Below are 57671 nucleotides of genomic sequence, written 5' to 3'. Positions count from 1 at the left end.
TACCTGCCGAAGACACTGTCCATCACCAACTCTCGCAAGGCCCCGACTCTCGCACTGATCGTGCCCGGCGTCATCGGCTTCCTGCTCTCCCTGACCGGTCAGGGCGGAATGTTGCTCAACATGGCCGTCTTCGGTGCGGCACTGAGTTACGTTCTGATGATGGTCAGCCACATCGTGCTTCGCCGCAACGAGCCGAACATGGAACGGCCGTACCGAACCCCCGGGGGTGTCGTGACCACCGGATTCGCGTTGATCATCGCGGCACTCGCCGTTGTCGCCACCTTCGTCGTCGATTCCACTGCGGCACTGTGGTGTCTGGCCGTGTTCGTGGCGTTCATGGCGTACTTCGGCATCTACAGCAGGCATCACCTCGTCGCGAATTCGCCGGACGAGGAGTTCGCCGCACTGGCCGAGGCCGAGGCCGAACTGGAATGACGATCTACACCCAACAGGTCTCGGGTACCACCTACACGTTCGACGGTCTGGTGGACCTGATGGCCAAGGCGACCCCGCTGCGGTCGGGTGACGAGTTGGCCGGTTGCGCAGCCGAATCGGATGCCGAACGGGCTGCTGCGCAGTGGGCATTGTCGGAGGTTTCACTCGATGTCTTCCTGCACGATCTGCTCGTTCCGTACGAGAGCGACGAGGTCACTCGGCTCATCATCGATTCGCACGACCGCATCGCATTCGGGGCCGTCTCGCACCTGACCGTAGGAGGTCTACGGGATTGGCTGCTGCAGGTGACCGCAGGGCCCGACGCGGCAGCGACACTGCGATCGGTCGCGGCAGGATTGACGCCCGAGATGGTCGCTGCCGTCAGCAAGATCATGCGAAATCAGGATCTGATCGCAGTGTCTCGGGCGGTGCAGGTGACGTCGGCGTTCCGGACGACGATAGGTCTACCCGGAACCCTCACCACGCGTTTGCAACCCAATCACCCGACGGACGATCCGCGCGGAATCGCGGCGGCCACGCTCGACGGATTGCTGCTCGGATCGGGCGATGCGGTCATCGGGATCAATCCCGCAACCGACTCGCCTCAGGCCACAGCCGACCTGCTGCATCTGCTCGACGAGATTCGACAGCGCTTCGAGATTCCCACGCAATCGTGCGTGCTCTCGCACGTGACGACGACGATGGAACTGATCGACAAGGGAGTTCCCGTCGATCTGGTCTTCCAGTCGATCGCAGGCACCGAAGGAGCCAATTCGAGCTTCGGCGTGAACATTCCGCTGCTTCGGCAGGCCAACGAGGCCGGCCGATCGTTGCACCGCGGAACCGTCGGGAACAACGTCATGTATCTCGAAACCGGTCAGGGCTCGGCGTTGTCGGCGGGCGCGCACATCGGCACCGGTGACCGACCGGTCGATCAGCAGACCCTCGAGACACGTGCGTACGCGGTGGCCCGCGATCTGGAGCCGCTGCTGATCAACACCGTTGTCGGATTCATCGGGCCGGAGTACTTGTACGACGGCAAGCAGATCATCAGGGCCGGACTCGAAGATCACTTCTGCGGCAAGCTGCTGGGACTGCCGATGGGCGTCGACGTCTGCTACACCAACCACGCCGAGGCCGATCAGGACGACATGGACACGTTGCTCACGCTGCTGGGTGCGGCCGGAGTTGCATTCGTCATCGCGGTGCCGGGAGCCGACGACGTCATGCTCGGATACCAATCTCTGAGCTTTCACGACGTGCTCTACGTCCGACAGGTCCTCGGCCTGCGGCCCGCACCGGAGTTCGAGTCATGGCTCTCGCGCTTGGGCATGGTGGACGCGGACGGTCGAGTTCTGGACGTCGATGCTGCGGGATCACCGTTGCGGGCCTTGATGAGTGCGCGATGACAGACACATCAGGAGCTGTGCCTGCGGAACGACCGGAAGTAGAGTTCTGGGGCGAGCTGCGAGCGATGACTCAGGCCCGAATCGGGCTGGGGCGTATCGGTGATTCCTTGCCGACCACCCGGGTGCTGGAGTTTCGCTCGGCGCACGCTGCCGCCAGGGATGCGGTGCACATGCCGCTCGATGTCGAGGAGTTCGTGAGCCGGGTGGAGCAGGTGGGGCTCGGTGCGCCGGCCGTGGTGACGTCGTTGGCGACCAGTCGTGCGGAGTATCTACGACGGCCCGATCTCGGTCGGCAACCCGAGGACCTGTCGGCGGTGGTGAACTCCGAGGACGAGATCGGAATCGTGTTGGGTGACGGGTTGTCCCCCCGCGCACTCGCCGATCACGGTGTGCCGATGCTCGAGGCGTTGAAAGCCGAACTGGCCGATCGGTATTCGATAGCGGCTCCGGTGGTCGCGACCGAGGCGCGGGTGGCGCTGGGCGATCACATCGCCGCGGCGATGGGAGTGCGGACGGTACTGGTGCTGATCGGGGAGCGCCCTGGGTTGTCGGTTGCGGACAGTCTCGGCATCTACCTGACGCATCTGCCGAAGCCGGGCTGCACCGATGCCGACCGCAACTGCATCTCCAATATCCATCCGCCCGAGGGACAGGGATACGCACAGTCGGCGCGAATAGTAGCGGGCCTCCTGGCCGGGGCAAGAAAGCTCGGACGGTCCGGAGTGGCGCTCAAGGACACCTCACGCGCCGATGTGCTCGAGGCGACCGAAGCCCTCACGCTGGAGTGACATCCCCCTATTCGGGGGTGGCTGCGCGTGACGGCGGTCACTACCGTGGGGGCATGGACAGTTATTCTTCCGGTGCGTCGGACACAGCAGTTCTGGACGACACGATCGGCGCGAATCTGGATCGCACTGCGGCGCGGTACTCGGATCGTGATGCATTGATCGATCTTGCCTCCGGGCGGCGGTGGACCTATTCGGAGTTCGTCGCCGACGTGGATCTGTTGGCGGCCGGGTTGCTGGTGGCCGGTGTCGCGGTGGGTGACCGAGTGGGGATGTGGGCACCCAACTGTCCCGAATGGGTTCTGGCGCAGTATGCGACAGCGAAGATCGGGGCGGTGCTGGTCAACATCAACCCTGCGTATCGGTCACACGAGTTGCAATTCGTACTGAAGCAGGCCGGGGTGTCGGTGTTGTTGTCGGCCGAGGACTTCAAGGGCTCGGACTATGCCGCGATGATCGAGAACGCGCGACCCGAGGTGCCGTCGCTGCGTGAGGTTCTGTTCATCGGCAGCATTCAATGGGAAGCGATGACCGATCGTGGGCACCGTGCCTTGGCGAAGACTCCGAACATGATCACCGACGTCTCCGAACAGCTCCGTGCCGATGACGCGATCAACATTCAATACACCTCGGGCACGACGGGTTTCCCGAAGGGCGCGACGCTGAGTCACCGGAACATCCTCAACAACGGCTTCTTCGTCGGCGAGCTCTGCCACTACACCGCCGAGGACCGAGTGTGTATTCCGGTGCCGTTCTATCACTGCTTCGGCATGGTGATGGGCAATCTCGCGTGTACCTCGCACGGCTCGGCGATGGTGATTCCCGGACTCTCCTTCGATCCGGTCGCGACACTGACCGCCGTGGAATCGGAGAGATGCACGTCGCTCTACGGCGTCCCGACGATGTTCATCGCCGAACTGGCGCTCGAGAACTTCGACGACTTCGATCTGAGCAGTCTGCGTACCGGAATCATGGCCGGATCACCGTGCCCCACCGAGGTGATGAAGCAGGTGATCGAGCGCATGGGGATGACGGAGGTGTCGATCTGCTACGGCATGACCGAGACGTCCCCGGTGTCACTGCAGACTCGAAGCGACGACTCCATCGAACAGCGAGTGTCCACCGTCGGTCGTGTGGGTCCGCATCTCGAAGTGAAGATCGTCGACCCGATGGAGGGCAGCACCTTGCCGCGCGGGGGGGCGGGCGAGTTGTGCACGCGCGGCTACTCGGTGATGCTGGGCTACTGGGAGCAGCCGGAGAAGACCGCCGAAGCCATCGACGTCCAGGGGTGGATGCACACCGGCGACATCGGGGTGATGGACGAAGACGGCTACGTAGCCATCACCGGACGGATCAAGGACATGGTGATTCGCGGCGGTGAGAACATCTATCCCCGCGAAGTCGAGGAGTTTCTGTACACCCACCCCGACATCCTCGACGCACAGGTGATCGGTGTTCCCGATCAGAAGTACGGCGAGGAGCTCATGGTGTGGATCAGGATGAGAGACGATGCCGCGCCGCTGGATTCGGACACGCTGCGCGCGTTCTGCGATGGCCGGCTCGCGCACTACAAGATTCCGCGCTACGTGCACGTCGTCGACGAGTTTCCGATGACGGTCACCGGCAAGGTACGCAAGGTGGAAATGCGGGAACGGTCGCTCGGACTGATCTGACGACGATCACTCGGCTGACATACTCGCATGCATGGACAGTGCGCTGTGGACGCCGACGGATTCCGATCTCGCCGAGGCTCGGGTGACCGAGTTCGCGCGGTTCGTCGAGCAACGTCACCCTCTGACGTTGCCTGACTATCAGGCGCTGTGGCGTTGGTCGACGACCGAGCTGGAACTGTTCTGGCGAGCAGTGTGGGATTTCTTCGAGATCCGCTCGGCCGCCGAGCCGACCATCGTGCTCGGTGAACGCGGAATGCCGGGCGCGCAGTGGTTTCCGGGAACCGAGCTGAACTACGTGGACCAGGTGATCAGGCATGCTCGCCCCGATCGCGCGGCCATCGTCCATGCTCGCGAGGACGGTTCCGTCCGGACCGTGACATGGGCGGAGATGATCGAGCAGGCGGGCGCGCTCGCGGGGACGCTCACAGACAAGGGGGTTCGGCGCGGCGATCGCGTCGTCGGCTATCTCCCGAATGTTCCGGAAGCAGTGATCGCTTTCTTGGCGACCGCGAGCCTGGGCGCTGTGTGGTCCGCATGTGGGCAGGACTATTCGGCCTCGGCCGCGCGTGATCGTCTGGGACAACTCGAACCCACGGCACTGATCACCGCCGCCGGGTACACCTACGGAGGGAAGTTCCGAGACAAGGCCGCCGATGTCGATGCTCTCGTCGAAGGCCTTCCGACTCTGCGGGCAGTGGTGACGATCGGCGAACCGTCGGGAACGGCGCAGAGTTGGTCCGACGCCACCGCCGACAGCCGAAACCTGGTACCGGTGGCCGTCCCGTTCGATCACCCACTGTGGGTCGTGTTCTCGTCGGGCACCACAGGTCTACCCAAGGGGATCGTGCACGGTCACGGCGGTGTGGTGCTCGAGCACCTCAAATCTGTTGCCCTGCACTCCGATCTGGGTCCCGAGGATGTGTTCTTCTGGTACACCAGCCCGAGCTGGATGATGTGGAACTTCCAAATAGCCGGCCTGCTGACCGGTGCCACCATCGTCTGTGCGGACGGTAATCCGTCGTTCCCCACGCCGGATGCGCTGTGGGACATAGCAGCCAGGCTGGGTGTGACGTACCTCGGTATCAGCCCCGGCTATGTGCTCTCGTGCATCAAGGCCGACACGCATCCCGGTACCGATCACGACCTGTCGGCTCTGCGAGCGGTCGGTATCACCGGGTCCGCGATGCCTGCATCTTCATCGATCTGGTTGTCGGAGAACATCGGTGCGCAGATACCGGTCTTCTCCATCTCGGGCGGTACCGACGTCGTGTCGGCGTTCGCCGGGGGAGTGCGAACCGCCCCGGTATGGGCCGGAGAGCTCTCCGTGCCGTTCCTCGGCGTTGCGCTCGACGCCTTCGACGAGGACGGCAACTCGGTGCGGGGGTCGGTCGGTGAATTGGTCGTCACCGAGCCGATGCCGTCGATGCCGCTGTACTTCTGGAACGACGCCGACGGAACTCGCTACCGCGACGCTTATTTCGACACCTACCCGAGAATCTGGCGTCACGGTGATTGGATCACCATCACCGATCACGGCAGTGTTCTCGTGCACGGTCGATCCGATTCGACCCTGAACCGCAATGGTATTCGAATGGGGAGCGCCGACATCTATCAGGCCGTGGAGTCACTGGACCAGATCACCGAGGCACTCGTTCTGGGCGTCGAGCTGGAAGACGGTGGTTACTGGATGCCCTTGTTCGTGGTCGTTCCGGACGGTCTCACCGACGAACTGCGCGGACACATCGAATCGATCATCAGAACGCAGGCGTCGCCGCGACACGTTCCCGACGACGTCATCGCGGTGCCGGCAATCCCGCACACGCGAACCGGGAAGAAGCTCGAGGTACCGCTCAAGCGACTCTTCCAAGGTGCCACGGCGACAAGCACTCTCGAATCCAGCGCCGTCGACGATCCGGCTGCGTTGGCGTGGTTCGTCGACCGGGCGGCCGAATATCAGCGAGTCCAGCGGGCGAGATAGGCCTTCTCTTCCGGCGCGATGCGGCGCAAGGTCTCGGCACCGACGTCGACCATCGCCATCCGGGTGGTCGCCACCACCGCCGGTGGCGAATCCGATGCCGCGCCTGCTGCCCGCACCTCGTACCCGATGGTGAAGTCGACGGCTCGCACCTTCTCGAACCACAGTGTGACGTCGAGGGGACCGTCCGAGTGCCGGAGCGGCTTCTTGTATGCGATGGCCACATTGGCGATCAACGCACTCTTGATCAAGCTCTCGTTCGCCTCGCCCTCACTGAGCAGCCATTCGATACGCGCCTCTTCGAGCAAGGTGACCATCCGGGCGTGATTGATGTGCGCAAATGCGTCCATGTCCGACCAGCGCACTGTGACGGTCGCGTGATACCCGACGGGTCCGGTCGGCTCTGTCTGCATCGCACCAGGCTCTGTTTTCATTGCTTGAGGATGGCATGCGCGACTACGGTGGCGACGCTCTAGAGTCCCAGGAGTGATAATCGCCAACGTCGCACTGGATGGTTCCGGCGTGCTCTTCGACATCGAACTCGTCGGCTCGGTCATCGCGTCGATCGTCCCTGCCGGCAGTCCACGCGGTACCGGCGTCGAGGTGCTCGACGGGGGAGGTGGGGTTGCCCTGCCCGGGTTCGTGGACAGTCACGTACACCTGACTCAATGGGCGGCGGCGCGTCGGCGTATCGATGTCGGGCCTGCCACGTCGGCGGCCGATGCCGTCGCGCTGGTGTACCCCTACGCGCGGACTGCAGGCGATTCGGTGTTGCGCGCCAACGGCTTCCGGGACGCGCAGTGGCCGGAGGAGCCGCACAAGGATCTGCTCGAGAGTGCACTGCCCGGTGCCCGCGTGGCCATGACGAGCATGGACCTGCACACGCTGTGGCTGAGCCCGGCGTTACTCGCAGATCTGGGAATCGATCACCCCACCGGGGTGCTGCGCGATGTCGACGGCCTCGAAGCGGTCATGGCACTCGAGGAACAGGAAGACCCGGCGGAACTCGATCGGGCCGTACTCGACGCCACCGCAGCGCTGGCGGTCCGCGGAGTCACCGGCGTCGTCGATTTCGAGTTCGCGGACAACAGGACGGTCTGGGATCGACGCCTGTCGGCCGGTTCTCCCGCAGTACGCGTCGACACGACAGTATGGCCGCAGTGGCTCGACGAAGCGATCGAACGCGGCGAGCGGACCGGCGACGTCTCGGCGCTCTCGGAACTGATCAGGCGCGGACCGCTCAAGGTGATGCTCGACGGTTCGCTCAACACCAGAACGGCGTGCTGCCACGACCGGTACCCGGGCATCGACGGGGAAGACGCCTACGGTCTGTTGCTCGAAACTCGGGAGAGTCTGTTCGAGCTCGTCTCGCGGGCGTCACGCAGTGGCATCGTGCCGGCGATCCATGCGATCGGCGACCGCGCCAACAGCATCGCACTCGACGCGTTCGAGCGGGCCGGTTGCGGTGGTCGAATCGAACATGCTCAGCAGATCCTGCCGGAGGACATCGGACGTTTCGCCGCACTGGGTGTCGCGGCATCGGTGCAGCCGCAGCACGCCATGTCCGATCGCGACATCGCGGAGGATCTGTGGTCCGGGCGTCGCTCGGTCGCCTACGGTTACGGAACGCTCCACCGCAGCGGGGCGAGACTGCTCTTCGGCTCCGATGCCCCTGTCAGTCCACCCGAACCGCTGGCCGGAGTCGCCGCAGCGGTGTTCCGAACCGACGACGACCGACCCCCGTGGCACGTCGAGGAAGCAGTGCCCCTCGACGCCGCGCTGCAGGCCGCGTGTGGCGGTCGCCGGGCCCTCCGAGTCGGGGACGCGGCGGACATCGTCGTGCTCGTCGAGCATCCCGAGCACCGCACGGTGCACGATCTCCCAGAAACTGAGATCAGGGCCACGATCTGTGCAGGCGCGCTCACCCACGCGGCTGCTGTGTAGGCGCATCCGGTCTGGCGCGCGGCTCGTACCAGGAAGGACACACAGCGCGCGCGGGGTGATCGATGTTGTCGGTGTGGCCGCGTAGCGTAACTGCGATGACGTCGATCACCGATCCGCGTGTGCGCGAGTTTCTGTCTTCGGGAACCCGCACCGGCAAGCTCGGGTACCTCGCCTCCGACGGGAGGCCCCTGGTGGCACCCATCTGGTTCCTCGTCGAGGGCGACCAGATCGTGTTCAACACGGGAGCAGACACGGCCAAGGGCAAGTCGATTCGCCGTGACCCCCGCGTGGTCCTGACCGTCGATCTCGAGCAGCCACCGTACGGTTTCGTCCAGGTGCAGGGCATCGCATCCGTCGACGAGGACCCGGCGGAGCTGGTTCGCACCGCAACCGAGATCGGGGCCCGGTACATGGGCCGCGAGCGCGCCGAGGAGTTCGGCACCAGGAACGGTGTTCCGGGCGAATTGATCGTTCGGGTGACGCCGAACAAGGTGATCGCCGCTTTCGACATGACGGCATGACGACCGACGATCTCTCCGCGGTCGGCACTGTAGATTGACCGGGTGCCGAATCGAGTCGGAGTGTGTCGGGTGAGCCCGAAACGGGTACCGACTTGTAACGGTCCTGTACATAGGTACGGATATGTACTGAAAGGTAACTTCGAGTTGTCGCCGGTGAGAAAATAGAGACCGAAGTAAGCAACTTGCTCGACGTGTTCGGTGCCCACCGATCGCTGCTGGTTCAGCAGCCGGTGGGGGCGCGTGTGATTGTGGGAAAGAGAGGCATCGATTGGACCCGCTAGGTGTGGAAGGTGCTGGACACGACGACGGAGTCGGCAGTCCTGAGCATTCGTCGTTCCCCCTGTCACCGGCCCAATTGGGAATGTGGTTCGCGCAGCACGTGGACCCGGCGGTACCCGCGAACATCGCCCAGTACATCGAACTGCACGGTGATCTCGATGTGGAGCTTCTCCGCCGGGCCTCGTCCCAGGCTGCGCTCGAGCTGCAGTCCGGATTCGTGCGTCTCCTCGAGGTCGATGCCGAGCCTCGGCAGACCGTCGACCCCACTCTCGACGACTCCCTGAACTGCTTGGACCTGCGCGGTGAAGCCGACCCGCGCGCCGCCGCTCTGAAGTGGATGCACGACGACTACAGCGCGCCCATCGACATCCTCCGAGACCGGTTGATCGCCGCCACCGTTCTGCGCCTGGACGACGATGTGTGGTTCTGGTACGAGCGCGTTCACCACGTGGTGCTCGACGGTTTCGGTGCCGTCACCTTCATGAACCGCGCAGCGGAGCTGTACACGGCAGAAGTGGACGGCGTCGAGCCGACCAAGAATCTGGCGTCGGATCTGACCAAGGTCTACGACATCGACGTGGCCTACCGAGACTCGACCCGCTTCGAGGCCGACCGCGAGTACTGGGCGTCGCGCATCGAGGGCATCGACGGGGTCACCACCCTGGCCGGTCACACGGCACCGCCCGCGGCGAAGAGTCAGATCGACAGCACAGCTCTGTCCGCCGAGACCATGGAACGGCTCGAGGCCCTGCGCGCCCGGACCGACACGACGATGGCCACCATCGTCATCGGTGCTTTCGCCGCCTACCTCGCTCAGATGACCGGCCGCGAGGACGTCGTGCTCTCGCTCCCGGTGACTGCGCGTACCACCGCGGTCCTTCGCCGCTCCGGCGGAATGGTCTCCAACGTCGTGCCTCTGCGGCTCGATGTCGCAGGCGACACCACCGTCGAAACCCTTCTCGGACGCGTCAACGCCGAGGTCTCCGGGGCCCTGCGGCACCAGCGATACCGGCACGAGGACATTCGCCGTGACGCGGGCGGTGCCAGCGGTCAGGCATCGTTCTTCGGCCCGTGGGTCAACATCATGCTGTTCTTCGGCGAGGTACGCCTGGGTTCGATGGTCGGCGGCATCAACATCCTCTCCACCGGCCTGATCGAGGATTTCGGGCTCAACCTGTACACGAGCGTGGCCGGTTCCTCGACCCACATCGACTTCGAGTCCAACCCCAACTTGTACGGGTCGGAGCAGTCCGGGCGAAACCACGAACGGTTCGTCGACTTCATCGGTCGGTTCGTGGCGTCGGCTCCGAACGATCGGGTGTGGGATCTCGCGCTGACGGACGGTGACGAGCGTGAGTTGGTCGTGGCGCAATGGAACGCCACCGATCACGAAACCGACCCGCTCACGCTGCTGTCGGCCTTCGAAGCGGCAGCTGCAGCGAATCCCGGCGCAACAGCGCTCGTGTACGAGGGAGAGGCGCTCACCTACGGCGATCTCGCGGCGCGAGTGAACGTGCTCGCTCGACACCTGATCGAGATGGGCGTAGGCCCTGAGACGCTCGTCGGACTCTCGATCCGTCGTTCGTTCGACCTCGTCGTCGGCATGTACGCCGTCGTGGCGGCCGGCGGTGCCTGGGTGCCGATCGATCCCGACCACCCCGCCGAGCGCACGGCGTACATCCTGGACTCCGCGCAGCCGCGCTGTGTGTTGATCTCCTCGTCCGACGACGTTGCCCTGCCCGATGGAACCGAGACGGTGGCAGTCGATCTCCTCGACTACGCCTCGCGGTCCACCACGCCGATCCGCGACGCCGAACGTACCGCGCCACTGCGTCTTTCGAACACCGCATACGTGATCTACACGTCCGGCTCGACCGGACGACCGAAGGGCGTGGCGGTCGAGCATCGGGCGATCCACAACCAGATGGAGTGGATGCTCGCGGAGTACCCGATGGACGCCTCCGACGTCTATCTGCAGAAGACGGCCACCACCTTCGACGTCTCGCTCTGGGGGTTCTTCCTTCCGTTGCGGGTCGGCGCGACGATGGTGCTCGCGACACCCGATGGGCATCGCGATTCGGTGTACGTGGCCAACAAGATTGCCGAACACCGAGTCACCGTCACCGATTTCGTGCCGTCCATGTTGACGGTCTTCGTCGCCAATGCGCCGGTGCACACGTGCAGTTCGCTGCGACACGTGTTCGTGATCGGTGAGGCGCTGCCGGTCGAGACCGCCGCGTCGTTCCGCGCGATATCCCCTGCGGGACTGCACAATCTCTACGGCCCCACCGAGGCTGCCGTCTCCGTGACGTACTACCCCAGCGGCCCGCAGGACAGTCGGACAGTTCCGATCGGTGTGCCCGAATGGAACACGAAGGCGTTCGTTCTCGACAGTCGCTTGCGCCCCACACCGATCGGCGAGTCGGGTGAGCTCTACCTCGCCGGAGTGCAGCTCGCGCGCGGGTACGTGGGCCGGCCGGATCTGAGTTCGGATCGCTTCGTGGCCAATCCGTTCGGCGTCGGCGGCGACCGGATGTACCGCACCGGCGACCTCGTGCGCTGGCGTAGTGACGGAGTTCTGGATTACATAGGACGCACCGATTTTCAGGTCAAGTTCCGCGGCCAGCGCATCGAGCTCGGCGAGATCGAGACGGTTCTGCTCTCCCACGAATCCATCTCGCAGGCAGTGACTCTGGTGGCGCAGACGGTCACCGGTGACCAGTTGGTGGCCTATGTCGTCGCGGCTCCGGGGCGATCCATCGAATCCGCAGCAGCAATCGAATTCGCAGGACACGCGTTGCCGTCGTACATGGTGCCGGCGGCGGTGGTCGTCCTCGATTCTCTCCCGCTGAACACCAGCGGAAAGCTCGATCGAAAAGCGTTGCCGGAACCCGTGTTCAGCAGCGCGAAGAAGTATCGGGCACCGAAGAGCCGTGCGGACTACGTGGTGGCGGGCATCTACGAGGATCTGCTCGGGGCCTCCAAGGTCGGTCTGGACGAAGACTTCTTCGAGCTCGGTGGCAACTCGCTGATCGCTACTCAGTTGGTGACCCGAGTGGGCAGTGCACTGGGAGTGCGGCTCGGCGTCCGGGAACTGTTCGAGGCGCCCACCGTCGGCGCGCTCGCGGCCAGGGCGGAATCGGCGGCTCGGCTCGGCGCGGACGTACCGGTGCTCGAGGCCAAGGAACGGCCCGAGCGCATCCCGCTTTCGCCTGCGCAGCAGCGCATGTGGTTCCTCAACCGTTTCGACCCCACCACTGCGGTGTACAACCTGCCGTTCTCCGTCCGTCTGACCGGCCCCCTCGACGTGGTCGCCCTGTCGGCTGCATTCGCCGACGTCGTCGATCGACACGAGACGTTGCGGACCGTGTACCCCGAGGTGGACGGCTCACCCGAGCAGGTCGTGCTCGAGGCAGCTCGCACCCCGGCAACGATCCTGCCGGTGCGCATCGACCGCCGCGACCTGGGCGGCCGCCTGCACGAACTGGTCGGAAAGGGCTTCGACGTCACGGTCGACACACCCTTCCGAATCGCGCTCTTCGAGATCTCACCGACCGAGCACGAACTCGCCATGGTGCTGCACCACATCGCCGCCGACGGGGCGTCGTTCGGTCCGCTCGCACGGGACGTGCTCGTGGCCTACGCGAGCCGGATCAACGGGCGCGCACCGGAATGGACGCCGCTCGAGGTCCAGTACGCGGACTATGCGTTGTGGCAGCGGGCTGTGCTCGGCCCCGAGACCGATCCGCTGTCGATGGCCTCCCGTGAAATTGCCTACTGGAGCGCGACTCTCGAGGATCTGCCCGATCAGCTGGCCTTGCCGTCGAGCAGGCCGCGCCCTGCGGTGTCCTCGAACGCCGGCAGCAAGCTGCGGGTCGACGTTCCGGCGGGGCTGCATGCCTCGTTGGCACACCTGGCGCGCGCGAACAACGCCTCGCTGTTCATGGTGATGCAGGCCGCGTACGCGCTGCTGCTCGCCCGACTGAGCGGCACCACCGACATCGCCATCGGAGCACCGGTTGCGGGCCGCGGCGAGCCCGCACTCGACGACCTGGTCGGCATGTTCGTCAACACCCTCGTGTTGCGCACCGACGTCGATCCCGCGTTGACGTTCGAGGAACTCCTCGAACGAGTCCGCGACACCGACCTGTCTGCGTACGCCCACGCGGATGTGCCGTTCGAGCGACTCGTCGAGGTGCTCAATCCGGTGCGCTCGACGTCGAGGCATCCGTTGTTCCAGGTTGCGATCTCGTTGGAATCTGCGATGTCGCGCGAGCTCGAAGTCGGTGGACTCCGCGCGGAAGCCGCCGAATTCGATGTTCCCATCGCCAAATTCGACGTCCAGCTGTGGCTGACCGAGCACCTCGACGACGGAGTGCCCGCGGGCATCGACGCGGTGTTCGAATACGCCACAGATCTCTTCGATGCAGAACTCGTCGACAGCTTCGCCCGCCGATTCCTCGACATTCTGGACGCTGTCACCATCGACCCGACGGTTCCTGTCGGTGATGTCGACATCGTCGATGCCGCGGAGTACGAATGCGTGGCATCGCAATGGAACGCGTCGGGAGTCGACGTCTCTCGTGAGGTAACGCTGGTCGACCTCCTGGACGCAGCGGCGTCCGAGAAGCCGAACGCCGTCGCGGTGCGCTTCGGCGGCACGTCGATGACGTACGCCGAGTTCGACGCCCGCACCAATCGTCTTGCCCGAGTCCTGATCTCCCATGGCGTCGGCCCCGAGAGCCTGGTCGCCGTCGCCCTGCCGAGGTCGGCAGAGCTCATCGTCGCCCTCGTGGCGGTCGTCAAGGCCGGCGGCGGTTATCTTCCGGTGGATCCGAGCTACCCGCTCGACCGCGTCGAGTACATGCTCGACGATGCTCGGCCCACCACCGTGCTGTACTCCGGTGCCGAAGGCGTCGAGTTGCCGGTGGATGTCGAATCACACACCGGCGCAACGTTGCTCGACATGGACACCGTCGATCTCGTGTCGATGGCGGACGGCGTCGTCACCGACGAAGAACGTACGCGTCCCCTGCGTCCCGACAACGTCGCCTACGTCATCTACACCTCGGGCTCGACCGGTCGACCCAAGGGCGTGATGGTGCCGCATCGCAACGTGGTTCGGCTGCTCGCCAACACCGATTCGGTCTACGGCTTCGGTGCCGACGACGTGTGGACCATGTTCCACTCCTACGCATTCGACTTCTCGGTGTGGGAGCTGTGGGGCCCGTTGCTCTACGGCGGCACATTGGTGGTCGTGGACTACTTCACCTCGCGTTCGCCCGAGGCATTCCACCGACTGCTCGTCGACGAGCGGGTGACAGTGCTGAACCAGACGCCATCGGCGTTCTATCAGCTCTCCGAGGCCGATCGCGTCGCGGTGACCGACGGAGGTGAGCTGTCGCTGCGGTACGTGATCTTCGGTGGTGAAGCACTCGAGCAGCGTCGGCTCACCGGGTGGTTCGAGCGGCACGGGGACACCGCACCGCGGCTGATCAACATGTACGGCATCACCGAGACCACCGTCCACGTGTCGTACCGTGAGCTCGGTTCTGCGTCCGTGGGGACCAGTGCATCGGTGGTCGGCAAGCCGATCGCCGGTCTGCGCGTGTTCGTGCTCGATACCCGACTGCATCCGGTTCCGGTGGGTGTTCCCGGCGAAATGTACGTCGGTGGTGGACAACTCGCCCGCGGTTACCTGGGTCGCCGAGCGCTGACATCGACCCGCTTCGTGGCGAACCCGTTCGCCTCGGGGTCCGACGATGGGGCGCTGCTGTACCGAACGGGTGACCTCGCGCAATGGAACGCCGGGGGAGAACTCGAGTACCTCGGACGCTCGGACGATCAGGTCAAGGTGCGCGGATTCCGCATCGAGCTGGGCGAGGTCGAAGCTGCGGTGACAGCGCAGCCGACGGTCACCCAGGCTGCCGTCGTCGTTCGTGAGGATTCGCCGGGCGCGGCGCGTCTGGTGGCGTACGTGGTCTCCGCTGCGGTCGAGGGTCGCCCGATCGTCGACATCGAAGACCTCAGGGCCGGTATCGCTGCAGCTCTTCCGGAATACATGGTGCCGTCCGCTTTCGTTGTGCTGGACGCCATTCCGTTGACGGTCAACGGCAAGCTCGATCGCCGGGCGCTGCCGGCACCGGTGTTCGAGGTCCGCGAGTTCCGCGCTCCGACCACGCCGATCGAGGAGATCGTCGCCGACGTCTTCGCAGACGTGCTCGGGGTCGAGCGGGTGGGGCTCGACGACGACTTCTTCGAGCTCGGCGGCAACTCGTTGATCGCCACCCAGGTGGTCTCACGATTGGGCGTGGCACTCGATGCCACTGTTCCGGTGCGCATGTTGTTCGAGGCCTCGACCGTCGCCCTGCTCGCGGTGCGGGTCGAGCAAGCCGCGGGCGAAGGTGGACGCACCGCGCTGGTCGCGGCGGTGCGGCCGGAGCGAATCCCGCTGTCGCTGGCGCAGCAGCGAATGTGGTTCCTCAACCGGTTCGACGCCGATTCCACCGCGTACAACATTCCGTTCGCGTTGAAGTTGACCGGCGAGCTGGATGTCGCGGCACTGCAGGTTGCGATCATGGACGTGATCGACCGGCACGAGTCGCTGCGCACGGTGTACCCCGATACCGCCCACGGCCCACAGCAGTCCATTCTCGACGCCGCTCAGACGGTGCCGAATCTGATGCCCATTCCGACGTCTGCGGCCGACATCCAGCGGCAGGTTTTCACGTTGGCTTCGACGACGTTCGACGTGACCGTCAATGTTCCGATTCAGGCCCGACTGTTCGAGATCGGCCCTCGCGAACACGTCATCGCCATGGTGGTGCACCACATTTCGGCCGACGGATGGTCCATGGGCCCGCTGGCGCGCGACATCATGATCGCGTATGCCTCGCGCACTGCCTGGGAGAACCCGGCATGGATGCCGTTGGAGGTGCAGTACGCCGATTACAGCCTGTGGCAGCGCTCCGTCCTCGGATCGGAGGACGATCCGGAATCGCTGATCTCCGGCCAGGTCGACTACTGGGCTCAGATGCTGGCCGGGTTGCCGGATCAGCTCGATCTGCCGACCGACCGACCTCGCCCGAATCGCCAGTCCTACCAGGGCTCGTCGATCCGCTTCGAGGTGCCGGCCGAGGTCCATCGCGGCCTCTCTTCGCTGGCCCATACGCACAACGCGTCACTGTTCATGGTCGTCCACGCTGCTCTGGCAGTGTTGCTCGCGCGCCTCTCGGGCACCGAGGACATTGCGATCGGCACCCCGGTCGCCGGTCGCGGCGACGCAGCCCTCGACGACGTGGTCGGCATGTTCGTCAACACGCTCGTGCTGCGTACCGATATCGAAGCGGGTCGCACGTTCTCGGAGCAGATCGGGCGCGCAAGAGAAGTAGCGCTCGGTGCGTTCGGGCACGCCGACCTTCCGTTCGAGCGCTTGGTCGAGGTGCTGAATCCGTCGCGTTCGCAGGCGCGGCATCCGCTCTTCCAGGTGATGCTCTCGTTCGAGAACCTCACTCGTACGCACGTGGACCTGCCAGGTCTGTCGGTGGACAGCGTCGCACTCGATGCCGAGGTGGCGAAGTTCGATCTTCAGCTGACCGTCACCGAGTCGATCGGAGTGGACGGGCGCGGACAGGGCATGGCCGCCGAGTTGACGTACGCGACCGACCTGTTCGATGCGGAGACGGTGCGCGGCTTCTCCGATCGCTTCGTGCGGATGCTCACCGCAGTGGTGGCCGATCCGTCGGTGTCGGTGGGAGACATCGATCTTCTCGACGACGGTGAGCGCGCGCGAGTCGTGACGGCGTGGAACCACACCGAACACGACGTGCCGAAGCAAGTGACGCTCGTCGACCTGTTCGACCGTCAGGTCGCCGAGACTCCCGATGCGCCGGCGCTGGTGTTCGAGGGGGAGCGGCTGACGTATGCGGAGTTCGCCGCGAAAGCCAATCGCCTTGCGCGTTATCTGGTCTCGATCGGAGTCGAGCCCGACTCCCTCGTCGGACTCGCTGTCGGTCGAAGCCTCGACTTGTTCGTCGGCATGTATGCGATCGTCAAGGCGGGGGCGGGTTACGTTCCGATCGACCCGAAGCAGCCGGCCGACCGCAACGAGTACATCGTCTCCACGGCGGCACCGATCCGAGTGCTGTCCATCACGCGCGATCACGTGGAGTTCGCCGGAGTCGAAACGATCGACATCGACACGCTCGACGTGTCGACGCTGTCGTCGGCTCCGCTGACCGACGCCGATCGAATCGCCCCGCTACGACCCTCGAACACCGCCTACGTGATCTTCACGTCCGGATCGACAGGCCGACCCAAGGGCGTCGGGGTGTCGCACGAAGCGATAGTCAACCGCCTGCTGTGGATGCAGCACGAGTACCGGTTGAATGCCGACGACGTGGTGCTGCAGAAGACTCCGTCGACCTTCGACGTGTCGGTGTGGGAGTTCTTCTGGGCCCTGCAGAACGGCGCGTCCGTGGCCATCGCCGTCCCGGACGGTCACCGAGACGCGTTGTACCTGCTCGATGTCATTGCACGCGAGCATGTCTCGGTGGTGCACTTCGTGCCCTCCATGATGTCCGTCTTCGTTCCGGAGGTAGAACGGCGCAGGACGTCCGGTGCCTCGCTGCGGCTGGTGTTCGCCTCCGGTGAGGCTCTGGCTCCCACCACGGCCCGGGCACTGCGCCGCGCGATCGGGGGAGTGGCGCTGCACAACCTGTACGGTCCGACGGAGGCCGCGGTCGACGTGACGTATCACGCTGTGACGGACGAAGACTCGGATGTCATGCCGATCGGTGCTCCGGTGTGGAACACCGCGGTGTACGTGTTGGATTCGCGACTGAACCCCACTCCCGTCGGAGTCGCGGGTGAGCTCTATCTTGCGGGTACACAGTTGGCTCGTGGTTACGTCGGTCGCCCCGATCTGACCGCGGATCGATTCGTGGCGCATCCGTTCGCGACGGGTGGAGCTCGTCTCTACCGCACCGGCGACGTCGTGCGATGGAACCGACACGGCGAACTGGAATACGTCGGACGTTCGGACTTCCAGGTCAAGCTTCGCGGCCTGCGCATCGAACTCGGCGAGATCGAATCTGCACTGCTGGCGCAGCGTTCGATCTCCCAGGCGGTCGTCGTCGTGCGCCGCGAACAACTCGTCGGTTACGTCGTACCGTCCGGTGCCTCGGTGGACACCGGAGCCGTACTGGCCGCGCTTCGGGCACGACTGGCGGAATACATGGTGCCGTCGACTCTCATCGTGCTCGCGGAATTCCCACTGGGCGCGAGCGGAAAGCTCGATCGAAAGACGTTGCCCGATCCCGCCTTCGAGGTGACCGAGTACCGGGAACCGACGAACGAGATCGAACGTGTCGTCGCCGACGTCTTTGCTCAGGTGCTGGGTATCGAGCGGGTCGGTCTCGACGACGACTTCTTCGATCTCGGCGGAAATTCGCTCATCGCAACACAGTTGGTGTCCAGGCTGGGCGTCGCTCTGGATACCCGCATCGCGGTGCGGGAGCTCTTCGACACGTCGACAGTGGCCGACCTCGCTGCTCGGTTGGGCACGCTGGTCGCCACCGGTAGTCGCCCGCCACTGGTGCCGCAGGATCGGCCGGAACACATACCGCTGTCGTTGGCCCAGCAGCGGATGTGGTTCCTGAACAAGTTCGACGTGGAATCGGCAGCCAACAACATCCCGATCGCCGTGCGCCTGTCCGGTCTGCTCGACCGCCGCGCGATGCAGATCGCGGTGTCCGACGTCGTTGCTCGGCACGAGTCTCTGCGCACGGTGTTCCCCGAGACGGACGGCACCGCACATCAGGTGATCGTCGACGCGCAGTCGGCCACCCCCGACCTGACGCCTGTCGACATAGCCGCACGCGACGTGGCGGACGCGATGCGCGAACTGGCCACCACCGGCTTCGACCTGTCCAAGGACCTGCCGTTCCGGACGAGGCTGTTCGAGGTCAGTCCCACCGAGCACCTGCTCGTGTTCGTCGTCCATCACATAGCGGCCGACGGATTCTCTCTGGGTCCGCTGACTCGTGACGTGATGAATGCCTATGCCGCGCGGTCGATGAACCAGGAACCGTTCTGGTCTCCGCTGCCGGTCGATTACGCCGACTACAGCCTCTGGCAGCGCGAGGTCCTCGGTTCCGAGAGCGATCCCACCTCCATCGTCTCGCAGCAGATCGACTACTGGACAACGGCATTGGCCGGTCTACCCGACCAGTTGGATGTGCCGTCGGATCGTCCGCGGCCCGCCGTTGCCTCGAACAGCGGTGCGCTGGTGCGCTTCTCGATCGACGAGGATCTGCATCGCGGCCTGATCGACGCCGCGAGAGCCGAGAACGCCTCGCTGTTCATGGTGGTGCACACCTCGCTGGCGGTATTGCTGTCGCGCTTGTCCGGTGAAGCCGACATCGCGATCGGCACTCCGGTCGCCGGTCGTGGCGAGGCCGCTCTCGACGACCTGATCGGCATGTTCGTCAACACCCTGGTCCTGCGCACCGAGATCGATACGTCCCGGCGGTTCGACCAGGTGCTTGCCGACGCCCGAGAAACCGACCTGTCGGCTCTGGCCCACGTGGACGTACCGTTCGAGCGACTGGTCGAAATCCTCAATCCCGCCCGATCCACGGCTCGTCATCCCCTCGTGCAGGTGGTGCTCGCGTTCCAGAACCTGGGTCAGAAAGACCTGGAACTGCCGGGACTGTCGGTGTCCACCGTCGACTTCGAAACCGTGGTCTCGCTGTTCGATCTCCAATTCACCTTCGTGGAGAAGATCGGTCCGGCTGGTGCCCCACAGGGCATGGTCGTCGACGTCACCTACGCGACGGATCTGTTCGACGAGGACACCGTCCTCGTTCTGTGCGAGCGGTTGGTCACCGTCCTGGGTTCGGTCGCGGAGAACCCCGCGGCCGTGGTCGGCGAGATCGAGCTTCTCGACGACGGTGAACGCACCCGAGTCCTCCGTGAGTGGAACGACACCGAGCATCCCGTCGACCGCTCGCAGACCTTGGTCTCGTTGTTCGAGGCCCAGGTCGAGAAGACACCGGACGCAACGGCTCTGGTGTTCGAGGGTGAGTCCCTGACATACGTGGAGTTCTCGAGTCGCGTCAACCGACTCGCTCGCGTCCTGATCTCTTGCGGAGTCGGGCCGGAGACATCGGTTGCCGTCGCCGCTCGTCGGTCGATCGAGCTGCTGGTCGCGATTCATGCCATCGTCACGGCCGGCGGTGCCTACGTACCCATCGATCCGGACCAGCCTGCCGAACGCACCGGCCACATCCTCGACACCGCGGCTCCGGTCTGCATTCTGACGACCGGCCGCGACGGGTTCTCCTTCGCCTCGGACGTCCCCGTTCTCGACATCGCCGAGAATTCGGCCGAGGGTCTCGACGTGTCGGACGCTTCGATCGGCGACGCGGATCGGCGTGCCCCACTGCTGCCGTCGAACGCCGCGTACGTCATCTTCACCTCGGGTTCCACCGGTACCCCCAAGGGTGTTGCGGTGACACACATGTCCATCGTCAACCGCCTGTCGTGGATGCGAGAGCACTTCCCTCTGACTGCCGACGACGTGATGCTGCAGAAGACCCCGGTGACGTTCGACGTCTCGGTACCGGAGCTGTTCTTCCCGTTGCAGATCGGTGCGACGTTGGTGATCGCGAAACCGGACGGTCACCGCGACCCCACGTATCTCGTCGATCTCATCGTCGAACGATCCATCACCGCTGCTCATTTCGTGCCTGCACTGCTCGAGGTGTTCGTCGGAGAGGACGGTGTTTCGCGCGCCGAGTCGCTGCGGATGGTGTTCGCGTCCGGTGAGGCTCTGTCCGCTGGCGTGGGCGCTCGACTACGGGCCGTGTTGCCGAACACGACACTGCACAATCTGTACGGTCCGACCGAGGCTGCGGTCGAGGTGACCTCGTACGACGTGACCGAGGCCGACGTCGACGTGGTGCCGATCGGTGCCCCGGTGTGGAACACCCACACGTACGTGCTGGATTCACGTTTGCGACCGGTTGCTCCCGGAGTCGCCGGCGAGCTCTACCTCGCGGGTGTGCAGTTGGCGCGCGGATATCTGGACCGTTCCGATCTGACCGCCGACCGTTTCGTCGCCGACCCCTACGGCGAGCGCGGCGACAGAATGTATCGCACGGGCGACCTGGTCCGTTGGCGTGACGAGAACCGTCCGGGCATCGCCGGATCGGGTGGGGTCCTGGAATACCTGGGCCGCACCGACTTCCAGGTCAAGCTTCGCGGTCTGCGCATCGAACTGGGCGAGATCGAAACCGTGTTGCGGCGCCATCCGGGTGTCGGATCGGCTGTGGTGCTCGTGCATTCGAGCGAGGTGACCGGCGATCAGCTCGTCGCGTACGTCGTGCCTACTCCTGGGTCGACCCTCGACCCGGCCGAGCTGACCGAGACAGCCGCGGGTTCATTGATCTCGTACATGGTCCCTGCGGCGTTCGTCGTGCTCGATTCCCTGCCTCTCACACCGAGCGGCAAGCTCGACCGTCGATCGCTCCCGGATCCCGAGATCGTTCAGCGCGAGTTCCGAGCACCGAGCACGGCCACGGAAATGGTTGTGTCCGATGTGTTCCGCGAGATTCTGGGCGTGGACCGAGTGGGTGCGGACGACGAATTCTTCGCACTCGGTGGAAACTCACTGGTGGCGACGAGAGTGGCGTCGCGTATCGGCGTCGCACTCGACACCACCGTGTCGGTTCGCGCGATCTTCGAGGCCGCCACGGTGTCTGCGCTCGCAGCCCGACTCGACGAACAGACCGGTTCCGGTGGACGAAAGTCGTTGGTGCGCAGCGAGTTGCCCGAGACGATCCCGCTGTCGCTCGCGCAACGCCGAATGTGGTTCCTGAACCAGTTCGACGTCGACGCCGCAACGAACAACCTTCCGGTGGCCATCGAGCTGACCGGCACGCTCGACGTCGAAGCCCTGGCTGCCGCCGTCGCCGACGTCGTCGAGCGCCACGAGTCGTTGCGCACGATGTATCCCGAGGTCGACGGAACTGCGTCGCAGGTCATCGTCGACGCCGCGCAGGTCGTTCCGGAACTGCACGCCCGTTCGGTCGCCGAGGCCGAGGTCGTCGGTGCGCTCACCGATCTGTTCATGGGCGGATTCGACGTTGCGACGGTACCGCCGCTGCGCGCAGCGTTGCTGCGGATCGAACAGGACCGTCACGTCCTTGCGTTCGTGACCCACCACATCGCTGCCGACGGCTACTCGATGGGACCGTTGACCCGTGATCTGATGATCGCCTACGGGGCCAGGTCTTCCGGCGCGGCACCGAACTGGGAACCACTGCCGGTTCGCTACGTGGACTACACCCTGTGGCAGCTCGCGGAGCTCGGTTCCGAGGACGACCCGCAGTCGCCGATCGCGACGCAGATTCGGCACTGGTCGCACACGCTGTCCGGACTACCCGACGAAATCACGTTCCCCGGTGATCGGCCTCGCCCGGACACTGCGTCGTATCGCGGCGGAAACGTCGTCCTCACGGTCGGTGCTGCAACCCGGGCGAGCCTGGTGGATCTGGCCCGCGACCATCGGTCGTCTCTGTTCATGGTGCTGCACACCGCACTCGCCGTACTGCTCGCGCGACTGTCGGGTGAGCGGGACATCGCGATCGGTACGCCGGTCGCAGGCCGCGGCGACGCGGCACTGGACGATGTGATCGGCATGTTCGTCAACACCCTGGTGTTGCGCACGGACGTCGCGTTGGATTCGTCGTTCGTCGCTGCGCTGGAACATGTCCGGGAAACGGATCTGTCGGCCTTCGGCCACGCGGACGTACCGTTCGAGCGTCTCGTGGAGGCTCTCGATCCGGCTCGTTCGGCCGCGCGACACCCGTTGATCCAGGTGATGCTGACCGTGCAGAACATGGAGCAGACCGAACTCGAGCTGCCCGGACTGCACGTGCGCGGACTCGACCTCGACATCGTCACGGCCAAGTTCGATCTGCAGTTCACGTTCACCGACAATGCCGACGGCAGCACGCGACTCGACGTCACCTATGCTCGCGACCTCTACGACGAGGACACCGCCCGCAGCTTCGGTACCCGGTTGTTGCGCATTCTCGACACGGTCGCCGAGAACTACGGCGCTCCGGTGGGAACCATCGAGTTGATGGACACGGCCGAGCGTGACCACGTTCTGGCGCTTGCCCGTACGGCACCCGCCGTCGCGGATACGCCGGAGACGCTGGTGGACCTGTTCGCCGCTCGCGCCGCCGAGGCACCCGAATCGGTTGCCGTGGTGTTCGGCGATCGCAGCTCGACCTACCGGCAGATCGACGAGGCATCCAATGCTCTGGCCCGCCGCCTGTCGGCGGTCGGAGTGGGGGCGGAAAGCCTTGTCGCCGTGGTTCTTCCGCGGTCCACCGACCTCGTCGTCGGCTTGCTCGGCGTGCTCAAAGCAGGTGGCGGCTACGTCCCGATCGATCCGTCCTACCCGGCCGATCGCATCGAGTTCGTGCTGACCGACTCGCGTCCTGCCGCCCTGTTGACCTGGTCCGGGGTCGAGGTGGATCTGCCGACGACATTGCCGCGGGTAGAGATCGACTCGTCCGACGACGCGGTCGACACTGCGCCGTTGAACCCGACCGAACTGCGTTCACCGCGCTCCGACGCACACGTCGCCTACGTGATCTACACGTCGGGGTCCACCGGTAAGCCCAAGGGCGTGGTGATTCCGCATCGCAATGTCGTTCGCCTGCTCGCGAACACACAGAGCGAGTTCGACTTCGGTCCCGAGGACGTGTGGACGCTGTTCCATTCCTTCGCTTTCGACTTCTCGGTCTGGGAGCTGTGGGGGCCGCTCACCACCGGCGGCACCGTGGTCGTCGTGGACTACTACACGTCACGGTCACCGGAAGCTCTGCGCGAGTTGCTGGTTTCCGAGCGGGTCACCGTGCTCAACCAGACACCGTCGGCCTTCTACCAGTTGGACGAGGCCGATCGAACCGCCGCCACAGCGGCCGATTACGCGCTGCGGTTCGTGATCTTCGGTGGCGAGGCACTCGAGCTGCGCAGGCTGTCCGGTTGGTTCGCCAGGCACGGTGACAGTCGTCCGCGACTGGTCAACATGTACGGAATCACCGAGACCACGGTGCACGTGTCGCACCGCGAGCTCGATGTGACCTCGGCCGCGTCCGCCTCGGGATCTCTGGTGGGACGGGCGATTACAGGACTCGCGGTCTACGTACTCGACTCCCGGCTCGGGCTTCTTCCGGTCGGAGTTCCCGGCGAGATGTACGTCTCGGGCGGCCAGGTCGCGCGCGGATATCTCGGACGAGCAGGATTGAGCGCCACCCGTTTCGTGGCCGATCCGTTCGCTGCGGACGGATCGGTGCTGTACCGCACCGGCGATGTCGCACGGTGGTCCGGTTCGGGCGAACTCGAGTTCGTCGGGCGAGCCGACGATCAGGTCAAGATCCGCGGATTCCGGATCGAGCTGGGCGAGGTCGAATCCGCTGTCGTCGCAGCGGCGACCGTGGGCCAGGCAGCCGTGATCGCTCGCGAGGACACTCCGGGCTCGGCGCGACTGGTTGCATACGTGGTGCCCGCTGCGGGTGCTGTCGTGGACGTCGACACCCTGCGCTCGTCGGTCGCCGAGAACCTCCCCGACTACATGGTGCCGTCCGCGTTCGTCGTACTCGACACCATTCCGTTGACGGTCAACGGAAAGCTCGACCGGCGCGCGCTTCCCGCGCCCGCAGCTCAGCTTCGGCAGTTCCGTTCGCCGTCCACCCCGATCGAGGAGATCGTTGCCGGTGTCTTCGCCGGTGTGCTGGGAGTGGATCGCGTCGGACTCGACGACGACTTCTTCGAGCTCGGTGGAAACTCGCTCGTTGCAACCCAGGTGGTTTCGCGGATCGGTGCCGCCCTCGGCCGAAACGTGCCGGTGCGGATGCTGTTCGAGGCATCGACGGTCGAGTTGCTGGCGCACCGTGTCGAACGCAGCTCCGGGCCCGAGCGCCCTGCGCTGGTGGCGCGGCCGCGCCCGGACTTCGTCCCGTTGTCGCTGGCGCAGCAGCGCATGTGGTTCCTCAACCGGTTCGACAACTCGTCGACGGCCTACAACATCCCGTTCGCGATGCGGTTGAGCGGCAACCTCGACGTCGACGCGCTCGAGCAGGCTGTCCTCGACGTGATCGAACGCCACGAGACCCTGCGTTCGGTGTACCCGGACTCATCGGACGGACCACATCAGGTGATCGTGCCGATGTCCGAGGTGCGCACAGCACTGACCGTCGTGGACACCGATGCCGAATCCGTCGCTACCCGCGTCGGTGAACTGTTGGCGACCACCTTCGACGTCACCGCGTCGATCCCGTTGCAGGCGGTGCTCTTTCGGGTGTCCGACACCGAGTTCGTGCTCGGAATGGTCATCCACCACATCAGTGCCGACGGGTTGTCGACCGTTCCCCTCTCGACCGACGTGATGACGGCGTACGCCGCGCGCTCACGCCGGTCCGATCCGCAGTGGTCTCCACTGGCCGTCCAATACGCCGACTACGCGCTGTGGCAGCGGGAGGTACTCGGCGACGACGGCGATGCCGACTCGATCGCAGCGCAACAGATTCGGTACTGGACGGACGCGTTGGCCGACCTTCCCGAGCAACTGGACCTGCCGTTGGATCACCCACGGCCTGCCGAGCAGACCTTCCGCGGCAGCCGCATCGATTTCCACATCGATGCCGATGTCCGGGCTGCTCTGGTCGCACTCGCGCGTACCCACAACGCCACGGTGTTCATGGCCGTGCACGCAGCATTCGCAACACTGCTGGCTCGCATCTCCGGATCGCAGGACATCGTGGTCGGTACTCCGATCGCCGGCCGCGGCGAAGCGGAGATCGAGAATCTCGTCGGCATGTTCGTCAACACGTTGGTGTTGCGTCTCGACGCGCGCGCCGATGCCAGCTTCGAGGACCTTCTGGTCGCGGCTCGCGAGACCGACCTGCAGGCATTCGCACACGCGGACATTCCGTTCGAGCGTCTGGTCGAGGTGGTGAATCCGGCACGTTCGACGGCTCGGCATCCGCTGTTCCAGGTGGGTTTCTCCTTCCAGAACTTCGTGCGCCGCAGCTTCGAGTTGGACGGTCTCGACATCTCGGCACTCGACACCGACTCGACGACGTCTCAGTTCGATCTGCACCTGATCGTCACCGATACGCCCGGATGGAGCGACCCGCAGAGCGGGGAGCACGGCGGGTTCGGGGCCATGTTGACCTACGCCACCGATCTGTTCGACGAGCGAACCGCCCGGACTCTGGTCGATCGGTTCCAGCAACTGTTGGCCGCGATAGTCGCATCGCCTGCGACGGCCATCGGCGATCTGGATCTCCTGCTCGGCGACGAGCGCGAGACCATCGTCTCGCGCTGGAACGACACGGATCGCAGCATCTCCGAGAGCACGCTGACCGACCTGTTCGCTGCATCGGCCGCGCGAGATCGCGGCGCGGTGGCTCTGATCCACGACGACGGCACACTCACCTACGGTGAGTTCTCCGATCGCGTCGCACGGCTGGCGCGTCACCTGATCTCTGTGGGGGTCGGACCCGAAGTACGTGTGGGCCTTGCAATTCGGCGCTCCGTCGATCTCCTCGTCGGCATGTACGCGATCTCGGCCGCGGGCGGTGCGTATGTTCCGCTCGACCCGGATCAGCCTTTCGAACGCAACTCGTTCGTCCTCGAGACGGCCGAACCCCTGTGTGTGCTCGTCGCCGCGAACGGTGCAGACGAGGACGGGATCGCCTCGGTCGCGACGGCCGTCGACATCACACAGCTGGACCTGTCCGGCTATTCCGCCGAGCCGGTGGCTCCGCACGAGCGGACGTCGTTGCTGCGCCCGGAGAACACCGCGTACGTCATCTTCACCTCCGGTTCGACCGGGCGACCCAAGGGCGTCGCGGTGAGCCACGGTGCCATCGTCAATCAACTCGAGTGGATGCGTGAGGAGTACGGCCTCGGTACCGAGGACGCGTCGCTGCTCAAGACGGCGGCAACGTTCGACCTCTCGGTGTGGGAGTTCTGGTCTCAGCCGACGTCGGGCGGACGAGTCGTCATCGCGGCTCCCGACGGGCATCGCGATCCGGATTACCTCCTGGCGGCAATCCGCGAGCACGAGGTGACGACGCTGCATCTGGTGCCGTCGACGTTGACGATGCTGACCACTGTCGCAGGCGGTTCCCTCGGACCCTCCTTGCGTCGTGTGCTGGCCATCGGCGAAGCACTTCCGGCTGCTCTGGCGCAGGACTTCCGGCGTCGGAACACCGCCGAGCTGTACAACCTGTACGGGCCGACCGAGGCCGCCGTGTCGGTGACGGCTCACCCGGTGACCGATGCCGACACGGTTGTCGTTCCCATCGGTGTGCCGGAAGCGAACACTGCTGTCCACGTTCTCGATTCGCGTCTGCACCCGGTTCCGGCCGGAATCACGGGTGAGCTGTACCTCGCCGGTGATCAGCTCGCACGCGGGTACTTCGGCCGCCAGGATCTCACTGCGGAACGATTCGTTGCGAACCCGTTCTCGGTGAACGGCGGGCGGATGTACCGCACCGGAGACCTGGTGCGGTGGCGTCTGGCGGACGGCGATTCCGAGGGTGCCGAAAGTGCACGACTCGAGTACGTCGACCGAGTCGACTTCCAGGTCAAGATCCGGGGATTCAGGATCGAGCTCGGCGAGATCGAAGCCGCCGTCCGCGCACTGCCTCAGATCGCCGAGACTGCCGTGGTGGTCCACCGGGACTCGGTGGTCGGTCAGCAGTTGGTCGCGTACCTGGTGGGTGTCGACGGATCGGCTCCCGACACGGCGGCGGCCGAGAAGGATCTCGCGCGCGTGCTGCCGTCGTACATGGTCCCGGCCGCGTTCGTTGTGCTCGAACGGCTTCCGCTCAACGCCAACGGCAAGCTCGATCGCGCGGCACTTCCGCACCCGCAGTTCGAGACAGCCGAGTTCCGGGCACCGGTGGGACCCGTCGAGGAGATCGTCGCGCAGACCGTCGTCGATCTGCTCGGCCTCGACCGCGCCGGACGAGACGACGATTTCTTCGCGCTCGGCGGAAACTCGTTGATCGCAACGCAGTTGGTGTCCCGTCTCGGACAGGCGCTCGATGCGCAGGTTCCGGTACGCGCTGTGTTCACCGCCTCGACGGTCGAGGGCCTCGCAGCTCACATCGCGCCCCTCGTCGGTGGGGGAGCCCGTCGGGAGCTGACCTCGGTCGCGCGGCCCGAAGTGCTGCCGCTCTCGGTGGCCCAGGACCGGATGTGGACGATCAACCGAGTCGATCCGGAGTCCGGCGCTTACAACATCCCGGTGGCGGTCCGATTGACCGGCGAGCTCGACGTAGCTGCTCTCGCGGCGGCGTTCGACGACGTGGTGGCCCGACACGAGATTCTGCGGACCCGGTATCCGGAGGGCACGGACGGCCCGATGCAACTCATCGGATCGGTCGCCGACGTCGGGGTCGACCTGACCCCGGAGAAGGTCGACCGAGATGCGTTGCCTGCCCGCCTGATGGAAGTACTGGGAACCGGCTTCGACGTCACGACGGCGGTGCCGGTCCGTGCAGCTCTGCTCGAGATCGGTGCGGACGAGCACGTACTGGCCGTCGTTGCGCACCATATTTCTGCCGACGGTTTCTCCATGGGCCCGCTCATCCGTGACGTGATGGTGGCCTACACGGCACGCGTCGACGGAGGCATGCCCGCGTGGGAGCCGCTCGACGTCCAATACGCCGACTTCGCGATCTGGCAGCGCGAGGTACTCGGCAGCGAGACCGACCCGGACAGCGCGCTCGCCCGACAGCTGTCCTACTGGACCGAGCGACTGTCCGGAGCTCCGGAAGTGCTCGAGCTGCCGACGGATTCACCGCGTCCGGCTCGGCCGTCGATGCACGGCGCGGCCTATCGGTTCACCATCGGCCGGGATGTCGCCGGTCGCATCGAGGCGATCGCGCGCGAGCACGCGGCCACCACGTTCATGGTGGTCCACAGCGCGTTCGCTGTCCTGCTCTCGCGGCTGAGCAACTCCACCGACATCAGCATCGGCACGCCGAGCGCCGGCCGCGGTGAGCAGAAACTAGACGACCTGGTCGGCATGTTCGTCAACACCCTGGTTCTGCGAACCCGAGTGCAGCGCGCCGATTCGTTCCTGGATCTGCTGCAGCAGGCCAAGGAGACCGATCTCGCTGCGTTCGGCAACGCGGACGTACCGTTCGAGCGGCTCGTCGATGCGCTCGGTCGGGCCAGGTCCACTGCGTACACGCCGTTGTTCCAGGTGATGCTGACGTTCCAGAACCACACCACCGGAACGTTCGAGCTGCCAGGACTACGCATCGATGCGCTCGACGCCGGCGACGACCAGGCGAAGTTCGACTTGCAGTTGACCGCGGTCGAGTCGTTCGACGAGGCGGGATCACTTGCTGCGATCGAGGCGACGTTCACCTACGCCACGGCGCTGTTCACCGAGGCGAGTGTCGCGACCTTCGCCGAGCGCTTCGGAAAGATCCTCGAGGCGGTCACGGCCGATCCGACGGTGGCCGTGGGCTCAATCGACGTTCTCACCGACGACGAGAAGGCCGAGTTCGCACCCAAGGCCACTCCGAAGACGATCGACGACCTGCCCGAGTTGGTGGCGCAGGCCGCTGCCGTGGCACCGGACGAGATCGCGTTCGAGCACGAGTCGACGCGAGTGACGTTCGCGGCGATGAACACCAGAGTGGCGCAGACGTCGGCGACGATGGGCGGTGCCATGAAGCCGCAGGCACTCATGACGGTGACATTGTCCGCTCTGGTGCCCGGCATACTTCCGGCCCTCGGTGCACAAGGGCTCACCACGGCTCTGGCATCGTTGATCGAACGTGCGGAGTCGGTGATCGCGTCATCGTGAGCGGCGGCGATCCCGGCGGCACGTATCCCCGCCGACCGCGCGGGGCCAACGAGAACGACACGGCACGGTTTTCGATCAGGAGGAATGGATAGATGGCGTCAGGCGGCCTCGGCGGTAGCTCTTCGACTATCGAGGATCTGCCTCGGCTGGTTCGGAGCGTCGGTGCGCTCGAACCGGATCGGGTGGCGCTGACGCACCTCGGTGTGGAGCTGACCTACGTCGGTCTGGATGCGGAGATCACCGCCCTCGACACGGCCATGGGCGGTGCCCTCGGACCCGACGCCCTGGTGCCCGTGGTGCTGTCCACCGCTGTCCCCGGTCTGATCGAGGCAACCGAGGGTGGCCTCGACGCCGTTGTCGCGGGCCTCCTCGACGATGCGGCGTCGGTGTTGGGACACGACACGGCAGCCGTTTCGGCCGCAGCGGCCGGGCCACGGAGTTCGGCCGAGGCCGACACGCTCTATCGGCGTTTCGTCGAGCAGGTCGAGCGGACCCCGGACGCTCCTGCCCTGACGTTCGCCGGCGAGACGCTGACGTACTCGCAGTTCGCGGATTCGGTGAACCGGTTGGCCCGACACCTGATCGAGCGCGGTGTCGGCCCCGACGCCCGAGTGGGCCTGTCGATTCGTCGATCGATGGACCTGCTGATCGGCATGTACGCGATCACCGCGGCCGGTGGCGCGTACGTTCCTCTCGACCCGGATCATCCATCCGATCGGTTGGGCTACGTCCTCGATATCGCCGAGCCGGTGGTGGTGGTCACGACCTCCACCGATCACCCCGACGTGCCGGCGTCCACCGAGACCGTGTCGGTGGATACGGTCGATCTGTCCGGGTACTCCACCGGCCCGGTGACCGACGAAGACCGCCGCGCCCCACTGTCGTCCAGTGATCTCGCGTACGTCATCTTCACTTCCGGGTCGACCGGACGGCCCAAGGGCGTCGCGGTGGGGCACAGCGCGATCGTGGCCAACATCGCGTGGCGGCAGCGCGAATACGTCATGACTGCCACGGACGTCGTGCTGCAGAAGACGCCGTTCACCTTCGACGTGTCGGTGTGGGAGTTCTTCTGGCCGTTGCAGATCGGTGCCCGCCTGGTGATCGCGGAGCCCGACGGTCATCGGGATCCCGCGTACCTGGCCCGAATCATCGGTGAGCAGAGCGTCACGATTGCCCACTTCGTGCCGTCGATGCTCTCGGTGTACGTCGCCGAACCCGCTGCAGCACAGGTGACGTCTCTGACGACCGTGTTCGCATCGGGTGAAGCACTGCCGGCGCGCACCGTCAATGCCTTTCACCGAATCTCTGCCGCGTCACTGCACAACCTGTACGGCCCCACCGAGGCCGCGGTCGACGTCACGTACTACCGCACGCAGGATGTCGAGGAGGCTGCTGTCCCGATCGGTGCCGCGGTTGCCGACACCGAGCTCTACGTTCTCGACGAGTCGCTGCACCGGGTGCCCAGAGGCGTCGAGGGCGAGCTGTATCTCGCCGGTGTGCAGCTCGCGCGCGGCTATCTGCGCCGAGGCGACCTCACCGCGGATCGTTTCGTCGCCGACCCGTTCGGCGGGCCAGGCGATCGGATGTACCGCACCGGAGACCTGGTGCGCAGGCGCTCCGACGGGCTGATCGACTACATCGGCCGCACCGACTTCCAGGTGAAGCTGCGCGGCCTGCGTATCGAACTCGGCGAGATCGAATCGGCTCTGCTCGCCGAGCCGAACGTGAGCCAGGCTGCGGTACTGGTGCATGCCGACGAGGCCCACGTGGAGCTGGGTGAGCACCTGGTCGGCTATGTCGTCTCGTCCGACCCCGAGATCGATCACAGTGATCTCGCAGCTGCAGTACGGCGTCGCACACCGGATTACATGGTGCCGTCGTTGTTCGTCGTACTCGACGAGTTCCCGCTCAATTCGAGTGGCAAGCTCGACCGAAAGGCCTTGCCGGCTCCCGACTTCGGGTCACTCGTCCGTGAATACCGAGCTCCGGAAACCGAGACCGAGTCCGCGCTCGTCGAGATCTTCCAGAACGTCCTCGGGATGGACCGTGTCGGCATCGACGACGACTTCTTCGCGGTAGGAGGAAACTCTCTCAACGCCACCCGAGTCGTCGCGCGCGTCAACGCCGAACGTGGTGTTTCCGTGGACGTTCGCGCGTTCTTCGATGCTCCCACCGTGGCCGAGCTCGCCGCTGTGGTCGATGCGGCGGAGGCGTCGAGTGGTGCACCCCGTGCGGCGCTCACGGCACAGCCGCGGCCGGAGCGTGTTCCGTTGTCGTTGGCTCAGCAGCGGATGTGGTTCCTGAACCGGTTCGAGCCCGAATCGGCCGTCAACAACATCCCGGTCGCCATCTCGCTGTCCGGCGATCTCGATCTCGATGCTCTGCGTGCGGCAGTCTCGGACGTGTTGGGCAGGCACGAATCCCTGCGGACGATCTATCCGGATCACGCCGGAGTGGGGTACCAGCAGGTGCTCGAACCCGACTCCGCCACAGTGGACGTGGAGTTCTCGGACGTCGATGAGGCCCGGCTGCCGGAGACGTTGCTCGAGTTCGCTCTTCGGCCGTTCGACGTCTCGACCGGCTTGCCCGTGCGCGCCGCCGTACTGGCGCTGTCTCCGACCGAACACATTCTGGCCCTCGTGGTCCATCACATCGCGGCCGACGGTTTCTCGATGGCACCGTTGACGCGAGACGTGGTGACCGCGTACGTGGCCCGCAGTTCCGGACAGGAGCCGGCGTGGACGCCGTTGCCCGTCCAGTACGCCGACTACACGCTCTGGCAGCGGTCGGTGCTCGGAGACGAGAACGATCCGACCTCGCTGATCGCTGCTCAGGAGGCCTACTGGCGCTCGCAGCTGGCCGGCGCACCCGAACAGCTCGACCTGCCGACGGATCGACCGAGGCCGGCGGTGGCGACCACTCACGGCGGTACACACCTGTTCGAGATCGATGCGGACCTCGCCGCGGCGATCGAACAACTCGGGCGTACCCACGGGGCCACGACCTTCATGGTGGTTCACTCGGCACTGGCCGTTCTGCTGGCGACGTTGTCGGCTACCGACGACGTCACGATCGGAACACCGGTTGCCGGTCGTGGCGACGCCGTCCTCGACGACGTCGTCGGCATGTTCGTCAACACGCTCGTGCTGCGCACCACGATCGACCCCGCGGCTGATTTCGAGGATCTGCTGGGCAGAGTACGCGAGACCGATCTCGCCGCGTTCTCGCACGCCGAGGTTCCGTTCGAGCGACTGGTCGAGGTTCTCGCGCCCACTCGCTCGACAGCTCGTCATCCACTGTTCCAGGTCATGCTGACGTTCCAGAACCTGGACGCCACGTCCGTGGAGATCCCCGGTCTTCGGGTGAGCGCGCTCGATTACGAGGCCGATCTCGCGAAGTTCGATCTGCAAGTGACCCTGTGGAACTCGGTGGCCGAGGGGACCGATCCGGCCGGTTTGACCGTAGCGCTGACGTACTCGGCCGATCTGTTCGACGCGTCGACGATGGCCGCATTCGGCGAGCGGTTCCTGCGGGTGCTCGACTCGGTGACTCGTGCGCCTGCCGCGCCCATCGCGGAGATCGATGTGCTCGACGCCGAGGAACGGTTGCAGGTGCTTCGAGCATGGAACGCGACCGGCCACGAGGTGTCGTCGGACCTGACGCTGGTCGAGATGTTCCGAGCGCAGGTCGAGGCCACACCCGATGCGCAGGCGTTGGTGTTCGAGGGCGACCGGCTGACCTATGCCGAGTTCGCCGCCCGAGTCAATCGTGTTGCACGAGAACTTGTCTCGCGTGGAGTCGGTCCGGACACGTTGGTCGCTCTCGCGATGGAGCGCAGCATCGAGCTGTTCGTGGGCATGTACGCGATCGTGACGGCCGGTGGGGCCTACGTGCCCGTCGATCCGAGCCAGCCGCGCGAGCGCAACGACTACATCGCCGAGACGGCGAATCCGGTTCTGGTGTTGTCCTCGACCCGTGATCACCTCGAACTCGGCGGATTCGAAACGATCGATATCGACGCGCTGGACGTCTCGGCACATTCGGCCGAACCTCTCGTCGACGCCGATCGCCGGGGATCGTTACGCCCGCACAACCTCGCCTACGTCATCTTCACGTCGGGATCCACCGGCCGCCCCAAAGGCGTCGGCGTCTCGCACGAATCGATCGTCAACCGTTTGTCGTGGATGCAGCACGAGTATCCGCTGACCGCCTCCGACGTGGTGCTGCAGAAGACGCCCGCGACGTTCGACGTCTCGGTCTGGGAGTTCTTCTGGGCTCTGCAGAACGGTGCCTCGGTGGCCGTCGCTGTACCGGACGGCCATCGCGACCCCGCGTATCTGCTCGATATCATTGCGCGCGAACAAGTCTCGGTGGTTCACTTCGTTCCCTCGATGATGTCGGTGTTCGTACCCGAGGTCGTTGCGCGCGCCGAGTCCGCAGCAACCCTGCGGCTGGTGTTCGCCTCCGGTGAGGCGTTGACACCGACGACTGCGCAGGCGCTGCGCCGGGCGCTGACGGCCATCGAGATCCACAACCTCTACGGCCCGACCGAAGCCGCGGTGGACGTGACGTACCACCGAGTCACCGACGACGACACCGCCGTCGTACCGATCGGTGCGCCGGTCTGGAACACGGCCGTCTACGTACTGGACTCCGCTCTGCGACCGGTGCCGGTCGGAGTGCACGGAGAGCTCTACCTCGCCGGAACGCAGCTTGCTCGAGGCTACGTCGGGCGACCGGATCTGACGGCGGATCGCTTCCTGCCCAACCCGTTCGACGAAGACGGAGCCCGGATGTATCGCACGGGCGACGTGGTGCGTTGGCTGCCCGGCGGCGAACTCGACTACGTCGGACGTTCGGACTTCCAGGTCAAGCTTCGCGGTCTACGGATCGAACTGGGTGAGATCGAAGCGGCCCTGCTCGAGCAGCCGTCGGTGAGCCAGGCGGTCACCGTGGTCCGTGCCGATCGGTTGGTGGCCTATGTGGTCGGCACCGGGAGCGTGGACACGCAGTCTCTGCGTGGTGCATTGAGCGAGCGCCTCGCCTCGTACATGGTGCCCGCCGTGATCGTCGTTCTCGATGCTCTGCCCCTCGGTGCCAGCGGCAAGCTGGACCGCAAGGCCCTGCCGGATCCCGAGATCGAGGAAGTCGAGTATCGCGCACCGTCGAATCCCGTCGAGGAGATCGTCGCTCGGGTGTTCGCGGACGTTCTCGGAGTCGACCGCATCGGCGTCGACGACGATTTCTTTGCCCTCGGTGGCAACTCTCTCGTCGCCACCCAGGTGGTCTCGCGATTGGGTAGCGAACTGGATGCGACCGTTCCGGTCCGTGCACTGTTCGAGGCCAGTACGGTTGCGGCACTGGCGGTTCGGGTGGAGAGTCACCTGGGTGACGGTGCCGCGGCACCGCTGGTTCCGCAGGCTCGGCCGGAGACGGTTCCGCTGTCGATGGCGCAGCAGCGGATGTGGTTCCTGAACCGATTCGATCCCGAGTCGGCCGTGAACAACATTCCGGTGGCCATCCGGTTGCGTGGTTCGTTGGACACGGCTGCGCTGCGCGCTGCCGTGTCGGACGTCCTCGAGCGCCACGAATCCCTGCGCACGGTGTACCCGGCTGTGGACGGCTCGGGACACCAACTCGTGGTCCCCACCCGTACCGTCGTCCCGGATCTCGAGCCGGTCGCGGCAACCGCCGATTCGGTCGTGGCCGACGTGACCGCCTTCGTAGCCGCAGGCTTCGACGTCACTGCTGCAGTTCCGTTGCGCGTGAGGCTGTTCGAGGTCTCGGAGCAGGAACATGTCCTGGTGTTCGTGGTGCATCACATCAGCGCCGACGGTTGGTCGATGGGTCCGCTGACCCGCGACGTGATGACCGCGTATCTCGCACGAGTGGCGGGCGAGTCGCCGTCCTGGCAGCCGCTTGCGGTGCAGTACATCGACTTCACGCTGTGGCAGCGGTCGGTACTCGGTAGCGAGGCGGATTCGGCGAGCTTGATCTCCCGGCAGGCGTCGTTCTGGCGCGAGACGCTGGCGGAGATGCCGGCCGAGCTCGCTCTTCCGCACGATCGGCCACGTCCCGCCGAGTCCTCGGGGGCCGGTGGCCGCGTCGAATTCGAGATCGCCCCCGACGTCCATGCCGGTCTCACTGCCCTGGCCAGGGAGAGCGGCACCACGACGTTCATGGTGCTGCACACTGCCCTCGCGGTATTCCTTGCGCGCATGTCGAATTCGACGGACATCGCCGTCGGCACGGCCATCGCCGGACGCGGAGATGCCGCACTCGACGACGTGATCGGAATGTTCGTCAACACCCTGGTCCTGCGTACCGAGGTGAACCCGGGCAAGGGCTTCGACGGCATGCTTGCCGACGTCCGCGAGGTCGATCTGGCGGCCTTCGCGCACGCCGATATCCCGTTCGAGCGTCTGGTCGATCTTCTCGACCCCGAACGCTCCGCTTCGCGACATCCGCTGTTCCAAGTTGCGATCGCCTTCGAGAACCTGCCGCCGAGCACCTTCGCGCTGCCCGGGTTGGAGGTCTCGGCCGTCGATCTCGACGTCGAGACGGCCAAGTTCGATCTGTCGCTGACGTTGCGTGAGTCCGACGGCGGCGGTATGTCCGCGGCGTGGCTCTACTCGCGCGATCTGTTCGACGAGTCGACCATCGTGGGCTTCGCCGACCGCTTCCGCCGCCTTCTCGACGGTGTGGTGGCGGATCCGAGTACTCCGGTCGGCGACCTGGGGATTCTCTACGAGGACGAATACGACCGTTTGACGCACGTGCACGGAGACGAGGTGTTGGCAGGCGGCACTCTCGCCGAGATCTTCGCTGCCGGAGCGGCTCTCGATCCGCAGGCGATCGCTATCCGCTACCGCGATCGCTCCATCACGTACGCCGAACTCGACAGCACGTCGTCTCAGCTCGCTCGTCTGCTCATCTCCAGAGGCGTGGGGCCGGAGACCGTTGTCGCGCTCGGGTTCCAGCGCTCCTACGAGATGGTGCTCGGGGTCTGGGCCGTGGCCAAGGCCGGCGGTGCCCACCTCCCGGTCGACCCGACATATCCGAGCGACCGCATTGCCCACATGGTCGGTGATTCCGGTGCGGTACTCGGCCTGACCGCCGCGGCACACCTGGCGTCGGTGTATGGATCGAGCGGCGGTCCGGAATGGATCCGTCTCGACGACGACGACGTGGTGGCGGCGGTGCGCGCTCACTCGGCCGATCCGATCACCGATGCGGATCGACTGCGGCCGTTGGTGTTCCAGAATCCGGCTTACGTCATCTACACCTCGGGCTCGACCGGTAAGCCCAAGGGCGTCGTGGTGACGCACGCCGGGCTCGGGGGCGTGCTCGATGCCGCCGGCGATCTGTACCACCTGACACCGTCGGCGCGATTCCTGCACATCTGCTCGCCGAACTTCGATCCGTCCGTCCTCGAGTGGATGGCGGCGTTCTCGGTAGGTGCAACTCTGGTGATCGTGCCCGCCGAGATCCTGGGCGGTACCGAGTTGTCCGAGCTGCTGGAGGCCGAGCAGGTCAGCCATTCGATCATCACTCCCGCGGTGCTCGGCACGATGGATCCGACGGGTCTCGACGCGCTCGAAGTGCTCTCGGTCGGCGGCGACGTCACCACACCGGAACTGCTCGCGCGATGGGCCCCTGGCCGCAAGTACTTCAACGGCTACGGACCGACCGAGACGACCATCATCTCGAGCTTCGCAGACCTGACTCCCGGCGAACCGATCACCGTCGGACGGCCCATTCACGGTATGTCGGCTCTGATTCTCGACGATCGATTGCGTCCGGTGCCGTCCGGAGTTGCCGGTGAGCTCTACCTGGCCGGCGGCGCTCTCGCTCGCGGTTATCTCGGTCGGCCCATGCTGTCCTCCGAGCGCTTCGTAGCCAACCCCTACGGTGTCGGCGGCGGCCGGATGTATCGCACCGGAGACGTGGTGCGTTGGACCGAGGATCTTCAACTCCAGTTCGTGGGCCGCACCGATTTCCAGGTGAAGGTGCGTGGGTTCCGTATCGAACTCGGCGAGATCGACTCGGCACTGACCGCGTACCCGAGTGTCGAGTTCGCCGTGACACTCGGACACCGGTTGCCCTCGGGGGTCACCACGCTCATCTCGTACGTACTCCCGGTCCGCGACGCATCGGTCGACGTGGGCGACCTGACGACGTTCGTCGGAAAAGCGCTGCCCAACTATATGATTCCGGCATCGATCACGGTGCTCGACGCGGTGCCGCTGACATCGGTCGGCAAGCTCGATCGGGCAGCACTTCCTGCTCCGGCGTTCGAGGCACGCGAGTTCGTCGCGCCGGCCACCGCGGTGGAGCAGAGCGTGGCGACCGTGTTCGCGGAGGTGCTGGGAGTCGATCGGGTGGGTGCCCAGGACGACTTCTTCGAGCTCGGTGGCAACTCGCTCATCGCGACGCAGGTGGTCTCGCGTCTCGGTGCAATTCTGGACACCACCGTGCCCGTACGCATGCTGTTCGAGGTGTCCACCGTCGCAGCGCTGGCGGATCGCCTCGAGTCCGGCGTCGGTTCGGGCTCGCGTGCGCCGCTCGTGGCTGGACCTCGGCCCGAGCGTCCACCACTGTCGTTGGCACAGCAGCGCTACTGGTTCCTCAACCAGTTCGACACGTCGTCGGCCGTGGACAACATTCCGTTCGCGGTACGTCTGACCGGTGCGCTCGACACGGCGGCATTGGCGGCCGCCGTGGGCGATGTGGTGGAACGCCACGAATCGTTGCGCTCGCTCTACCCGGACTCCGAACACGGACCGTTCCAACGGGTACTCCCGGCTGACGAGGCCACCCTGGACCTGTCGGTGCGGACAGTTGCAGCGGCCGACCTGCCGGAGACGGTGAGCCGCTTCTTCCTGCGCGGCTTCGACGTGACCCGCGAGGTTCCGGTGGACGCGATGCTGGTGCGAATCGACGGGGAGGACGTCGAGCACGTCCTTGCGTTTGTCGTCCATCACGTTTCCGCTGACGGTGCATCGATGGGACCGTTGGCAACGGATGTGATGACCGCATACACCGCGAGAGCGGCAGGCTCGGCTCCGGACTGGGAACCCCTGCCGGTGCAGTACGCGGATTTCGCGCTGTGGCAGCGCACCGTTCTCGGCTCCGACGACGACGAGAATTCTGTTGCGTCGCAACAGGTTCGGTACTGGAAAGAAGCGCTGGACGGTCTGCCCGACCAGCTGGTGCTGCCCACCGACCGACCCCGCCCCCCGACCCAGAGTTTCCGGGGCGAGACGGTGCGCTTCACCGTGGATGCCGCGGTGCACGCTGCCGTCGCCGACCTCGCGCGGGCACGTCAGGCCAGCGTCTTCATGGTCGTCCACTCGGCCTTCGCCGCGTTCCTGGCACGTGTGGCAGGAACCGAGGACGTCGCCATCGGGACTCCCATCGCCGGCCGCGGCGAGAGAGCGCTCGATCCCATGATCGGCATGTTCGTCAACACGTTGGTGTTCCGGTCCACGGTGCACCCCTCCATGACGTTCGAGGAGTTGCTGGCACAGGCTCGCGAGCGCGACCTGTCGGCATTCGCCCACGCGGACATACCGTTCGAGCGTCTGGTCGAGGTACTCAACCCGGTGCGTTCCACCGCGCGAAATCCGCTGTTCCAGATCGGCCTGTCGTTCCAGAATCTGGCCGATCTCAGCTTCGAGTTGCCGGGGCTGACCGTCCGCGGTGTCGACGCCGAGTCGACCCTCGCCAAGACCGACCTCCAACTGACGGTGTCCGATCGCTACGCCGCCGACGGCACGCCTGCGGACATGGACGCCGAATTCACCTTCGCCACCGACCTGTTCGACAGATCGACGGTCGAGGCCTTCGCTCGTAGATTCGTCGCGGTGCTGGCCGCGGTGGCTGCAGACCCGAGTGCAGTCGTCGGAGATCTGGACCTGCTCGACGAGGCAGAGCGAACGACGATCCTGGACACGTGGAACGACACCGATCACGATGTCGATCTGTCGCAGACCCTGGTGTCGCTGTTCGACGCTCAGGTCGACGCCCGTCCCGACGCTCCGGCGCTCAGGTACGCCGGCCGGACGCTGACCTATCGCGAGTTCGACAGTCGGATCAACCGTCTGGCGCGGCGGTTGATCGCCGCTGGAGTGGCCCCGCAGGTGACGGTGGCGCTTGCGCTCGGGCGTTCGGTCGAATTGCTCGTCGCGATGTACGCGGTGAGCAAGGCAGGCGGAATCTATGTGCCGCTCGATCCGGATCAGCCGGCTGCCCGCATCGCCGACATCGTCGACGACGCATCGCCACTGTTGATCCTGAGCTCGACTCGTGACGGGTTCTCGGCTCCCGAGGGCAACGGTCGGTCCGTGCCCGTCGTGATGGTCGACGCGGATTCGGACGAGTACGCACACATCTCGGATGCACCGATCGCCGACGACGAACGACGTGCGCCGCTGCGTGCCGCGAACACGGCATACGTGATCTTCACGTCGGGCTCGACCGGTCGACCCAAGGGTGTCGCCGTCAGCCATCGCGCCATTGTCAACCAGTTGCTCTGGGCGCGTGCGGAATACGGCATCGGCGTCGACGACGCGGTGCTGCTCAAGACCGCGGCGACCTTCGATCTGTCGGTATGGGAATTCTGGACGGCGTCGATCGCCGGCGGTTGCACCGTGATCGCCGAGGCCGGTGGACACCGCGACCCGAGCTACCTGCTGAACCTGATGACCGAGGCGAACGTGACGACGCTGCACACGGTGCCGTCGATGCTCGACGCATTGATCGCGGCGTCCGGGGGCACGCTGCCGTCCGGCCTGCGTCGAATCCTGGCCATCGGCGAAACACTGCCGCCTACCACCGCTCAGCGTGCGCTCCGCGCTACGCGGGCACGCCTGGACAATCTGTACGGCCCCACCGAGGCAGCGGTGTCGGTCACCGCGCACCGGGTGCACGACTCCGGGACGGGGCCGGTTCCCATCGGTGCTCCGGAATGGAACACCCGTGTCTACGTGCTGGATTCACGTCTGTCGCCGGTCCCGGTCGGTGTCACGGGAGAGCTCTATCTCGCGGGCACGCAGTTGGCCGACGGTTATGTCGGGAGGCCGGATCTCACCGCGGAGCGGTTCGTGGCCAACCCGTTCTCGCCGGGCCGACGGCTCTATCGCACAGGCGATCTCGCAGCATGGCGTAGCGACGGTGAACTGGAGTACGTGGGTCGTTCGGACTTCCAGGTCAAGATCCGGGGCTTCCGCATCGAGCTCGGCGACATCGACGCCGCGCTCCGCTCGATCGAATCGGTACGCGATGCGGCCGTGGTCGCCTCGAACGACGAACGCCTCGGGGATCGACTGGTCGCCTACGTGGTGCCCGTCGACGGTGTAACGGTCGATTCCGAGTCCCTGCGCGCGTCGATGGCGTCGTCGGTGCCGTCCTACATGGTGCCGTCCGCCTTCGTGATCCTCGATGTCCTGCCACTCAACGCCAACGGCAAGCTGGACCGAAAGGCCCTGCCGGAACCGGTGTTCGAGGCCGCGGAGTTCCGGGCCCCCACCGATCTCGTCGAGGTGACGGTTGCCGGTGTGTTCGCGGACATCCTCGGTGTCGAGCGCGTGGGTCTGGACGACGATTTCTTCGCGCTCGGCGGAAACTCGCTGATCGCCACCCAGGTGGTCTCACGTCTGGGCTCCGCACTCGACACCGTGGTTCCGGTGCGAGCGATCTTCGAGTCGCCGACGGTGCTGGGACTTGCCCGCGCCATCGAATCCACCGTCGGTGCCGGTGCGCGCCGTGCTCTGGTGCAGCGCAGGCGGCCCGAGCAGGTTCCGCTGTCGCTGGCACAGCAGCGGATGTGGTTCCTGAGCCAGTTCGATCCCACCTCGGCGGTGAACAACATTCCGGTGGCGATCCAGCTGTCCGGCGATCTCGACGTGCCCGCACTGGTGCGAGCGGTGACGGATGTGGTCTCGCGGCACGAGATTCTGCGCACCGTGTACCCCGAGGTCGACGGGCGAGGCAGTCAGGTCGTCCTCGGCCTGGCCGAGGGCGCACCGTCCGTCGACGTCATCGACACGGCAGCCGCCGATGTGCCCGAGACGTTGCGGCGGTTCGTGTCCGAGGGCTTCGACGTCACCAGCGCCGTTCCGGTGCGGGTGACGATCCTGCGCATCGACGAGCGTGAGCACGTCCTGGCTTTCGTGGCCCACCACATCGCCGCGGACGGGTTCTCCATGGGACCGTTGACCCGCGACATCATGGTCGCCTACACCGCCCGTGCGGCGGGCGAGGATCCGCAGTGGGCACCGTTGCCCGTCCAGTACGCAGATTTCACGCTGTGGCAGCACGAGTTGCTCGGCACCGACGGTGATCCCGAATCGCCCATGGCTCAGCAGCTCGGCTACTGGCGTTCGGTACTGCGCGGCGCGCCTGCACAACTCGATCTGGCGACCGATCGACCGCGGCCGGCGGTGGCGACGAACAGAGGAGCGGCGTACAACTTCTCGCTCGACGCCGAACTGCACGAGAGTATCGCCCGGGCGTCTCGGGAGAACAACGCGACGGTGTTCATGACCGCGCACACTGCTCTCGCAGTGCTGTTGGCTGCGCTGGCGGGAACCGACGACGTGGTGATCGGGACGCCGGTGGCCGGACGCGGAGATTCCAACCTCGACGACCTCGTGGGTATGTTCGTCAACACCCTCGCACTGCGCACGTCCGTCGAGCCGGGCATGACATTGCGCGATCAGCTCGCTCTGGTGCGAGAGGTGGACCTCGGGGCGTTCTCGCACTCCGACATACCGTTCGAGCGACTCGTCGACGCGATCGCGCCGGAACGGACGCAGGCCAGGCACCCGATCTTCCAGGTGATGCTCACGTTCCAGAACCTCACCGAACAGTCGTTCGCGCTTCCCGGGCTCGACATCGACGGTGTCGATCTGTCGAGTGCGATCGCGAAGTTCGATCTGCAGGTGACACTGTGGGAGAAGTTCGACTCCGCAGGCGCGCCCGATGGCGTCGACGTCCAATTCGACTACGCCACAGATCTGTTCGACGAATCGTCGATGGCAGCCTTTGCACGCAGGCTGGTCCGGGTTCTCGAGTCGATGACGGCCGAGATCGACCGGCCCGTCGGCGACGTCGATCTCCTCGAGCCTGCCGAGCGCACCGCCGTCCTCGAACAGTGGAACGCGACCGACCGCGAGATCGACGATCGGCACACTCTGGTCTCCCTGTTCGCCGAGCGGGTAGCAGCAGCACCGAACAACGTGGCCCTGGGCTTCGGCGACGAGCAGATCGACTACGCGGAGTTCTCCGGACGGGTGAATTCGCTTGCCCGAGTACTCATCGGGGAGGGCGTAGGACCCGAGACCGTGGTCGCGATCGCGATGCGCCGTTCGCCGGACATGCTCGTCGGCATCTACGCCGTCCTCGCTGCAGGCGGTGCCTATGTGCCGGTCGACCCGGACCAGCCGTCCGATCGGATCGAGTACATCCTCGAGACGGCAGCACCGGTCGCGGTGCTGACCACCACTCGCGACGGCGGCGTCGCCGGTTCGTCCGTTCCGCAGATCCGGTTGGACACCGTGGACACCGATGCGTCCGCGACCCGACCGGTCGAGGATTCGGAGCGACTGGCACCGCTGAGGCCGTCGGACACCGCCTACGTCATCTTCACCTCGGGCTCGACGGGCAAGCCCAAGGGTGTGGCCGTCACGCACGCCGCCATCGTCAACCGTCTGCTGTGGATGCAGCACGAGTACGGTCTGACCGTCGACGATGTGGTGCTGCAGAAGACGCCTGTGACGTTCGACGTCTCGGTGTGGGAGTTGTTCTGGCCGTTGCAGATCGGTGCCCAGCTCTACATCGCCGAGCCGGACGGTCATCGGGACCCCGCATATCTGGTGGAGACGATCGAACGCCGTGGTGTCACCACTGCACACTTCGTTCCTTCCTTGCTCGCCGTGTTCGCTGCCACCGACGGCATCGAGCGATGCAGCGCTCTGCGGATGCTGTTCGCATCGGGTGAGGCCCTACCGGTTTCGGTAGCCGCAGGCATCCGCCGGGCACTGCCCGCAGTAGAACTGCACAACCTGTACGGGCCGACCGAGGCCGCCGTGGACGTGACGTTCCATCGGGTCACCGACGCAGACACCGTGTCGGTGCCGATCGGCGTGCCGGTCTGGAACACCCGGGTCACCGTGCTGGATGCTCGGCTGCGCCCGGTGCCGATCGGCGTGCCGGGCGAGCTGTACCTGGCCGGAACCCAGCTGGCCCGTGGCTATCTGGGACGACCCGACCTGACGGCAGACCGATTCGTCGCAGATCCGTACGGGCGAGCGGGAAGCCGGATGTACCGCACCGGCGACCTCGTACGCTGGAACACCGGGGGAGAGCTGGAGTACCTGGGGCGCACCGACTTCCAGGTCAAGCTCCGCGGCCTTCGCATCGAGCTCGGTGAGATCGAGTCGGCGCTCATCGCCGACCCGACCGTCGATCAGGCCGTCGTGCTCGTGCGGCAGACACCGTCGTCGGGCGAAATTCTGGTGGGCTACGTGGTACCCGCCTCCGGCGCGGTCGTCGATCCGGCGGCCCTGACGGCGGTCGCGGCGCGGACGGTGCCCGAATACATGGTTCCGGCGTCGGTGGTGGTTCTCGAATCACTTCCGCTCGGACCGAACGGCAAGCTGGACCGACGGGGACTACCGGATCCCGAGTTCGGTAGCGACGCCGAGTTCCGCACTGCGAGCACCGATACCGAGCGCATCATCGCCGACGTGTTCGCCGACGTCCTGGGACTCGAGACGGTGGGCGTCGACGACTCCTTCTTCGCTCTCGGTGGTGACAGCATCGTGTCCATTCAGTTGGTCTCGCGCGCCAAGGCGAGAGGAATCCAGTTCGGCCCACGAGATGTGTTCGAGCGCAAGACCGTTGCCGGGCTGGCCGAGGTGGCCGTCGTCGTCGGCGAGGGTGCGGACACGGTCGTCCTCGACGAACTCGACGGCGGTGGGGTCGGCTGGCTGCCGCTGCCACCGTTCGGTGCGGCACTGCTGCAGCGCGGCGGTGGGTACCGTCGCTTCCATCAGGCGCTCACACTCGAGCTCCCGGCAGGCATCGACCGCGACGGTGTCGTGGCCACGCTCACTGCTGTCGTCGACCACCACGACGTTCTTCGGTCCACCCTCGTGCACGACGATCGTGGCTGGGGCCTCGAGGTGGGCGAGTCCGGTTCGGTGGACGTCGACGGGCTGCTGACGACCGCGTCGTCGGACGGTGGAGCCGCCGCGGTGGATGTGGCGGTCGGATCGCTCGATCCGGAGAACGGGCGCATGCTCGCGTTCGTGTGGGTCGAGAGCGCGCCGAACACATTGACCGTCGTCGCACATCACCTCGTCGTCGACGGCGTGTCGTGGCGAATCCTGGTGCCGGACTTCGTGTCCGCGTGGGCGCAGATCGCCGGCGGTGCCGACCCGGTGCTGCCGGATGTGGGTACGTCGATGCGGCGCTGGACACACGCACTCGTGGAGGAAGCGGCGCGCCGGACGGACGAGTTGCCGCAGTGGCGCAGCATCGCTCGGACCCCGGACCCGGTCCTGGGGGAGCGGGCCTTCGAGCCGGCCGTCGACGTGGTGGACACCCTCGAGCGAGTCGAGATGTCCCTGTCGTCGGATGCGACGCGCACGTTGCTGACCACGGTTCCCGAGATCTACCACGGCGGAGTCGCGGACGGACTGCTCGCCGCACTCGCGCTGGCAGTCACCGCCCTGCGCAAGGAACAGGGGATCGATGCCCCCGCAACACTGCTTCAGCTCGAAGGCCACGGCCGCGAGGAGGCCGTGGTCCCCGGAGCAGATCTGGGCCGGACCGTGGGCTGGTTCACCAGCCTCTTCCCGGTTCGACTCGACCTGACCGGAATCGACGTCGACGACGCCCTCGGCGGCGGCTCTGCCCTCGGCGACGCCGTGAAGGCCGTCAAGGAGCAGATGCTGGCGTTGCCCGACCGAGGAATGGGGTGGGGGCTGCTGCGCTACCTCGATCCCACGAGCGAGACGGAGCTGGCGGCGCTGTCCACCGGGCAGATCAGCTTCAACTATCTCGGTCGGGTCGGTACCGGTGAGGTACCGGAGGACATGAAGTCTCTCGGCTGGTTGCCTGCCGAGGACACCGCAGGTCTGACTGCAGCCGGTGATCCGGACATGGCCGCGAACAAGACGATCGACATCAACGCCATCGTGGTCGACACCGACGACGGCAGCGCCCTGAGTGCTTCGCTGGCGTTCCCGCGGGGCGCGATCTCCGAGGCGACCGTGGCGCGTCTGGCACAACTGTGGTCGGAGCTGCTCGACTCGCTCGCGGCCCACGCACGTACCCGCGGTGCCGGTGGCCTCACTCCGTCGGACCTTCCGTTGGCGCGCGTGAGTCAGGCCGACATTCTCGGCTTCGAGCAGCGTTATCCGGCACTGACCGACGTGTGGCCGCTGGCACCGTTGCAGCAGGGCTTGCTGTTCCATGCCCTGTTCGCCGATACCTCGCTGGACGTCTACACGATGCAGGTCGTTCTCGACCTGGCAGGCGAGGTCGATCAGGAGCGTTTGCGCGATGCCGCACAGGCCCTACTGGATCGGTACGAGAACCTACGCGCAGTGTTCGCGGTGACCGCGGACGGCGACAGTGTGCAGATAGTTCAGCAGGGCGTGCGGTTGCCTTGGCGCAGTGTCGATCTCAGCGGTGTCGAGGAGAACGCGCGCGCCGCCGCGGTCGCGGCGGCACTGGACGAGGATCAGCGGGAGCATTTCGACATCACCACCGCCCCGTTGTTGCGGTTCTTGCTGATTCGCCTCGGGCCCACGACGTACCGACTGGCGATGACCAACCATCACGTGCTGCTGGACGGCTGGTCGCTGCCGCTGGTGATGAAGGAGCTGCTCTACCTCTACGCCGTCCGTAGCGACACCTCGTCGATGCCGCGTCCGCGCTCGTATCGCTCGTTCCTGCAGTGGCTCGGTCAGCGCGACCCGGAGACCTCCCGGCAGGCGTGGGCCCGTTCGCTCGACGGCGTCGACGAACCGACACTGCTGACTCCACCGACCCTGGGCCGCGAGATCTCCACCCGATCGGCGGAGACCGAGGTGCGGATCGAAGCGGAGGCCACCGCAGCGTTGATCGCGCTCGGTGGACGCCTCGGCGTCACCGTGAACACGTTGGTACAGGCCGCGTACGGAATGCTGTTGGCTCAGATGACGGGCCGCGACGACGTGGTCTTCGGGGCCACGGTGTCGGGTCGTCCCGCGGACCTGCCCGGAGTCGAATCGATGATCGGCTTGTTCATCAACACCATTCCGGTACGAGTTCGCCTCGATGCTCACGACACAGTGGAGCAGTACCTCACGCGGCTCCAGGGTGAGCAGGCCGATCTGCTCGATCACCACCACGTGGGATTGGCGGACATCCAGCGGGATGCGGGGTTGGGCAACCTGTTCGACACGTTGACGGTGTTCGAGTCGTACCCGGTGAACGAGGCGGAGTTGGCGCAGCAGGCCGCATCGATCGACGGCATGACCGTCGAGGGTGTCGGCTCCAACGACAACACCCACTACCCGCTGACCCTGCTCGTGGTGGCGAACGAGGAAGTGACGCTGACGGCGAAGTACATCAGCGACCTCTTCGACACCCGTGCGGTCGAGTCGATCCTGGCGCGCATCGTCTCGCTGCTCGCTACGTTCGCGGCGGACCCCACGCGCCGGGTTCTCGACATCGACCTGCTCGACACCGCGGAGCGCACACGGATACTCGACGAGTGGAACGGCACTGCCCGCGAGATCGACTCCGCGGCAACGCTCGTGTCGATGTTCGAGGAGCGGGTGACGCAGTCCCCGGACCGGATCGCGGTCTCCTTCGAGGGCGATCGAGTGACGTACGCGGAATTCGCGGGTCGAGTGAACGCGCTTGCGCGACTGCTGATCCGCGAGGGCGTCGGCCCGGAAACGATGGTCGCGATCGCCATGCGCAGATCGGTGGACATGCTCGTCGGTGTCTACGCGGTGCTGACCGCGGGTGGGGCATACGTCCCGATCGATCCCGACCAGCCGGCCGAACGCGTCGAGTACATCCTGGCGACGGCCGATCCCGTTGCGATTCTGACCACGGAGGCGGATTCGTCTGCAGTGGAATCGGTCTCGTCCGTCGCGCCGCGGATCGAGGTCGATTCCGTCGACCTCGCCGGATTCGCCACCGATGCGGTTCGCGCCGACGAGCGGCGCGCCGCGCTGCTCTCCGACGACGTCGCGTACGTGATCTTCACCTCGGGCTCGACGGGCAAGCCCAAGGGTGTCGCCGTGACGCACGCCGCCATCGTCAACCGGCTCGTGTGGATGCAGGACGAGTACGGTCTGACCGTCGACGATGTGGTGCTGCAGAAGACGCCGGTGACGTTCGACGTGTCGGTGTGGGAGCTGTTCTGGCCGTTGCAGATCGGTGCAGAACTGGCGATAGCGAAGCCGGACGGGCATCGCGACCCGGCCTACCTGGTCGAGATCGTCACCGAGCGGTCGGTCACCGTCGCACACTTCGTGCCGTCGATGCTGGCCGTGTTCGCGACAGCGGACGGAGTCTCGCGGTGTTCGAGCCTGCGCATGCTCTTCGCGTCGGGTGAGGCGCTGCCGGTGTCGGTCGCCTCGGCAATCGGTACGGCACTGCCGAACACGAACCTGCACAACCTGTACGGACCCACCGAGGCCGCGGTGGACGTGACCTACCACCGCGTCACCGCCGCCGATGTCGCCGGCGTACCGATCGGTGTGCCGGTGGCCAACACTCGGGTGACCGTGCTCGACGCACGGCTGCGGCCGGTGCCGGTCGGCGTCGCGGGTGAGCTCTACCTCGCGGGAGTCCAGTTGGCCCGCGGCTACCTCGGGCGAGTGGATCTGACCGCAGACCGGTTCGTTGCCGATCCGTACGGTGCACCGGGTACGCGGATGTACCGGACCGGCGACCTGGTCCGGTGGAACGTCGACGGCGAACTCGACTACATCGGCCGCACCGACTTCCAGGTGAAACTGCGCGGCCTGCGCATCGAGCTCGGTGAGATCGAGGCGGCGTTGACCGCTCACCCCGACATCGACCGGTCGACCGTACTGGTGACGTCGACGGTATCGGGCGAAATCCTGGTCGGCTACGTCGTTCCTCGTACCGGTGCGTCGGTGGACGTGAGCGAGCTGACCTCGTTCGCAGGCAGCCGACTCCCCGGCTACATGGTGCCGACACAGATCATGGTGCTCGCCGAGTTCCCGCTGAACGCCAGTGGCAAGCTCGACCGAAAAGCATTGCCGGAACCGGTGTTCGAGGCGCGTGAGTTCCGTGCACCGGTGACCGCGACCGAGATCGCCATCGCCGACGTGTTCGCCGACGTGCTCGGTGTCGATCGGGTGGGATCGGACGACGACTTCTTCGCCCTCGGTGGAAATTCGCTCGCGGCCACCCGTGCAGCGGCGCGCATCACCGCTGGTCTGGGCAAGCAAGTGGGTGTTCGCGAGCTGTTCGAGAACTCGACGGTCGCAGCGCTCGCAGCGCGCACGGATCTCCAGGGAGCAGTGCATCGCGTGCCGCTTCGACCCAGGACCGGCGGCGAGCGGGTACCGCTCTCGCTCGCTCAGCAGCGGATGTGGGTGCTGAATCGACTCGACCCTGGTTCGGGCGCGTACAACATGCCGCTTGCCCTGCGGCTCACCGGTGACTTGGACGTGGCCGCATTGCAGGCGGCCGCGACGTGGGCGATCGAGCGGCACGAGACCTTGCGAACCCGCTATCCAGAGGATGCCGACGGCACTGCGTTCCAGGAGGTGCTCGACGCCCGGGCCACCACTCTCGACCTCGATCCGATCGACGCCACGGGTGAAGCCGACATCGCCGACCGGGTGCGTCGACTGGTGTACGACGGCTTCGATGTCACCGCCGCGCCTCCGGTGCGTGGTGCACTGTTCCGACTCGCCGGAACGGACGACGGCGACATCCAGTACGTGTTCGTCATCGTGATGCACCACATCAGCGGCGACGGAGCGTCGATGGCGCCGCTGGCTCGCGACGTGATGACCGCGTATCTCGCCGCGACAGCCGGCACGGTTCCGTCGGTCGCACCGCTGTCCATCCAGTACGCCGATTACACGCTGTGGCAGCGTGAGGTGCTGGGTTCGACGAACGACCCGGGTTCCGCAGCGAATCGGCAGGTCGACTTCTGGCGCACCGAGCTGAGCGGTATCACCCCGGTCATCGCCCTGCCGTGGGATCGGCCGAGACCGGCAGAGCCCTCGCTGCAGGGTGGAAGTGTCCGCGCACATCTCGACGCGCAGACCCACGAGGCGTTCGTCGGCATCGCACGATCGAACAACGCGACTCTGTTCATGGTGTTGCACAGCGTCCTCGCGGTACTGCTCGCGAGAACCAGCGGTGCACGGGACTTCGCTGTCGGAACTCCGATTGCCGGCAGGGGAGACGAACAACTCGACGACATCGTCGGAATGTTCGTCAACACGCTGGCGCTTCGGACCAGCGTCGATCCGGACGCGACGTTCGAGGATCTCGTGCGCAGCATTCGGGAGAGCGACCTGCGGGCATTCGGCAACGCGGACGTACCGTTCGAGCATGTCGTCGACGTCATCGGGCAGGACCGAACCCCCGGAATCAGCCCGCTGTTCCAGACCGTGCTGTCCGTCGAACCATTGGGCGAGGCTCGCTTCGAACTGCCTGCCCTGACCGTCGAGCCCGTCGAAGGATTCGAGCCGACCGCCAAGTTCGATCTCCAGGTGACGGTGCAGACTCGGCCCGTCGTCGGTGCCGATGGCGAACCAGACCTGGCGGTCGAATTCGCCTACGCCGCAGACCTGTTCGACGAGACGACCGTTACGGCGATGGTCGAGCGTTTCGTCCGGATCGCCGACGCCGTCGCGGCGGCCCCGGGTATCAAGGTCGGTGCGATCGACGATCTCGGTGACGACGAGCGGGCCGCGTTGACCGCATCCCCGACACCGGTCGCCGACGCCGTGGGTGCAGTGGCCGGTCGAACGTTGCCACAACTGCTCGCTGCGACCGTGGAAGCGGATCCCGAGGCACCGGCGTTGTCCTCCGCAGGTGAGGAAACCACGTACCTCGAGCTGGACCGACGTTCGTCACGCCTGGCGCGCGAACTGATCGACCGCAACGTCGGTCCCGACGTCACGGTTGCCGTCGTCGTCGACGACGCGGTCGAATCTGTCGTGGCCCGGTGGGCGGTGGTCAAGGCGGGTGGCGCACTGGCCCTGGTGGACGACATCGACAGTGCCGTCAGGGTGGGCGCGAGCGTAGTCGTCATCGACACCGGTCAGGCGCAGGACTGGGATCGAATCTCCACGATCGTCGATCTCGGTGACAAGACGACCGCCGGCTCGGTGACCGGCCGATCGGCTCGTCCGATCACGTACACCGACCGCGTGGCTGTGCTCTCCGCGGACAGCCCGGCTCTGGTGTTGGATGTGTCGACCGGCGCTACGGTGAGCCATGGTGCCCTTGCTGCCACGGCCGTTCGGACGGTCGGGGAGTACGGGATCGACTACGAGTCGCGACTGGGCGTCCCCACAGCGATCACCTCTCCGTCAGCGTGGTTCGCCGGTGTGATGGCTGCTTCGGTCGGTGCGGTCCTGGTGGTCGATCGGGCCGAATCACCCGAGGACTCTGCCGATCTCGTCGTCGCCGAGTGGATGACGCACGTGTTCGTGACTGCGGCGGAAGCCACGGCGGTCGCGGAATTGGAGTCGGACGATCTCGAGGATCTGGTGGCTTTGGTGATCGTGGACGGTGATGTGGAGGAGGCCGAACGACCGGTCGGTGTGTCTGTACACGGCGCGCCACAGTTCGGCTGAACCCGTTCGGGTCGATAGACTTCGACCCTGAACAACAACCGTCCGTAGAGACGGTAAGCGTTCTCGACGCGCGTCACCGAGGTGGTTGTGCGGGAGCGCCGACGATGAGGAGTGTTCAGTGAGTTCGGATGGGTCGGGGACCAGCACGTCGGGTGAGGCAAAGCGACCGAATGGACGTAAAAGGCGTCCGAAACCGGGCCGTAGCCGACCCGCACGGGTTCCTACCCTGCCGGCGTTGCTCTCGGCTGCGGTCGAGAAGAATCCGACGGGTACCGCGCTCGTTTTCGGCGAAACGTCGGTTACGTACGAAGAACTCGACGGGCAGTCGTCGAAGTTGGCTCGGCTGTTGATCTCTCACGGCGTCGGACCGGACCACCTGGTGGCGATTGCGCTCGATCGATCCATCGAGTCCGTGGCCTCGGTGTGGGCGGTCGCGAAGTCCGGCGGAGCTTTCCTGCCGATCGATCTGCGGTATCCACCCGGGCGGATCGAGCACATGGTGACCGACTCCGGTGTTCGGTGGGGACTGACGACGTCCGACCGATTGGCCGACCTGCCCGACGGAGTGTCGTGGATCGCACTGGACGGGACCGACGAACAGCGGCAACTCGAGCAGTTGTCTGCCGAGCCGATCGCACCGCAGGACCGTCTGGCTCAGCCGGTTCCCGCCAATCTGGCCTATGTGATCTACACGTCCGGGTCGACCGGAAGGCCGAAGGGTGTCGCGGTCACACACGCCGGACTTGCCCCGCTCGCCGCCACCGTCAACGACACGTTCGAGACCTCCGGTGACTCTCGCACAATGCATTTCGCCTCACCCAGTTTCGACGCCTCCGTGCTGGAACTGTTGATCTCCATCGTGAACGGGTCGACGATGGTGATCGTTCCGTCGAGCATCTACGGCGGCACGGAATTGACCGAGATCATGGCGGAGCATCGAGTCACTCACGCGATCATCACGCCTGCCGCGCTGACGACCATGGACTCCGGAGATCTTCCCGAACTTCGCGCACTCGCCGTCGGCGGGGAGACTTTCACCGCCGAGCTGATGGGACGATGGGCGCGTGGTCGGCAGTTCCACAACGCCTACGGTCCCACCGAAACAACGGTCATCTGCAGTCTGTCCGCCCCGCTCGTCTCCGGTGGGACGGTCGACATCGGCTCGCCCACGCAGAGTATGGCCAGTCATGTGCTCGACGACCGACTTCGCCCGGTTCCGACGGGTGTGGTGGGGGAGTTGTACATGAGTGGGCCGGGACTGGCCCGCGGCTATCTCCAGCGCAACGGGCTCACGGCGCAGCGGTTCGTGGCCAATCCCTTTGCAGCAGAGGGGTATGCGTCGCATTCGCGGATGTACCGGACCGGCGACCTGGTTCGGTGGCGACAGGGTGACAGCGGACCCGTGGTGGAGTACGTCGGTCGCAACGACGCTCAAATTCAACTGCGCGGCTTTCGCATCGAACTCGGGGAGATCGACGCGGTGCTCGCGGCCGTGGACGGGGTCGACTTTGCCGTGACCGTCGGATACCGACGCGATTCCGGCGCAACGGAATTGGTCGGCTACGTCCTACCGCACGTGGGAGTCGACCTCGACGTCGATGCGGTTATCGACGCAGCGAAGAGGTACTTGCCGGCGCACATGGTGCCGACGACGCTGACGATGCTCGAGTCGATTCCACTGACACCGGCGGGCAAACTCGATCGAAGTGCACTACCGGAACCAGTGTTTGCGATGCGCGAGTTCAGCGCGCCGACAACTCCGACCGAGATCACCGTGGCCGAGATCTTCGCCGATTTGCTCGGTGTGGACGAGGTGGGGTCCAAGGACGAGTTCTTTGCTCTGGGCGGCAACTCGCTTCTCGCGACGCAGGCCGCCGCGCGCATCGGCACAGCCCTCGGGCGCCGAGTGCGACCGCGGGCACTGTTCGACAATGCCACCGTCGAGTCCTTGGCCGCGGCGATCGACACCGCCGAGGCCGACGCCCTGACGGTTCTGGATTCCTCGAGGCCACGCCCGCAGCACATTCCGCTCTCTCCCGCGCAGCAACGCATGTGGTTCCTCAACCAGTTCGATACTGCATCGGCGATGAACAACGTGCCCGTTGCCCTCGCGCTGACGGGTGCTCTCGACGTCGACGCATTGCGCGCGGCGATCGCCGACGTGATCGTTCGGCACGAGTCGCTCCGTACCGTCTATCCGGAACTCGACGGGACAGGATTCCAACAGGTCCTCGACCCCTCCGAGGTCCAGGTCACCATGGAGTCGGCCGAGACGGCGCGGGACTTTGCGATTGACGCAGTCGGGGAATTCCTGACGCGGGGTTTCGACGTCACGACCGAGATCCCGTTCCGCGTGACTCTTTTCGAGATCACCGATCCGGTCGGCACGGAGCCTGAGTTCGTTCTGGCCTTCGTCGCCCACCACATCTCCGCAGACGGATTGTCCATGGCTCCGCTCTCGCGGGACGTCATGATCGCCTATGCGGCTCGAACGGCCGGGGCCGCACCCGACTGGACTCCGTTGGCGGTGCAGTACGCCGACTACACGCTGTGGCAGTACGACATGCTCGGTTCCGCGGACGACCCCGACTCCCTGGTCTCCCGGCAGATCGGCTTCTGGAGAGCAAAGTTGGCCGGCGCTCCGGAGCAACTGCAGTTGCCATGGAATCGAGCACGTCCTCGCGTGGCGTCCGGGCGGGGCGAACTGACGCAGTTCACCGTCGATGCCCAGACGTATTCGCGCGTCCTCGAACTCGCACGTGGGCATGACGCGACGCCGTTCATGGTGGTGCACGCTGCTCTGGCGGTATTGCTGGCGCGGCTGTCCGGTTCCCTCGATATCGCGGTCGGGGCCCCTGTCGGTGGTCGCGGTGAGGCCCAACTGGACGATCTCGTCGGCATGTTCGTCAACACGGTGGTGCTGCGAACCGATATCGAAGGCGGTCGATCCTTCGCACAGGTACTCGAGGAGGTGCGCTCGTCGGACGTGGAAGCGTTCGAGAACGCAGACGTACCGTTCGAGCGTCTGGTCGAGGTGCTCGATCCGGTGCGATCGCAGAACCGACACCCCCTGGTGCAGGTCGCTCTGTTCTTCCAGAACTTTTCCGAGGGGACGTTCGAGCTTCCCGGGTTGACGGTCTCGCGCTTCGGGTCCGCTGCGTTCTCGGCCAAGTTCGATCTGCAGGTCACGGTCACGGAGTCGTCGGGTGGACTCGACGGCGAATTGCTCTATGCGACCGACCTGTTCGACGCCGGCACCGTCGTCTCCTTCGGAGAGCGGCTCGTCGCGTTGCTCGACGCGGTCACCGAGAATCCCGAGGTCCCGATCGGTGACCACGAGATACTGTCGGAGAACGAAAGATACCGAATCCTGCAGCAGTGGAACGACACCCATCACGCGGATATGCCCGGTGGCGAACTGCTGCTCGACGGTTTCGACCGTCAGGTCGCCGTCACACCGGACGCTGTGGCCCTGGCATTCGGAGACGAGCAGCTCACGTACGCACAGTTCGCGTTTCGCATCGATGATCTCGCGGAGCGGCTCAACGAGGACGGTGCCGGCCCGGGCTCGCTGGTCGGACTCGCGATGCGACGGTCGATCGAACTCCTCGTCGGTATGTATGCGGTACTGCGTACGGGTGCCGCCTATGTCCCTCTCGATCCGGATCAGCCTTCCGAGAGAAACGGCCACATCCTCGCTACTGCGGACCCGATGGCCGTACTGTCCACCAGCCGAGACGATTTCACGTCCGGCCGCGACGTGCCGATCGTTTTGATCGATCGGATGGAACCCGCGGAGCGAGTCGGTGCCGATTTCACCCGCCCCCGCCCCGACGATCTCGCCTACGTGCTGTTCACTTCGGGCTCGACCGGCCGACCCAAGGGCGTCGCCGTCGAGCACCGGGCAATCGTCAATCAGATGCGTTGGATGGCAGACGAATACGGACTCGATGAATCGGACGTGTACCTGCAGAAGACAGCCACGACCTTCGACGTGTCCCTGTGGGGGTTCTTTCTTCCGCTGCGGACCGGTGGGCAGCTGATCATCGCCCCACCGGGTGCGCAGCGCGAGGTCGACGTCATCGCCGACTCGATCTCTCGGCACCGAGTGACCGTGACCGATTTCGTACCGTCGATGTTGACCGTCTTCGCAGAATCCGTTTCTGCGGAATCGATATCGACACTGCGGCACATATTCGTCATCGGTGAGGCGCTGCCTGCTCGAACGGTGGCGGCCTGTCGAGCGGTCACCGGGGCGCGAGTTCACAACCTCTACGGCCCGACCGAAGCGGCGGTGTCGGTGACCTATCGGGATGTCTCGGACGACCTCGAAGCGACTGGCGACGGCTCGGTCTCGATCGGTGTCCCGGAGTGGAACACAGTTGTGCGCGTGCTGGATTCGCGGTTACGTCCGGTTCCCACCGGTGTGCCCGGTGAGCTGTATCTGGCCGGCGTGCAGTTGGCCCGCGGTTATGTCACACGACCGGACCTGACGTCCGAACGGTTCGTGGCGGATCCGTTCGGCAGCGCCGGTGACCGCATGTACCGAACGGGCGACTTGGTGCGATGGTCGATGCTCGGGGACGGCCGAATCGAGTACATCGGGCGTACCGACTTTCAGGTCAAGTTCCGTGGCCAGCGTATCGAATTGGGAGAGATCGAGACCGCGCTGATCGGTATCACCCCCATCAGTCAGGCCGTGGTCGTGGTTGCGCCGGCGGCCGCCGGCGAATTGCTTGCGGCCTACCTGGTGCCGACCCCCGGGGAGTCGATCGATACCGAGGGGGTGCGGTCAGCACTCGGTGGTGTGCTTCCCTCGTACATGGTGCCGTCGGCGTTCGTGGTGCTCGATGCCCTCCCACTCAATCCCGCGGGCAAGCTCGATCGTAGGGCGTTGCCGGATCCGGTGTTCGAGGTGCGTGAGTTCCGTTCTCCCACCACGGCGGTGGAAGAGGCGGTGGCGTCGGTGTTCGCGGATGTTCTCGGTGTGGAGCGGGTAGGGTTGGGCGACGACTTCTTTGCCCTGGGCGGTAATTCGCTGATTGCTACACGCGTGGTGTCGAGTCTGGGTGCTGCCCTGGATTCGGTTGTGCCTCTGCGTGTGTTGTTCGAGTCACCGACCGTCGAGGAGCTAGCGGCGCGTGTGGTGTCCGGTCAGGGTGGTCTCGGTGTCCCATTGACAGTACGGGATCGGCCGGAGCACATTCCGTTGTCGCTCGCGCAACAGCGAATGTGGTTCATGAACCGATTCGAGCCGGACTCCGCGGCGTACAACCTTCCCATCGTCATCAGGCTCGCGGGTGAGCTGAACATAGATGCGCTGGCGTCGGCGGCCCGTGACATCGTTGGGCGGCAAGAGATCCTGAGAACCGTCTATCCAGAAACCGAGTTCGGTGCCCTACAACTGATTCGCTCGGTGAGCGACGGATTCGTTTGGCCAGGTGTCGAATCGGTTTCGCATTCGGAACTGATTCATGCAGTAACGCGCACCGTCGGAGAAGGCTTCGACGTCACTGCCGCGGTACCTGTTCGCATCCGGTTGTTCCAGGTACAACCCGACGAGTTCGTTTTCGTTCTCGTGGTGCACCACATTTCGGCAGACGGGTCGTCGATGGCACCGTTTGCGAGAGATCTGATGATCGCGTACTCAGCGCGGGCCCGAGACGAGCTACCAGCCTGGTCGCCGCTCTCGGTGCAGTACGCGGATTACACGTTGTGGCAGAGGGAAGTCCTCGGTTCCGAGGACGATCCGCAGTCGTTGGTGTCGCGTCAGCTGGGGTACTGGCGGTCGGCTCTGGCTGATGTTCCGGATCAGTTGTCTCTGCCGACCGACCGTCCGCGTCCCGCGGTGCAGTCTTATGCGGGTGCTCGGG

At 65.6% G+C, this 57671-nt stretch carries 11 protein-coding genes (2 of these 11 running past the window's edge); 10 read left to right on the top strand and 1 reads right to left on the bottom strand.

The window, feature by feature from the left end; genetic code table 11:
- The 5 genes in view from eat to CH286_RS01125 are tightly spaced (at most 53 nt apart) and all read left to right on the top strand, a layout consistent with a single transcriptional unit that may run on beyond the window.
- Positions 1-435 carry the end of an ethanolamine permease gene (eat, locus tag CH286_RS01145; protein ID WP_032376616.1) on the top strand. 1020 nt of this gene lie to the left of the window's left edge, so 435 of the gene's 1455 nt are visible here — the last part of the coding sequence; the start codon falls outside the window, past its left edge; it ends in the stop codon at positions 433-435.
- On the top strand, positions 432-1844 hold the full coding sequence (locus CH286_RS01140; RefSeq protein WP_032404654.1) for an ethanolamine ammonia-lyase subunit EutB: 1413 nt from the start codon (positions 432-434) through the stop codon (positions 1842-1844). Before eat ends, CH286_RS01140 begins: the two co-directional genes overlap by 4 nt.
- A complete protein-coding gene (gene eutC, locus CH286_RS01135; RefSeq protein WP_094608088.1) occupies positions 1841-2632 on the top strand; it encodes an ethanolamine ammonia-lyase subunit EutC in 792 nt (263 codons plus the stop codon). Before CH286_RS01140 ends, eutC begins: the two co-directional genes overlap by 4 nt.
- Positions 2633-2685: 53 nt before the next feature.
- On the top strand, positions 2686-4302 hold the full coding sequence (locus tag CH286_RS01130) for an AMP-binding protein (protein WP_094608087.1): 1617 nt from the start codon (positions 2686-2688) through the stop codon (positions 4300-4302).
- Positions 4303-4333: 31 nt separating this feature from the next.
- On the top strand, positions 4334-6280 hold the full coding sequence (locus tag CH286_RS01125; protein ID WP_094608086.1) for an acetoacetate--CoA ligase: 1947 nt from the start codon (positions 4334-4336) through the stop codon (positions 6278-6280).
- Here the strand turns inward: CH286_RS01125 and CH286_RS01120 are convergent.
- Positions 6256-6690, bottom strand: a complete 435-nt coding sequence (locus tag CH286_RS01120) for an acyl-CoA thioesterase (RefSeq protein ID WP_032405017.1) — start codon at positions 6688-6690, stop codon at positions 6256-6258. The genes CH286_RS01125 and CH286_RS01120 overlap by 25 nt on opposite strands.
- Before the next feature lie 73 nt (positions 6691-6763).
- On the opposite strand from CH286_RS01120, the gene CH286_RS01115 reads away from it, so the two are divergent.
- The 5 genes from CH286_RS01115 to CH286_RS01095 all read left to right on the top strand — a co-directional run.
- Positions 6764-8221 carry an amidohydrolase gene (locus CH286_RS01115; RefSeq protein ID WP_094608085.1) on the top strand — a complete coding sequence of 486 codons (1458 nt, stop codon included), beginning with the start codon at positions 6764-6766 and terminating at the stop codon, positions 8219-8221.
- 95 nt (positions 8222-8316) lie between these two features.
- The gene (locus CH286_RS01110; protein WP_032376623.1) at positions 8317-8742 is read left to right on the top strand and encodes a PPOX class F420-dependent oxidoreductase; all 426 of its coding nucleotides are present in this window, start codon (positions 8317-8319) and stop codon (positions 8740-8742) included.
- A 283-nt stretch (positions 8743-9025) separates the two neighbouring features.
- Positions 9026-29935: a non-ribosomal peptide synthase/polyketide synthase gene (locus CH286_RS01105; protein WP_255182530.1), complete on the top strand. Its 20910-nt coding sequence runs from the start codon at positions 9026-9028 to the stop codon at positions 29933-29935.
- 92 nt (positions 29936-30027) lie between these two features.
- On the top strand, positions 30028-51798 hold the full coding sequence (locus tag CH286_RS01100; RefSeq protein ID WP_094608084.1) for a non-ribosomal peptide synthetase: 21771 nt from the start codon (positions 30028-30030) through the stop codon (positions 51796-51798).
- A 235-nt stretch (positions 51799-52033) separates the two neighbouring features.
- Positions 52034-57671, top strand: the 5' portion of a protein-coding gene (locus CH286_RS01095) for a non-ribosomal peptide synthetase (protein WP_176458092.1). It continues 9692 nt past the right edge of the window; the window shows 5638 of its 15330 coding nt (coding positions 1-5638); the start codon lies at positions 52034-52036; the stop codon falls past the right edge of the window.

This window comes from Rhodococcus sp. WWJCD1 (assembly GCF_002258735.1).
GTDB lineage: Bacteria > Actinomycetota > Actinomycetes > Mycobacteriales > Mycobacteriaceae > Rhodococcoides.
Note: the sequence above shows the minus strand (reverse complement) of the source record. Positions and strands in the feature narration are given on the sequence as shown.

What these genes read in the sequence shown, in the direction of transcription:
- CH286_RS01140 (WP_032404654.1), top strand. Translation starts at nt 432, where the DNA reads ATGACGATCTACACCCAACAGGTCTCGGGTACCACCTACACGTTCGAC.
- eutC (WP_094608088.1), top strand. Translation starts at nt 1,841, where the DNA reads ATGACAGACACATCAGGAGCTGTGCCTGCGGAACGACCGGAAGTAGAG.
- CH286_RS01130 (WP_094608087.1), top strand. Translation starts at nt 2,686, where the DNA reads ATGGACAGTTATTCTTCCGGTGCGTCGGACACAGCAGTTCTGGACGAC.
- CH286_RS01125 (WP_094608086.1), top strand. Translation starts at nt 4,334, where the DNA reads ATGGACAGTGCGCTGTGGACGCCGACGGATTCCGATCTCGCCGAGGCT.
- CH286_RS01120 (WP_032405017.1), bottom strand. Translation starts at nt 6,690, where the DNA reads ATGCAGACAGAGCCGACCGGACCCGTCGGGTATCACGCGACCGTCACA.
- CH286_RS01110 (WP_032376623.1), top strand. Translation starts at nt 8,317, where the DNA reads ATGACGTCGATCACCGATCCGCGTGTGCGCGAGTTTCTGTCTTCGGGA.
- CH286_RS01100 (WP_094608084.1), top strand. Translation starts at nt 30,028, where the DNA reads ATGGCGTCAGGCGGCCTCGGCGGTAGCTCTTCGACTATCGAGGATCTG.